This is a genomic window from Azotobacter chroococcum (genome assembly GCF_004339665.1).
Lineage (GTDB): Bacteria > Pseudomonadota > Gammaproteobacteria > Pseudomonadales > Pseudomonadaceae > Azotobacter > Azotobacter chroococcum.
Genome location: NZ_SMMU01000008.1, coordinates 1 through 55466 on the forward strand (window position 1 = coordinate 1; position 55466 = coordinate 55466).

The 55466-nt window shown below is 66.2% G+C and carries 56 protein-coding genes (1 of these 56 running past the window's edge); 16 read left to right on the top strand and 40 right to left on the bottom strand.

Annotated features, from left to right (window positions below; translation table 11 throughout):
• Window positions 1-870 precede the first annotated feature (870 nt).
• Window positions 871-1077: a hypothetical protein gene (locus tag EV691_RS09040; protein ID WP_131302589.1), complete on the top strand. Its 207-nt coding sequence runs from the start codon at window positions 871-873 to the stop codon at window positions 1075-1077.
• 1346 nt (window positions 1078-2423) lie between these two features.
• Here the strand turns inward: EV691_RS09040 and EV691_RS09045 are convergent.
• On the bottom strand, window positions 2424-4058 hold the full coding sequence (locus EV691_RS09045) for an NAD+ synthase (protein ID WP_207390298.1): 1635 nt from the start codon (window positions 4056-4058) through the stop codon (window positions 2424-2426).
• 181 nt (window positions 4059-4239) lie between these two features.
• On the opposite strand from EV691_RS09045, the gene EV691_RS09050 reads away from it, so the two are divergent.
• The 3 genes from EV691_RS09050 to EV691_RS09060 are packed head-to-tail and all read left to right on the top strand — an operon-like array spanning window position 4240 to window position 7490.
• Window positions 4240-4482, top strand: a complete 243-nt coding sequence (locus EV691_RS09050) for a PP0621 family protein (RefSeq protein WP_131302593.1) — start codon at window positions 4240-4242, stop codon at window positions 4480-4482.
• A 25-nt stretch (window positions 4483-4507) separates the two neighbouring features.
• A complete protein-coding gene (locus EV691_RS09055; protein ID WP_131302814.1) occupies window positions 4508-6091 on the top strand; it encodes a sensor histidine kinase in 1584 nt (527 codons plus the stop codon).
• Between the two features lie 58 nt (window positions 6092-6149).
• The gene (locus EV691_RS09060; RefSeq protein ID WP_131302595.1) at window positions 6150-7490 is read left to right on the top strand and encodes a sigma-54-dependent transcriptional regulator; all 1341 of its coding nucleotides are present in this window, start codon (window positions 6150-6152) and stop codon (window positions 7488-7490) included.
• A gap of 133 nt (window positions 7491-7623) precedes the next feature.
• Here EV691_RS09060 and thiO read toward each other — a convergent pair whose 3' ends face one another.
• Window positions 7624-8721, bottom strand: a complete 1098-nt coding sequence (gene thiO / locus EV691_RS09065) for a glycine oxidase ThiO (protein ID WP_131302597.1) — start codon at window positions 8719-8721, stop codon at window positions 7624-7626.
• A gap of 179 nt (window positions 8722-8900) precedes the next feature.
• Here thiO and EV691_RS09070 point away from each other — a divergent pair, with 179 nt between their 5' ends.
• Window positions 8901-9464: a GspH/FimT family pseudopilin gene (locus EV691_RS09070; RefSeq protein WP_165496636.1), complete on the top strand. Its 564-nt coding sequence runs from the start codon at window positions 8901-8903 to the stop codon at window positions 9462-9464.
• Between the two features lie 58 nt (window positions 9465-9522).
• On the opposite strand, the gene EV691_RS09075 is transcribed toward EV691_RS09070, so the two are convergent.
• The 12 genes from EV691_RS09075 to murJ form a co-directional block, all read right to left on the bottom strand.
• Window positions 9523-13278, bottom strand: coding sequence for a pilus assembly protein (locus tag EV691_RS09075; RefSeq protein WP_131302601.1), 3756 nt, complete (start codon window positions 13276-13278; stop codon window positions 9523-9525).
• A 38-nt stretch (window positions 13279-13316) separates the two neighbouring features.
• A complete protein-coding gene (locus tag EV691_RS09080; RefSeq protein ID WP_131302603.1) occupies window positions 13317-13877 on the bottom strand; it encodes a PilX N-terminal domain-containing pilus assembly protein in 561 nt (186 codons plus the stop codon).
• On the bottom strand, window positions 13874-15016 hold the full coding sequence (locus tag EV691_RS09085) for a PilW family protein (protein WP_131302605.1): 1143 nt from the start codon (window positions 15014-15016) through the stop codon (window positions 13874-13876). The genes EV691_RS09080 and EV691_RS09085 overlap by 4 nt, the downstream gene beginning before the upstream one ends.
• Window positions 15013-15624, bottom strand: coding sequence for a type IV pilus modification protein PilV (pilV, locus tag EV691_RS09090; RefSeq protein WP_207390299.1), 612 nt, complete (start codon window positions 15622-15624; stop codon window positions 15013-15015). Before pilV ends, EV691_RS09085 begins: the two co-directional genes overlap by 4 nt.
• A complete protein-coding gene (locus EV691_RS23575) occupies window positions 15564-16037 on the bottom strand; it encodes a GspH/FimT family pseudopilin (protein WP_131302609.1) in 474 nt (157 codons plus the stop codon). Before EV691_RS23575 ends, pilV begins: the two co-directional genes overlap by 61 nt.
• A 10-nt stretch (window positions 16038-16047) precedes the next feature.
• Window positions 16048-16584: a type IV pilin protein gene (locus EV691_RS24130; protein WP_278250253.1), complete on the bottom strand. Its 537-nt coding sequence runs from the start codon at window positions 16582-16584 to the stop codon at window positions 16048-16050.
• Window positions 16585-16784: 200 nt separating this feature from the next.
• Window positions 16785-17732 carry a 4-hydroxy-3-methylbut-2-enyl diphosphate reductase gene (gene ispH / locus EV691_RS09105; RefSeq protein ID WP_131302611.1) on the bottom strand — a complete coding sequence of 316 codons (948 nt, stop codon included), beginning with the start codon at window positions 17730-17732 and terminating at the stop codon, window positions 16785-16787.
• A gap of 65 nt (window positions 17733-17797) precedes the next feature.
• Entirely contained in the window at window positions 17798-18235 is a 438-nt protein-coding gene (locus EV691_RS09110) for an FKBP-type peptidyl-prolyl cis-trans isomerase (RefSeq protein WP_039802362.1), read from the bottom strand.
• Window positions 18228-18731 (bottom strand): signal peptidase II, encoded by a 504-nt coding sequence (gene lspA, locus EV691_RS09115; RefSeq protein WP_039802360.1) that lies wholly within the window; start codon window positions 18729-18731, stop codon window positions 18228-18230. The genes EV691_RS09110 and lspA overlap by 8 nt, the downstream gene beginning before the upstream one ends.
• A gap of 36 nt (window positions 18732-18767) precedes the next feature.
• A complete protein-coding gene (ileS, locus tag EV691_RS09120) occupies window positions 18768-21599 on the bottom strand; it encodes an isoleucine--tRNA ligase (RefSeq protein ID WP_131302613.1) in 2832 nt (943 codons plus the stop codon).
• Window positions 21600-21601: 2 nt separating this feature from the next.
• Window positions 21602-22552 carry a bifunctional riboflavin kinase/FAD synthetase gene (gene ribF / locus EV691_RS09125; RefSeq protein ID WP_039802357.1) on the bottom strand — a complete coding sequence of 317 codons (951 nt, stop codon included), beginning with the start codon at window positions 22550-22552 and terminating at the stop codon, window positions 21602-21604.
• Window positions 22553-22675: 123 nt separating this feature from the next.
• The gene (gene murJ, locus EV691_RS09130) at window positions 22676-24214 is read right to left on the bottom strand and encodes a murein biosynthesis integral membrane protein MurJ (protein ID WP_131302615.1); all 1539 of its coding nucleotides are present in this window, start codon (window positions 24212-24214) and stop codon (window positions 22676-22678) included.
• A 251-nt stretch (window positions 24215-24465) separates the two neighbouring features.
• On the opposite strand from murJ, the gene rpsT reads away from it, so the two are divergent.
• Window positions 24466-24744, top strand: coding sequence for a 30S ribosomal protein S20 (gene rpsT / locus EV691_RS09135; RefSeq protein WP_039802352.1), 279 nt, complete (start codon window positions 24466-24468; stop codon window positions 24742-24744).
• A gap of 84 nt (window positions 24745-24828) precedes the next feature.
• Here the strand turns inward: rpsT and EV691_RS09140 are convergent, their stop codons facing one another.
• The 5 genes from EV691_RS09140 to rplU form a co-directional block, all read right to left on the bottom strand.
• Complete coding sequence (locus tag EV691_RS09140; protein WP_131302617.1) at window positions 24829-25281, bottom strand: CreA family protein; 453 nt, start codon at window positions 25279-25281, stop codon at window positions 24829-24831.
• A gap of 9 nt (window positions 25282-25290) precedes the next feature.
• Window positions 25291-26409 (bottom strand): glutamate 5-kinase, encoded by a 1119-nt coding sequence (gene proB / locus EV691_RS09145; protein WP_039807513.1) that lies wholly within the window; start codon window positions 26407-26409, stop codon window positions 25291-25293.
• An 82-nt stretch (window positions 26410-26491) separates the two neighbouring features.
• The gene (gene cgtA, locus EV691_RS09150; protein ID WP_131302619.1) at window positions 26492-27709 is read right to left on the bottom strand and encodes an Obg family GTPase CgtA; all 1218 of its coding nucleotides are present in this window, start codon (window positions 27707-27709) and stop codon (window positions 26492-26494) included.
• Between the two features lie 105 nt (window positions 27710-27814).
• Window positions 27815-28072: a 50S ribosomal protein L27 gene (gene rpmA, locus EV691_RS09155; protein ID WP_039802346.1), complete on the bottom strand. Its 258-nt coding sequence runs from the start codon at window positions 28070-28072 to the stop codon at window positions 27815-27817.
• A gap of 33 nt (window positions 28073-28105) precedes the next feature.
• Window positions 28106-28417, bottom strand: coding sequence for a 50S ribosomal protein L21 (gene rplU / locus EV691_RS09160; protein WP_039802344.1), 312 nt, complete (start codon window positions 28415-28417; stop codon window positions 28106-28108).
• A 242-nt stretch (window positions 28418-28659) separates the two neighbouring features.
• Between rplU and EV691_RS09165 the strand changes: the two genes are divergently transcribed.
• The gene (locus EV691_RS09165) at window positions 28660-29628 is read left to right on the top strand and encodes a polyprenyl synthetase family protein (protein WP_131302621.1); all 969 of its coding nucleotides are present in this window, start codon (window positions 28660-28662) and stop codon (window positions 29626-29628) included.
• 89 nt (window positions 29629-29717) lie between these two features.
• Here EV691_RS09165 and bamJ read toward each other — a convergent pair whose 3' ends face one another.
• The 5 genes from bamJ to EV691_RS09190 all read right to left on the bottom strand — a co-directional run bounded on the left by bamJ (window position 29718) and on the right by EV691_RS09190 (window position 34567).
• A complete protein-coding gene (gene bamJ / locus EV691_RS09170) occupies window positions 29718-30335 on the bottom strand; it encodes a BamJ family beta-barrel-assembly machinery protein (protein WP_131302623.1) in 618 nt (205 codons plus the stop codon).
• A 132-nt stretch (window positions 30336-30467) separates the two neighbouring features.
• Window positions 30468-30962, bottom strand: coding sequence for a TIGR00645 family protein (locus EV691_RS09175; protein WP_089169034.1), 495 nt, complete (start codon window positions 30960-30962; stop codon window positions 30468-30470).
• Between the two features lie 200 nt (window positions 30963-31162).
• A complete protein-coding gene (locus EV691_RS09180; protein WP_131302625.1) occupies window positions 31163-31504 on the bottom strand; it encodes a PA4575 family protein in 342 nt (113 codons plus the stop codon).
• Between the two features lie 169 nt (window positions 31505-31673).
• A complete protein-coding gene (locus EV691_RS09185) occupies window positions 31674-34094 on the bottom strand; it encodes a Lon protease family protein (RefSeq protein WP_131302627.1) in 2421 nt (806 codons plus the stop codon).
• A 146-nt stretch (window positions 34095-34240) separates the two neighbouring features.
• Window positions 34241-34567: a TraR/DksA family transcriptional regulator gene (locus EV691_RS09190; protein ID WP_131302629.1), complete on the bottom strand. Its 327-nt coding sequence runs from the start codon at window positions 34565-34567 to the stop codon at window positions 34241-34243.
• 185 nt (window positions 34568-34752) lie between these two features.
• Between EV691_RS09190 and EV691_RS09195 the strand changes: the two genes are divergently transcribed.
• Together EV691_RS09195 and EV691_RS09200 are read left to right on the top strand one after the other, a co-directional pair.
• Window positions 34753-35241, top strand: coding sequence for a DUF3015 domain-containing protein (locus EV691_RS09195; RefSeq protein WP_131302631.1), 489 nt, complete (start codon window positions 34753-34755; stop codon window positions 35239-35241).
• A gap of 74 nt (window positions 35242-35315) precedes the next feature.
• A complete protein-coding gene (locus EV691_RS09200) occupies window positions 35316-37178 on the top strand; it encodes an Lnb N-terminal periplasmic domain-containing protein (RefSeq protein ID WP_131302632.1) in 1863 nt (620 codons plus the stop codon).
• Window positions 37179-37219: 41 nt separating this feature from the next.
• On the opposite strand, the gene EV691_RS09205 is transcribed toward EV691_RS09200, so the two are convergent.
• The 3 genes from EV691_RS09205 to EV691_RS09215 form a co-directional block, all read right to left on the bottom strand.
• Window positions 37220-37660, bottom strand: coding sequence for a hypothetical protein (locus EV691_RS09205; RefSeq protein ID WP_131302634.1), 441 nt, complete (start codon window positions 37658-37660; stop codon window positions 37220-37222).
• Window positions 37661-37753: 93 nt separating this feature from the next.
• Window positions 37754-38314, bottom strand: a complete 561-nt coding sequence (locus EV691_RS09210) for an OsmC family protein (protein WP_131302636.1) — start codon at window positions 38312-38314, stop codon at window positions 37754-37756.
• Window positions 38315-38534: 220 nt separating this feature from the next.
• Complete coding sequence (locus tag EV691_RS09215; protein ID WP_242672679.1) at window positions 38535-38942, bottom strand: hypothetical protein; 408 nt, start codon at window positions 38940-38942, stop codon at window positions 38535-38537.
• Window positions 38943-38978: 36 nt separating this feature from the next.
• Between EV691_RS09215 and EV691_RS09220 the strand changes: the two genes are divergently transcribed.
• Window positions 38979-39278 (top strand): DUF6156 family protein, encoded by a 300-nt coding sequence (locus EV691_RS09220; RefSeq protein WP_089169039.1) that lies wholly within the window; start codon window positions 38979-38981, stop codon window positions 39276-39278.
• Window positions 39279-39338: 60 nt separating this feature from the next.
• Here EV691_RS09220 and moaE read toward each other — a convergent pair whose 3' ends face one another.
• From moaE to dmeF, 5 genes are all read right to left on the bottom strand, one after another.
• Window positions 39339-39785, bottom strand: a complete 447-nt coding sequence (gene moaE / locus EV691_RS09225) for a molybdopterin synthase catalytic subunit MoaE (protein ID WP_131254988.1) — start codon at window positions 39783-39785, stop codon at window positions 39339-39341.
• A 1-nt stretch (window position 39786) separates the two neighbouring features.
• The gene (locus tag EV691_RS09230) at window positions 39787-40035 is read right to left on the bottom strand and encodes a MoaD/ThiS family protein (RefSeq protein WP_131302638.1); all 249 of its coding nucleotides are present in this window, start codon (window positions 40033-40035) and stop codon (window positions 39787-39789) included.
• A 23-nt stretch (window positions 40036-40058) separates the two neighbouring features.
• The gene (gene moaC, locus EV691_RS09235; RefSeq protein WP_131254989.1) at window positions 40059-40529 is read right to left on the bottom strand and encodes a cyclic pyranopterin monophosphate synthase MoaC; all 471 of its coding nucleotides are present in this window, start codon (window positions 40527-40529) and stop codon (window positions 40059-40061) included.
• A gap of 97 nt (window positions 40530-40626) precedes the next feature.
• Window positions 40627-42021, bottom strand: coding sequence for a PhoH family protein (locus EV691_RS09240; protein ID WP_089169043.1), 1395 nt, complete (start codon window positions 42019-42021; stop codon window positions 40627-40629).
• Between the two features lie 327 nt (window positions 42022-42348).
• Window positions 42349-43323, bottom strand: coding sequence for a CDF family Co(II)/Ni(II) efflux transporter DmeF (gene dmeF / locus EV691_RS09245; protein ID WP_131302640.1), 975 nt, complete (start codon window positions 43321-43323; stop codon window positions 42349-42351).
• A 73-nt stretch (window positions 43324-43396) separates the two neighbouring features.
• On the opposite strand from dmeF, the gene yaaA reads away from it, so the two are divergent.
• Window positions 43397-44176: a peroxide stress protein YaaA gene (gene yaaA, locus EV691_RS09250; protein ID WP_131302642.1), complete on the top strand. Its 780-nt coding sequence runs from the start codon at window positions 43397-43399 to the stop codon at window positions 44174-44176.
• A gap of 6 nt (window positions 44177-44182) precedes the next feature.
• Here yaaA and EV691_RS09255 read toward each other — a convergent pair whose 3' ends face one another.
• The 4 genes from EV691_RS09255 to coxB are packed head-to-tail and all read right to left on the bottom strand — an operon-like array spanning window position 44183 to window position 48784.
• Window positions 44183-45007 (bottom strand): cytochrome c oxidase assembly protein, encoded by an 825-nt coding sequence (locus tag EV691_RS09255; RefSeq protein ID WP_131302644.1) that lies wholly within the window; start codon window positions 45005-45007, stop codon window positions 44183-44185.
• Entirely contained in the window at window positions 44998-45330 is a 333-nt protein-coding gene (locus EV691_RS09260; RefSeq protein ID WP_131302646.1) for a hypothetical protein, read from the bottom strand. The genes EV691_RS09255 and EV691_RS09260 overlap by 10 nt, the downstream gene beginning before the upstream one ends.
• Window positions 45327-47840, bottom strand: coding sequence for a cytochrome c oxidase subunit I (gene ctaD / locus EV691_RS09265; protein ID WP_131302648.1), 2514 nt, complete (start codon window positions 47838-47840; stop codon window positions 45327-45329). The genes EV691_RS09260 and ctaD overlap by 4 nt, the downstream gene beginning before the upstream one ends.
• On the bottom strand, window positions 47837-48784 hold the full coding sequence (gene coxB / locus EV691_RS09270; protein ID WP_131254994.1) for a cytochrome c oxidase subunit II: 948 nt from the start codon (window positions 48782-48784) through the stop codon (window positions 47837-47839). Before coxB ends, ctaD begins: the two co-directional genes overlap by 4 nt.
• A 21-nt stretch (window positions 48785-48805) precedes the next feature.
• On the opposite strand from coxB, the gene EV691_RS09275 reads away from it, so the two are divergent.
• Window positions 48806-49300, top strand: a complete 495-nt coding sequence (locus EV691_RS09275; RefSeq protein ID WP_131302650.1) for a DUF2231 domain-containing protein — start codon at window positions 48806-48808, stop codon at window positions 49298-49300.
• A gap of 23 nt (window positions 49301-49323) precedes the next feature.
• Here the strand turns inward: EV691_RS09275 and EV691_RS09280 are convergent, their stop codons facing one another.
• Window positions 49324-49737: a CopD family protein gene (locus EV691_RS09280; RefSeq protein WP_131302651.1), complete on the bottom strand. Its 414-nt coding sequence runs from the start codon at window positions 49735-49737 to the stop codon at window positions 49324-49326.
• A 274-nt stretch (window positions 49738-50011) separates the two neighbouring features.
• On the opposite strand from EV691_RS09280, the gene EV691_RS09285 reads away from it, so the two are divergent.
• Window positions 50012-50206, top strand: coding sequence for a con-10 family general stress protein (locus EV691_RS09285; protein ID WP_039805734.1), 195 nt, complete (start codon window positions 50012-50014; stop codon window positions 50204-50206).
• A 137-nt stretch (window positions 50207-50343) separates the two neighbouring features.
• Here the strand turns inward: EV691_RS09285 and algB are convergent, their stop codons facing one another.
• Window positions 50344-51690, bottom strand: coding sequence for a sigma-54-dependent response regulator transcription factor AlgB (gene algB, locus EV691_RS09290; RefSeq protein WP_131302652.1), 1347 nt, complete (start codon window positions 51688-51690; stop codon window positions 50344-50346).
• A 346-nt stretch (window positions 51691-52036) separates the two neighbouring features.
• Window positions 52037-52549, bottom strand: a complete 513-nt coding sequence (locus EV691_RS09295) for a DUF4142 domain-containing protein (protein ID WP_131302654.1) — start codon at window positions 52547-52549, stop codon at window positions 52037-52039.
• Window positions 52550-52812: 263 nt separating this feature from the next.
• Here EV691_RS09295 and EV691_RS09300 point away from each other — a divergent pair, with 263 nt between their 5' ends.
• Window positions 52813-53322: a ferritin-like domain-containing protein gene (locus tag EV691_RS09300; protein WP_131302656.1), complete on the top strand. Its 510-nt coding sequence runs from the start codon at window positions 52813-52815 to the stop codon at window positions 53320-53322.
• 105 nt (window positions 53323-53427) lie between these two features.
• On the opposite strand, the gene EV691_RS09305 is transcribed toward EV691_RS09300, so the two are convergent.
• Window positions 53428-54288, bottom strand: a complete 861-nt coding sequence (locus tag EV691_RS09305; protein ID WP_131302658.1) for an SDR family oxidoreductase — start codon at window positions 54286-54288, stop codon at window positions 53428-53430.
• A gap of 257 nt (window positions 54289-54545) precedes the next feature.
• Between EV691_RS09305 and EV691_RS09310 the strand changes: the two genes are divergently transcribed.
• Together EV691_RS09310 and EV691_RS09315 are read left to right on the top strand one after the other, a co-directional pair.
• The gene (locus tag EV691_RS09310) at window positions 54546-55100 is read left to right on the top strand and encodes a hypothetical protein (RefSeq protein ID WP_131302660.1); all 555 of its coding nucleotides are present in this window, start codon (window positions 54546-54548) and stop codon (window positions 55098-55100) included.
• Between the two features lie 10 nt (window positions 55101-55110).
• Window positions 55111-55466: the 5' portion of a DUF421 domain-containing protein gene (locus EV691_RS09315; RefSeq protein ID WP_131302662.1), read on the top strand. It continues 94 nt past the right edge of the window; 356 of the gene's 450 nt are visible here — the first part of the coding sequence; the start codon lies at window positions 55111-55113; its stop codon lies beyond the right edge, outside the window.

A 55466-nucleotide genomic window follows, 5' to 3' on the forward strand; every position in this document is an offset into this window, starting at 1 on the left:
TTCAGCTGCTCACGCTGTTCTGGGCTGAGGCTGGAGAGCTGAGCGATCCATCGCGTGAACTGACTCGCTTTCATGATCCACCTCCCGCATGCGGAAACGTCATGATCAGCTTAGCCTGCTGCAACAGCTAACTCAGACATAGCCTTTTCAATTTGTGGTAGTCGGCCAGTATCCAGACCAGTAAATCGCGAGGCAGGCGCCAACCGATCCGGTAGCGGTGGCTCGACCTGATCCTGTTCGTGTCTGGCGCTGGTGGCCAATGGGGAGGGGGAGGCTCGAAACTTTCAACCCTCACGCACCCAGACCGCGCCCTGAAGTCTTTTTTCACGCCCGCGAAATTAAAAATTCAGGAGTTGGCCGATGGCAGGCCACCGCGAAGGACGCAGGCACAGCCGGGGGACCCTGGCCCCCCTCCCACCCCCGCGAGGAAGGCGTCGAGCCGCGCGGTAACGGACAATTTTTCGATTTTTCGGATGCGCCACCACAACCCTTCCTTCGATCCGCTGGAGGCCGCGCAGCTTCTGGCTTTCAGGCATTTTGCCGGGGTGTGCAGGTTGTGCATTTTCAGAAAGTCAATGTACAAGAGGAGCACTGCTCACGAATCGCCGAAAGCCCCGCCATTGCTGGGCTGGCGCCGATCCGCTGGCTTGTGCGACTTGTACATCGGCACCGCGATGCCGACCACATACCCGGATTTCTGGGTATCTACCCGGCCCGTCTGCGCCTGGTGCTGGTCCTGCTGCCACTTCTGGCGCTTGGCCGGCGGGCGGCTAGCCGATCACTCGAAGGAGGCCCATACCTGAGGTGCTCGCGCCATCCAGCACGCTCTGCTGGCACACTACGCCGACCACGATCACCAGCGAGGCCCACATGAGCATCATCCGTCGCGACTACCTGGACGATTTGCCGAAAGAGCCGCCATTCCCCCGCGCTCTGGCCGCACTGATCGTCCGCAAGGCCGACAGCATGGCTCGCCACTTCGAGGCACAGGCAACCGAGCAACTGACCAAGGCTGCCCGGTCGGCCTGGCGGCGAGGCATGAGCGCCGAGGAGATCGCGCACCAGTTGGGGCTGTGATTGGCCATCGCCCGAAGGGAACCCCCGGCACAGGATGCCACTTCGATCACCAGCGCCAGCAGCGTGTCACCCTGGCGGGCGATAGCCTCAGCAGGAAGTAACGCTCGTAACGTTACTTCGCCGTTACCAAACCGTTTCCCAGCTGTTGTTGCTGGCGCTCGATTGCGACGCATGCTGTCGCCCTGCCGTGGTAGCCGGAGAGCTACCGGCGAAATCTGCCGGTAGGCTCCTGATAGCTGACCAGTCAAACCGATGACGCCCCAGCTCCCTGTCGAGTTTCGGTAGCAATACGCGCGCGACGCATGGCGGCGACAAACTGCGCAGAGCCTACCGACCCAACAGCCAGAACTGGCGAATGCTGAGGCTGTACGAACAACCAGTGCGCGCCAGTGTCAGCCAGGAAGGAGGCGGCAACCAGCCGCCCCCTGATCGCTTGGGATTACATGGCACTTATAGGGAAGAAAACAGGCCAAAAAGGGGGGTACTTTTCGTTTTGGGGGCATATTTGGGGGCATGACAAAAACCGCACTTGGCGCAAATCCAGTAATGGCGCGGCATACAGCGATTGGTTCTAGTCCCTCCCGGCCACACAATCTTTTCGAGCCTTCCCAAGAAAGCCCGAAACCCACGAAGAACCGGCCTTAGAGCCGGTTTTTTGTTGTCTGTGATTCCCCCACGCCCGAAGTTTTGGGGGCAAGCTTTGGAGCATTGCGAGTTCGATAGTCTTCCATGCCCCCTACGAAGCTGCCGCCATGCCCCGCAAAGCCACGCCGCCGGCAGACTACTCTGCCCCGAAGGTCGCCAAGCCCAAGGACAAGCCCTACAAGCCGAGCGACGGCCATCTGTAAGCCATAACCTACAAAAGATCGGGAGCTTTCCCAATTTATCCAGACCAGCTACCGCGGTAGATTTACTTCCACACCGACATCGACGGATCGATGAAGGCCACCAAGGATGGAAGCCAAGGGACTGTCGCAGGATCGCGATATCATCAGGATGATGGCCCACGGAAGAAAGGAAGAACATGAAGCGACAAGGCGATCCCTTGTCGCTTTTTGTTTGCGTCGAATAAATGCGACTCAGCAACCATCTCGTGATAACAGCCCTAATACCGACCAATCCGAGGATATACATTCGGTTTGCCGCTGACCGATCTGCGATCCACCTGTAAAACGCGCTTACAGTTCCTCAGGGTTGCCTGCTGTTTGCAAAGCGGCCCACATCAAGCCCCGGAAGGGCCGCCCAGCAAGCATCAACGCCCCTCCCCCTGTAGTCGATAGCCCAGGCCGAAGGTGCCGAAAGCCATCTGCGGAAACCGCCGGGAGGGACGAGGTACCCCCTCCCCATCAGTCCCCCAAGCGCCAGCCGGACGTGATCGGATAGCGCCGGTCCCGGCCGAAGCCGCGCTGGGTCACCCGCACCCCGACCGCCGCCTGACGGCGCTTGTACTCGTTGAGATCGACCAGCCGCAGCACCCGCCTGACGGTATCCTCGTCGAAGCCTTCGGCAATGATGGCGTTGGCCGAGAGGTCGTACTCGACGTACAGCTTGAGGATCTCGTCGAGCACCGGATAGGGCGGCAGCGAGTCCTCGTCCTTCTGGTCGGGGGCCAGCTCGGCTGACGGCGGACGGTCGATGACCCGCTGGGGAATCACCGTCCCCAGGCTGTTGCGATAGTCGCAGAGGCGGAACACCAAGGTCTTGGGAACGTCCTTGAGCACGTCGAAACCGCCGGCCATGTCGCCGTAGAGGGTCGCGTAGCCCACCGCCATCTCGCTCTTGTTGCCGGTGGTCAGCACCAGATAGCCCTTCTTGTTGGAAATGGCCATCAGCAGGGTGCCGCGGCAGCGCGCCTGCAGGTTCTCCTCAGTGGTGTCCCGGCCGAGCCCCTCGAATACCGGCGCCAGGGTACCCATGAAGGCCTCGACCATCGGCGCGATCGGCAGTACCCGGTAGGTCACGCCCAGGGCGCGGGCCTCCGCCTCGGCGTCCTCGAGGCTCATCTGTGCCGTGTAGTGGTAGGGCATCATCACCGCCTCGACCCGCTCCGCGCCGAGCGCATCTACCGCTACGGCCAGGGTCAGCGCCGAATCGATGCCGCCGGACAGCCCCAGGATCACCCCCTTGAAACCGTTCTTGCGCACATAGTCGCGCACCCCCAGCACCAGCGCCTGGTAGACGCTCGCCTCCAGTTCGGGCAGCGGCGCACAGTTGGCGGCGCGCGGCAGCACCGCTCCGTCGTCCTCGATGCAGAGATCGACCGGGTAGAGCCCTTCGGCGAAGGCTGGCGCGCGCTGGACGACCTGGCCGTCCGCCGCGGCCACGCAGGAGCTGCCGTCGAACACCAGCTCGTCCTGGCCGCCAACCTGGTTGACGTAGACCACCGGCATGTCGCCCTCGGCGGCCCGGGTGGCGAGGATCTCCTCGCGCTCGCGCTGCTTGTCCAGATGGAAGGGCGAGGCGTTCAGGCTGAGCATCAGCCGCGCACCGGCCTCTTTCGCCTGGCGCATGGGGCCGGGGAACCAGATGTCCTCGCAGATCGACAGGGCCACCGGCACGCCCTTGATATCCAGCAGGCAGGCCTCGCTGCCCGGCTCGAAGTAGCGGCGCTCGTCGAACACCCGGTAGTTCGGCAGGTGCTGCTTGTAGTAACGCGCCAGCAGCTCACCATCGGCGATCACCGCGGCGGCGTTGAAACGCTGCCCGTCCTCCAGCCAGGGGTAGCCGAGCACCAGATAGATGCCCCGCACCTCGTCCTTGATTCGCTGCAGGCCCTGCTCGATACGCAGCTGCATGCTCGAGCGCAGCAGCAGATCCTCCGGCGGGTAGCCGCACAGCGCCAGCTCGGGAAACACGATGACATCCGCGTCCCAGTCGTCACGGGCGCTGCAGGCCGCCTCGACGATGCGCTCGACATTGCCGTGCACATCGCCGACGCGCAGATTCAGTTGGGCCATCACGACCCGCAGGGTTTGGCTCATGGCCGTCTCCACCGATGAATGTGACGCGCCCGGCATGCACACGGGCGCGCTCCAAAAAATCCATTCTCCCGCATCGACGCCTGCGGAAACAACGCGCGCAGGCCAGTAACGGGCGAACCGGCATGGCCCCGGAAAACCCCGGCTTGCTAAAATGCCGGCCCTCCTTCGAGTAGAGCACTCCATGGGCCTGTTTCGTCTGCTGTTCTGGATTCTCGTCATCATCGCCGTCATCTGGCTGTGGCGCCGGCTGACGCGCCCTGCCTCACCCCCCGCCACCCGGGCCGAACCCGAAACGCCCAAGCCCATGGTGCGCTGCGCCCATTGCGGCGTGCATCTGCCGCGAGAGGAGGCGCTGGCCGACGGCCGCCTCTGGTACTGCAGCCAGGCGCATCTGACCCAGGGTCCGCGCCACGGTGAGCGCTGAGCCCCTGCCGCCAGGCGGCGATCTCCTGATCGGCACCCCGCTGGACGGCCCCCAGGGCGGCAACGTCCTGCGCCTGTACCACCTGTACCGGCTGGTCATCGGCCTGCTGCTGGTGCTGCTGATCTCCAGCAATCTGGACGAGCGGCTGCTGCAGGTCGCCCACCCGGAGCTGTTCCACCACGGCAGCTGGTTCTACCTGATCCTGAACATTCTGGTCGCCGTTCTGGTGCACCACCCCAAACCCCTGCAGATCTTCAGCCTGGCACTGGTCGACGTGATCCTGCTTTCGGGCCTGCTCTACACGGCCGGTGGCCCGTCCAGCGGCATCGGCAACCTGATCATCGTCTCGGTGGCCGTCGCCAACATCCTCCTGCACGGACGGATCGGTCTGCTGATCGCCGCCGTGGCGGCCAGCGGCCTGGTCTACATGACCTTCTACCTGGGCCTCAACCGCCCTGCAGCCGCCAGCCAGTACGTGCATGCGGGAGCGCTGGGCTCGCTGTGCTTCGCCAGCGCGCTGCTCGTGCAGAGCCTGACCCGCCGCCTGCGGCGCAGCGAATCCCTGGCCGAACGACGCGCCGCCGAGGTCGCCGACCTGCAGGCCCTGAACGCGCAGATCCTGGAGCGCATGCGGACCGGCATCCTGGTGCTCGACCCGCAGCAGCAGGTGCTGCTGGCCAACCAGAGCGCCTTCACCCTGCTGGGCAACCCCGCACTGACCGGACAGCCGCTCGCCGCCCACTGCCCGGAACTGGTCGAGCGCCTGCAGCAGTGGCAGCAGAACCCGACCCTGCGCCCGCAGGACCTGCACACCCTGCCCCACGGTCCGTTGGTGCAACCGAACTTCGTCGCCCTCACGCGGGGCGGACGGCGGGGCATCCTGGTCTTCCTCGAGGACATCTCGCAGATCGCCCAGCAGGCCCAGCAGCTCAAGCTCGCCTCGCTCGGCCGGCTGACCGCCGGCATCGCCCACGAGATCCGCAATCCGCTCGGCGCCATCAGCCACGCCGCCCAGCTGCTGCAGGAGTCCGAGTGCCTCGACGGCCCCGACCGGCGCCTGGCGCAGATCATCCAGGACCAGTCGCGGCGCATGAACCTGGTGATCGAGAACGTGCTGCAGCTGTCGCGCCGGCGCCAGGCCGAACCGCAGCTGCTCGACCTGAAGTACTGGCTGCACCGCTTCGCCGGCGAATACCGCGCCTCGGCGGCGCCGAACCAGATCCTGCACCTGGAGTTCCGGGACGGCTCCCTGAAGACCCGCATGGACGCGAACCAGCTGATCCAGATCCTCACCAATCTGGTGCAGAATGGCCTGCGCTACAGCGCCCAATGCCACCCGCAGGGACAGGTCTGGCTCAGGCTGTTCCGCGCCCCGGAAAGCGACCTGCCGGTCCTCGAAGTGCGCGACGACGGCCCCGGCGTGCCCGCCGAGCAGATCGAGCACATCTTCGAACCCTTCTTCACCACCGAAAGCAAGGGCACCGGGCTGGGCCTGTACATCTCCCGCGAGCTGTGCGAGAGCAACCAGGCCCGCCTCGACTACCGCGGCGGCGAAGGTGAAGGCGGCTGCTTCCGCATCACCTTCGCCCACCCACGCAAGCTGACTTAGGCACGCCACGGATGACCCACCCTTTCCCAACCTTTGCCATCTGCAACCGAGTCCGAGCATGAGTGCCCGACAGAAAGCCCTGATCGTCGACGACGAGCCCGACATCCGCGAACTGCTGGAAATCACCCTGGGCCGGATGAAGCTCGACACCCGCAGCGCCCGCAACCTCCAGGAGGCGCGCGACTGGCTGGGCCGCGAGCGCTTCGACCTGTGCCTGACCGACATGCGCCTGCCCGACGGCAGCGGCCTGGAGCTGGTGCAGTACATCCAGCAGCGCCACCCGCAGGTCCCGGTCGCCATGATCACCGCCTACGGCAGCTTGGACACCGCAGTCAATGCCCTCAAGGCCGGCGCCTTCGACTTCCTGACCAAGCCGGTCGACCTCGCCCGCCTGCGCGAGCTGGTCGCCACCGCCCTGCGCCTGCATGCACCGGCGGTCGAGGAGGAAGCGGTGGACAGCCGGCTGATCGGCGACTCGCCGCCGATGCGCACGCTGCGCAAGCAGATCGCCAAGCTGGCGCGCAGCCAGGCGCCGGTCTACATCAGCGGCGAGTCCGGCAGCGGCAAGGAAGTGGTCGCCCGCCTAATCCACGAACAGGGGCCGCGCGCCGAACGCCCCTTCGTCCCGGTGAACTGCGGCGCGATTCCCTCGGAACTGATGGAAAGCGAGTTCTTCGGCCATCGCAAGGGCAGCTTCACCGGCGCCATCGAGGACAAGCAGGGCCTGTTCCAGGCCGCCAGCGGCGGCACCCTGTTCCTCGACGAGGTGGCCGACCTGCCGCTGCCGATGCAGGTCAAGCTGCTGCGCGCCATCCAGGAAAAGGCCGTGCGCGCGGTCGGCGGCCAGCAGGAGGTGGTGGTGGACGTGCGCATCCTCAGCGCCACCCACAAGGATCTGGCCGCCGAGGTCGCCGCCGGCCGTTTCCGCCAGGACCTCTACTACCGCCTGAACGTCATCGAGCTGCGCGTTCCGCCGCTGCGCGAGCGCCGCGAGGACATTCCGGCGCTGGCGGCGATCATGCTGGCGCGCCTGGCGGAGGAGGCCGGCCAGCCACCCGCCCGGCTCGGCGAGGAAGCCCTGGAAAAGCTCCGCAGCTACCGCTTCCCGGGCAATGTGCGCGAGCTGGAGAACATGCTGGAGCGGGCCTACACCCTCTGCGAGGACGACCTGATCCAGGCCCGCGACCTGCGCCTCTGCGACACCCCGAGCCCGGGCGAGAGCGGCGAAACCTCGCTGGCCGGCATCGACAACCTCGAGGACTACCTGGAGGAACTCGAACGCAAGCTGATCATGCAGGCTCTCGAGGAAACCCGCTGGAACCGCACCGCCGCCGCCGAGCGCCTGGGCCTGAGCTTCCGCTCCATGCGCTACCGCCTGAAGAAGCTGGGTATCGACTGAGGCCCGGCTTTGGCGCCCTCCTCGGGGAGACAGGCCTTCGCCTTGTCCGGCGGGTTGCAACCCGCCCTACGCATCGCCGCCATGGGATACCCATACAGGGCAGGTGCAACCCGCCATCCCGCCCAGGCCGAGTTCAGCGCCGGCCGAGCCGCCCCGCCGGCGCATAGGGTGCCGGATCGACGATCGGCTCGCGTGCCAGCAACAGATCGGCGAGCAGCTGGCAGGAGGCCGGCGCCAGCACCAGCCCGTTGCGGAAATGCCCGCAGTTCAGCCACAGCCCCTCGAAGCCTGGCACCGGGCCGATATAGGGAATCCCCTCGGGGGAGCCCGGGCGCAGGCCCGCCCACTGCTTGACCACCTCGGCACCAGCCAGCGCCGGCAGCAGCGCCTCGGCGGACGCCTTGAGGCTTTCCAAGGCCTCCCCGGTGGGCGTCTTGTCGAAGCCGACATCCTCCAGGGTGCTGCCCACCAGAATGTGCCCGTCCCGCCGCGGAATCGCGTAGCGCCCGTCGGCCATCACCATCCGCGGCAGGAAATCCTCGGCGCACTTATAGAGGATCATCTGGCCCTTCATCGGCTTGACCGGCAGCTCCAGCCCCAGGGTGGCGAGCAGCTCGCCGCTCCAGGCGCCGGCCGCAACCACCACACGGTCGGCCCGCAACTCACCGGACGCCGTGCGCACCCCGACCACCCGCTCGCCCTCGCGGACAAAGCCGGTCACCGGCAGATTCTCCTCGAGGCTCACGTTGGGCAGGCGCACCAGCGCCTCGCGCAGCGCGGCGAGCAGGCGCGGATTGCGCACGTTGGCCACGCCCGACATGAACAGCGCCCGCGAGAAACCCGGCCCCAGCGCCGGCACTGCCTGATGGACGGAGTCGATATCCACCGCCGCCAGCGGCCGGCCCTCCCGCGCCGCCCAGGCCAGCGCCTCGGCCTCGTCCTCCAGATCCAGCCAGTAGAGGCCGGTGACATGCACCTCGGGATCGATACCGGTCTCCTGCCGCAGGCGCTCGCCCAGCGCCGGATAGAAATCCTGCGACCAGTGCGCCAGCGCCGTCACCGCCGGGCTGTAGCGCCAGGGATAGAGCGGCGACACGATGCCGCCGCCGGCCCAGGACGACTCCCGGCCGAGCGGCCCCTGATCCAGCAGACGGACCTCCAGGCCGGCCTCCGCCAAGCGCAGAGCCGACAACATACCGATGGCGCCACCGCCAACCACCAGGACTCGCATCGCATCCTCCCCAAAAGAAAACGGGCCGTAAATCGGCCCGTTATACGCCTGCGGGGCACGGCATGCCAGGCTTCGCCGCATATGCACGACCGGGAAATGCCGCCTGCTCGGCATACCGCCGACAGGTCGCTTTGTATTCTGCACGACCGGCATGGAGCCGAAATCCAGGGAGGGAAACCATGCACCTCATCCAGCGACGATACGAACAAGGCTTCACTCTGGGCGAAGCCCTCACCTCGACGGCTATCCTCGGCATACTGTTGAGCCTGGCCGTACCCGCCTTTACCCACCTGACCCTGAGCAGTCAGAAGAGCAGCGCGGCACAGCAGGTCAGATCCCTGCTGAACCACGCCAGAAGCATTGCCGTCACCCAGAAAGAGACCACCGTCCTGTGCGGCAGCCAGGACGGTTACACCTGCGCCAAAACCGGTGCCCGGTTCCTCATCGTGTTTGTCGACCACAACCTGAACGGTCGAGCCGACTCCGGAGAGTTCATCCGCCAGGAACCGGTGCCGTCCGACACCCGTTATCAGCTGAACGCATCCAGCCTCGACAGCATTCGCTTTCGCCCGAACGGCACGGCGAGCAGCTACGGCAGCATCGCGCTCTGCCCCTCGGCAGACAACCGATATGCCGCCAGGCTGATCGTCAGCAGCATGGGTCGCGTGCGCAGTGCCCGCGACAGCGATGGCGACGGAGTGATCGAGGGTGCGGACGGCAGGCCGCAGAGCTGTCCGGCCTGACCACAGGGAAAAGGGGCTGCCCGTGCGGCGGCACGGGAAGTGCCGCCGCCGTGGCGGCCTATTTGGCGTACCAGTAGGCGCGCTTGCGGTTGTTGCTCAGCTCGATTTCCGGGATGGACGGGTCGAAGGTCGTGGGGCCCGAGCCACCGATGATGAAGGGTACCGTCTCCTCCCCGATGTTGACCAGACCGGTTACCGGTGACGGCGGCAGACCGCCCCCGACGAACTTGGTGAAGTCCAGCTTGCCGGTGTTGAAGTCGAGCGTATAGGCCAGGGCGATACCGAGGTCGGCGGTACAGGAGCTTGCACTGGGCTTCTCGGGATAGTTGGTCCCGAAATAGGTCTTGCCAGCCACGGTGACGGGGGCATTGACGCCCTTCTCGCCGTCGTTGGGAAGGTCGATGTAATAGCCCTTGACGCTGTCGGCCGTGGCATCGAAGGACAGGGTCTGATCAGGGTTGGCCATCAGGTTATCATGGGTCAGGGCGGTGAAGCCGGTGATCATGAGCGCGCCGGTCTGCGTGTCCTTGATCATGTAGATCCGGTTCTGCACGTTGTAGGCCATTCCCGCAGTCGTATCGGTGGTATAGAGCGGGTGCTCGCGGTCACCGGATACCGCCATGACGGCATCGAAACCGCTGGTCGTGACCACATCCGGAGCGAAGAGGAACTTACGCGCGTCGTTTCCTGCTCCGCCCAGTGCCGCCAGCTTGGTGATTTTCCAGTCGGCGGGCGTGGATGCCAGTCCAAAGCCATGCGGGTCGAGATCGACACGCCAGATATTGCCTCCCACGTCCGCGGCATAGGCCCGGTCGACATAGCCGTCCGAGTTGCGGTCGACTAGGGTGACGTCGGCGGCCACGGCATCGGTCGGCGCGCCGGTCGAGACGCAAACCCCGTCGCTGGCCAGATCGACTCCCGAACAATTGGCGAGAGCGCCCCAGACCACCTTGCCGGTCACCGCATCCAGGATCAGCACGCCACGGCCCATGGAGTCATCACTCGCGACCGGGTCGGCATCCTGCTCCGGCGCATAGCCGGCGCCCATGATCAGCACCGGATCGGTACGGCTGCTCAGCACCGCCACCTTGGGCTGCGACCAGGTCTGCCCCAGTTCGGGAATGTCGTCCTCGGTCTTGCGCCAGAGGAATTTCGGCTGCATCGGGTCCGACACGTCCATGGCATAGATCAGCCGCCCGCCGCGTCGGGCCGTCATATAGATATAGGTCTTGCCCTTGGTGGACGCTGTGGTGGTCGAACGCGTGTCGCGCAGGACGGTGGTCGAGCCGTCGAAGAAGTAGTCCTTGGGCTGCTTGTTGGTATCCATGACACCGGCGATATCGATCAGCGGCGAATTCTGGAACAGCCGCTTGAACTTGCCGTGGAATTCGGGTGCGATGAAGCTCCAGAGTTCGCCGCCCGGACGGACACCACTGATGTCACCATCGTCACCATCCTGGTTGCCGTTCACGGCCCGGAAGATGCCGTCGTTGGCGCCATAGAACACCACCACGCCCGTATCGCCTCCATAGTTGACCACCGCCGGCCGGGAATGCAGCACGTCACCATGCAGGGAGGGACGCACGGTGACCGGGGCGCCCGGTCCGGCCATGTCCTCGTTGCCGGCGATATCCCAGCCACGTACCCAGTTGATCAGGTTGCTGGCGGTCAGGGCCGGCTCGACTTCGCAGTTGACGGCCGCAGAGGGCAGGGTCAGGGCGGTATTGTCCCACTTGAAGGCGAAGGTATTGGTGGTAATGCCCGTGACGGTCACGTTCCGCCTGCCACTGCCGGCAGGCAGGGCGGACAGCCCGGACACATACGCGCCATCGGCCTGCCCGGTACAGTTCTTGAGAATCGCGGAATCACCGACACTCAGGCCATGGGCCGTGGCGCTGCTGTTGACGGTCACGGTGCGGTCAGGCTTGTAGAACACCGTGCCATCCGGGATGGAATAGGACGCGCCGGTCTGCAGTCCTTTGACAGTGAAGGTGAAGGCACTGGCCGAGACAGTCTCCACAGTGCAGCCGGAAGACAGGGCACAAGCACCTTGGAAATTTGCCGTCTTCAGCTCGTTCACAATGACATCACCGGCACTCAGCCCTGGATCGGCATCGGCGAAAGGCACCACAAAGGTGCAGCTCTTGTTGTCCGCCTTGCACTCCGCCGCACCCACCTTGAATGCCTCCCCCGCCGAGAGCGAAGCACCATAGGAGGAGGTCGGTCCCACGCCGAACAGGTTGGAGGCATTGGCCATCAGCGTCGCATTCCCAGTGGAAAACTCGGTCAGTCCCGAGCCACAGCCGCCGATGCTGTCGCAGGTCAGCAGGTTGCGCCCGTTGTCGCTGCTGCTATCGGCGTAGGTAGCCGTCAGGTTGTCGGCACGCGCCATCTGCGCGGCACCGCCCTTCTCGACCAGATCGCCATCCGGAGAATCGAATTGCAGGCCTTCTCCGGAGGGGCTGTTGATCCAGAAACCGGTGCTCGGCCAGTCCGTTACGCCGGGCGAATTAGTTGTCCAGAAGCTGACCGCCTCCGGCGAGATGGCCCCGGTCGTCGGGTTGGTCTTCGAGGTGACGGCCCCGGTATCGGGATCTTCCGTGGAGTCGGTCAGGACGATGTTGTTGCCGGAATCCAGGCCCAACTGATACTGCTTGAGGTTCCCGTACCAGCGTGGGTTGGCATTGTCGTCCGGACGGAACATGGCGACGAACACCTGATTCAGGTAGGTGCCCTGGGTGTTCGCCGTCACCGGCAGGGTGGCGGAAGCGAAGACGCTGTTCTTGGCCTGCACGTCGTTGAACACGGTGAACAAGGCATTGGAAAGACCATCGGTGTCCTTGACATCGACCAGAAAGCTCTTGCCCCCGCCTTGCTTGGCCATCTCAGCGTAGTAGTTGATTGTGCTCTGGGCCTGGGCCTGGTTGGCCAGGTCGCTCACCGAAATGGTGTAGGTCGTGACGTTCTTGTCGGCGGCGGTACTATCGATCACCGAGACCCGCTTCATGAAACGGGCCCATTCGTCGGCCCAGAAATCGTTGTTGGTGTTGCCCGAAGTATTCAGCAGGGGCACCGCGATCGGCTTGCTGAACAGGGAATATGCGTTGGAACCGGAGGCATAGCCGAAAACCTCGCTCAGCTCCTGCTTGAGAATGGCATCGGCATCTCCGCCATCGCCCGGGTTGCTGTTGGTGAAGGCATTGCCGATATAGATCAGCACCGCATCGCGACACTGGATCGCCACCTCGGCGAGCGTGGAATAATTCACGCCCGAACAGGAAGCGCTTCTACCGTTCAGTGCAGCCCAGGCCTCAGCCATGGTCGCGCCTACCGCCACGCTATTGGTCTTGATGGTGCTGGAGCCGGTATCCGTGAACGCCTTGATCTTCGCCATCAGGCTATCGATCCCATCCTTGTCCATCAGTTGGGGCGCATGCACCAGGTAACCGCACTGACCGTTGCCACTCTTGAAGTCGTTCTTGTTGAAGACCATCAGGCCGATCTTGATCATGCCCAGCAGATTCGGGTCGCTGCGCAGGGCATGCAGGGCGTTGACCATCGCGCACTGCTCCATGCCCGCGGCCGTCGCGGTCCCCAGACTTGGTGCGCCACTGCCATCGGCATACTGAGTGCAAATCTCTTCGGCACTGGCACTGTTGTTCGCCGCATTGTCCCAGACCAGCAGGACCGTCGGCACGTTGCCGCCCGCCGGGTTGATGCCGGTATAGATATCGATGTCCTGCGCGAAAGCACTGTGCGTGCCCAACAGCATGGGCAGAACCGCCGCAGCACACCAGATTGAAAACCTCTTCACGACCACTCTCCCTGCCGCTACTACTTCGAAAGAAAGGCTCAGGGGCACGGCGTGCCCAGCAAAGTCCTGAGATAGACGCCCTGATGCACTTCGACCCGGGCATTCGTCAGTCCGGTGTCTTCGACGCTGGAATGCACATCCCACATCATCTTCGAGCACCAGGAGTTGCCGGTCGCCACCCCATCGCTCAACAGACCGCTCTCCTGTACCGCACCGCTGCCGTAACAGGAGGCGTCGTCCGCGTTCTTCACGTTCAGCTCGGTCAGCTTGATGGGAATGGAGCGCAGGCAGACCGGCGGCTCCACGACGGCGGAAAACTCATCCACGCCATCGCCATCCAGGTCCGAGGGAATGCTGATCGCAGCCGTCGGCAGCGGAATCGTGAAGTTGGCCTCGTTGCTGATGTATTCCTCGATCGCGTTCTGCGCGGTCAGCTGGGCTTCGCTGCGGTATTGCTGGTTGCCGGCGATGCGGAAGTTGATGTTCGAGCTGTTGACCATGGCCGCGACGATGAGGGTCAGGATGCCCAGCATGACCAGGACCACGACCAGCACCGCCCCCCGCTGCCGCTCGGGCCGGCTCTGCAGACGTCTGCTCATTGTTCGCGTACCCCCGAGACATTCGGCAAGGTCACCACGGCGCTGTATACCTGCCTTCTGTAGCTGTCGTTGAAAGGCCCCTCCAGGTCGCTATTTCCTTCGGCGTCCTTGCGCCCGAGGTCATATTCGCGCTCGTCCTTCCAGCCGGCACTGGACTCGGTGCTTCTGGCCAACAAGTTGACCCTGACGCTGACCACATTCGACCAGTTCGGCGCATCCGCGCTCGACCAGCCGGTCATCGGACAATTCGCGGCAGCCGGCGCTGTATCGACCCTCGGATCCGGGACATAGCAGTCGGGCGCACCATCGGTATCCAGATCCATTCCATATTCGAAATGGATGTCCTCGATGCCCTCGGCCAGCGACTGGGTGACGATGCTCAGCGCTCCGCCCACCTCCTGCAGCTCGGCCATCTTCAGGGTGGGAATGCCGTCACTCGGACTGCAGATGTCACAGCCGCTCAGGTAGTAGGTGCGCAAGACATAGGGCCACAATTCCGCTTTCTGAGTCGTCGCGCAGTCCTTGCCCAGGAGATCGAAGCCTGTGAATCCGGAATCCATGTTGGCGGTCATCGGCTTCGCATCGGTCTGGCACTGCGACAGCTGTATATAGGGAACACCTGCCGTGGTGGTCGCCACACTGCTCGTCTCGGCGCGGCGAACCAGCAGGGCTTCGCTGTCGCTGTGCGCATTGGTAAGGCAGGAGACATCGTCACCGGTCGTGGACAGGGCGGCGTATCCCTGTAGCGCAGCAGGAAGCTGTGCGTTGAAGGCCCCGCCGACATCGGTAAAGGCAAATCCGAGACTCGTCATGGCAGTCGTACAGGGCGAGGGCGCACTATAAGACGATGCTGCGACCTGGGAGGCTCCGTAGAAGCCCGCAAGGCGCAGTTCGTCGCTCAACAGCTGGATGGCATAGCGACCGTTCTCGATCTGCTCGGAGGTCTTGTTCAGTTCCGTGCGGGCCTGGCTAACCCAGATCACCAGACTCAACACGCCGCCGAGCATGAAGGCCCCGATCGCCAGGGCGACCATGATTTCGACCAGGCCGAGACCGGCCTGGCGCGAAGGGCTTGGCATGGCGGAGTTTCCGGAATATCGGGCGAAACGGACAGGTATCGGCAAAGCAGACGGCTTCATGAAGAGAGTTTCCCCAAGCGCACCAGCGCACTGACGGTTCGACGTAGAGTTTCCGCTCCATAACTGCCCTTGCCGCAGTCGTTTCCTGGCGCGACGGTGTCTCCCAGGCCCTGCCAGGCGACGGTGATGCGGTAGGTTCTCTCGTCGGCGTCGACCAGGCGGATGCAGCCTCGTGCACCGATCAGGGCTCCCACGTTGGTGGTACCGTCCTTTTCTGCCGCCCCCTTGAGAATGCTGTCCCAGCGCTGCAGATCGGCAACGGCGGTGGCCTGCTGGGCAGTAGAACCCGTACTGCAGCTGATGCTGCTGTCGAAGCCGGTGCCCAGAGTCTCCGTGCTGGCATAACAAGCGGCGGCCTGGCGGTTCGCCCCGAGCTTTTCCTGCATGTCCTGCAGCAGGATAAGGGCCTGCACCCGCTGATAGGACTCGCTCTCCTGCTGCACCGTGCGCGTCACCAGGCCGGCAATTCCAAGCGAGCTGACCATGAAGATGAGCAGGGCCACCAGAATTTCGATCAGGGTGAAACCCGCGTTGCTCGATTGCCGGCTCATCCGCTGCATGCCCCCGTACGGTTGTTGGGCTTGCCGCTTCCCGAGATTCTTACGCATTGCGCCGTCACTCCCTCAGCCAGGGGGGTAATGTCAAAGGTTGCTCCGGCAGTCGCGCGCCCCGTGCCCTTGTAGGTAATCGCAGTCACATCCGACTCGATCGTCACGCCTGAATGGGAGGCGAACTCTCGCAGCGTGAGAGTCCCGGCCTTGACGACCCACCCGCCGTCCCATGTGCTGTTGGCGGAAACCGTTACGTCCGTGTTGCGCTTTACCGCCTCGCTGCGGGCGAAGTTCATGGCGAAAACCAGATCCGACGCGGCATTTCGCACGGACTGGGTAGCCTGATACTGATTGAAGGAGGGAACTGCCAGCGTCGTCAGAATCCCCAGAAGCACGATGACGACCAGCAACTCGACCAGGGTAAAACCGCCAACCGGCTTTTTTCGCGAAGCCATACTGCCGAACTTCATGGCCTTCACCTTATTTCCAGCAGCGCGAACCGCCGCCTGCCGCCGTTTTGGCACCCAGTTGATCAAGGGTGAGCACCCCGCACTCCGTATCGCTGGCTAGCTGCGAACCGATGGGAGTGGCGGTGATGGTGTAGGTCAGGCCTGCACTGGATGAACTGGTGACCGCGACCGTGTAATTCGAAGAAACATCCGCTCCCAGAGACATCCCCAGGGTGCTGAGGCTGTCGGCATAAGTGCGCTTGTCGAGAAGATAGCGTTCCTGTCTGTTGGCCGCTTCGAGCATGAAGGCCTCGACCGCCGCACGATTCGACCTGACCACATGTTGTCGATAACTCGGCAGTGCGATGCCCATGAGGATGGCGACGATCACCACCGTGATCATCAATTCGATCAGCGTGAAACCCGACGAATACCGCGCACGAGCCAAGCGGCTTCGCTCAAAGACCATCAAACACCCCCATCCAAGGCACAAGTCGGTGCGTACGCCCAGTCGCAGCGGCGTGAAACCCCAGCCACGGTCAAACCGCGGCGTGCGGGAGTTCGCCAAGAGCCTGAACCTGAAAAGCTCTGGCTCCGCACGGCCCATGACGCTGCCGGGCATGAATGGAGGTGAAGATAGCGCCCTTACCCTGCCCGTTCTCAGGATAAGTGCGCAATTCTGACGTGGCGCTGCAAGGCAGCTACCAACTTGAGAAATGAAGAGGTGTCCTTACTCGGTCTCCGCAGCGGAATATCGATGCAAACGGTTCAGTCCACCCGCACCACCCGCAACTCCTTCGGCATCGAGAAGGTGACGTTCTCCTCCCGGCCGGCCAGTTCCTCGACATCGGTGACACCCCACTCGCGCAGGCGCTCGATCACGCCACGCACCAGCACTTCCGGTGCCGAGGCACCGGCGGTAATGCCGACGCGCTGGATGCCCGCGAACCATTCGCGGCGCAGATCCTCGGCACCGTCGACCAGGTAGGCCGGGGCGCCCATGCGTTCGGCCAGCTCGCGCAGGCGGTTGGAGTTGGAGCTGCTGGGGCTGCCGACCACCAGCACCAGCTGGCACTCGCCGGCCAGTTGCTTGACCGCGTCCTGGCGGTTCTGGGTGGCGTAGCAGATGTCGTCCTTGCGCGGGCCGCCGATGCCCGGGAAGCGGGCACGCAGGGCATCGATCACCCGGGCGGCGTCGTCCATCGACAGGGTGGTCTGGGTGACGAAGGCCAGGGATTCGGGATTGCGCACCTGCAGGCGGGCGACGTCCTCCTCGTCCTCCACCAGGTAGATGGCGCCGCCGCTGGCGGTGTCGTACTGGCCCATGGTGCCCACCACTTCCGGATGCCCCTGGTGGCCGATGAGAATGCACTCGCGGCCGTCGCGGCTGTAGCGGGCGACCTCCAGGTGCACCTTGGTCACCAGCGGGCAGGTGGCGTCGAATACCTTGAGCCCGCGCCGCTCCGCCTCCCCGCGCACGGCCTGGGATACGCCGTGGGCGCTGAAGATGACGATGACGTTGTCCGGCACCTGGTCCAGCTCCTCGACGAAGACCGCGCCGCGGGCACGCAGGTCCTCGACCACGAACTTGTTGTGCACCACTTCGTGGCGCACGTAGATCGGCGGGCCGAAGACCTCCAGGGCGCGGTTGACGATCTCGATGGCCCGGTCGACGCCGGCGCAGAAGCCGCGGGGATTGGCGAGTTTGATGTGCATGGGGGCCTCGGCGGGAAATGGCGGGTGACAACCATGGCGGGCCTCGCCCGCCGGGTTTCCGGCGATCAGACCGGCTTGACCTCGAGGATCTCCACCTCGAAGGTCAGTTCGCGGCCGGCCAGCGGATGGTTGAAGTCGACGGTGACCTGCCGGTCGTCGAAGGCCTTGACGATGCCGGGCATCTCGCTGCTGGCGGCGTCATTGAAGATCACCAGCAGCCCTTCGGACAGTTCCATGCCCTCGAACTGGCTGCGCGGCATGACCTGCACGTTCTGCGGGTTGGGCCGGCCGAAGCCCTGCTCCGGGGCGATCGGCAGGGCGCGCTTGTCGCCGGCCTTGAGGCCGTAGAGGGCCAGCTCGAAGCCGGGCAGCAGGTTGCCGTCACCGATCCGGAAGGTGGCCGGGCGCTTGTCAAAGGTGGTGTCGACCAGGTCGCCCGAGTCGAGCTTGATGGCAAAATGCAGGGTGACTTCCCGATCGGGACCGATGCGCAGTTCAGTCATGGGCGGTTTCTCCGGACTTCTTGCTGATGAACATATCCAGCGCCAGCATGATGGCGCCCACGGTAATGGCACTGTCGGCCAGGTTGAACGCCGGGAAGAACCAGCGATCCTGCCAGTGCACCAGGATGAAGTCGATCACATGGCCGTAGGCCACGCGATCGAACAGGTTGCCCACGGCGCCGCCCAGCACCAGGGCCAGAGCGACGGCCAGCCAGGTCTCGGCGGACTGCAGGCGCTTGAGCCAGACCACCAGCACGGCGCTGACCGCGACCGCGATCAGGGCGAACAGCCAGCGCTGCCAGCCGGACTCGCCGGCCAAGAAGCTGAAGGCGGCGCCGGTGTTGTAGGCCAGGGTCCAGCTGAACAGCCCGGGAACGATCTCGATCTGCTGGTAGAGTCGCAGGGCACCTTCGAAATAGAGCTTGCTGGCCTGGTCGAGGACGAAGACCAGCAGGCTCAGCCAGAGCCAGGGGAGCTTGCCGAAACGGGAAGTCATGGGCGGACACCTGCCCCCTCTTCCCTGCCACGCGCATCACGCATGCCGGCGGACCTCGCCTTCGCCCTGGATGTTCTCCACGCAGCGCCCGCAGATTTCCGGGTGGGCCGGGTCGACGCCGACGTCCTCGCGGTGGTGCCAGCAGCGGGCGCACTTGGCGTGGGCCGACTTGACCACCCTGATCCGCAGACCGCCGACCTCGGTTTCCACCGCGTCCGCCGGGGCGGCTTCGAGGGGCTGGACCTGGGCGGCGGAGGTGATCAGCACGAAGCGCAGCTCGTCGCCCAGCAGGGCCAGGCGCTCGGCCAGGGCCGGCTCGGCGAACAGCGTGACCTCGGCCTGCAGGTTGCCGCCGATGGCCTTGGCCACGCGCAGATTCTCCAGCTCCTTGTTGACCGCGGCCTTGACCACCATGACCTGCTCCCAGAAGGCACGATCCAGCGCGAAGCCTTCCGGCAGCTCGGAGAGGCCCTGATACCAGGTGTTGAGCATCACCGATTCGTTGCGCGCGCCGGGCAGGTACTGCCAGATCTCCTCGGCGGTGAACGCCAGGATCGGCGCGATCCAGCGCACCAGCGCCTCGCCGATGTGGTACATGGCGCTCTGGCAGGAACGCCGCGCCACGCTGTCAGCGGCGCAGGTGTACTGGCGGTCCTTGATGATGTCGAGGTAGAAGCCGCCCAGCTCCTGCACACAGAAGTTGTGCACCTTCTGGTAGACGACCCAGAAGCGGTAGCTGTCGAAGGCCTCCTCGATCTCGCGCTGCAGCAGCAGGGCGCGGTCCACCGCCCAGCGGTCGAGCGCCAGCATGTCCTCGGCGGCCAGCAGGTCCTTGGCCGGATCGAAGCCGTTGAGGTTGGAGAGCAAAAAGCGCGCGGTGTTGCGGATGCGCCGGTAGGCGTCGGCGCTGCGCTGGAGGATTTGCTTGGACACCGCCATCTCGCCGGAGTAGTCGGTGGCCGACACCCAGAGGCGCAGGATATCGGCGCCCATGCTGTCGGTGATCTCCTGCGGGGCGATGACGTTGCCGAGGGACTTGGACATCTTGCGGCCGTTCTCGTCCACGGTGAAGCCGTGGGTCAGCAGGCCGCGGTACGGCGCATGGCCGTCGATGGCCGCGCCGGTCAGCAGCGACGAGTGGAACCAGCCACGGTGCTGGTCGGAGCCTTCCAGGTAGAGGTCGGCGCGCGGGCCCTGGTCGTGGCCCATGGGATGCGAGCCGCGCATCACGTGCCAGTGGGTGGTGCCGGAGTCGAACCAGACGTCCAGGGTGTCGGCGATCTTGTCGTACTGGGCGGCTTCCTCGCCGAGCAGCTCGGCCGGCTCGAGCCTGAACCAGGCCTCGATGCCCTCCTGCTCGACGCGCCGGGCCACCTGCTCCATCAGCTCGACGGTACACGGATGCAGCTCGCCGCTTTCCTTGTGCAGGAAGAAGGGAATCGGCACGCCCCAGTTGCGCTGGCGCGAGATACACCAGTCCGGACGGCCGGCGATCATCCCGTGCAGGCGCGCCTGGCCCCAGGCAGGGACGAACTGGGTCTGCTCGATGGCGGTCAGGGCGCGCTCGCGCAGCGTGGTGCCGTCGTGGGCCTGCTTGTCCATGCCGACGAACCACTGGGCGGTGGCACGGTAGATCAGCGGGGTCTTGTGCCGCCAGCAGTGCATGTAGCTGTGCTGGATGCTCTCGTGCTTGAGCAGGGCGCCGACCTCGGCGAGCTTGGCGACGATGTTCGGGTTGGCCTTCCAGATGAACTGGCCGCCGAAGAACGGCAGCGACTCGGCATACACCCCGTTGCTCTGCACCGGGGTGAGAATGTCGTCGTTGTGCATGCCGTAGTGCTTGCAGCTGCGGAAGTCGTCCTCGCCGTAGGCCGGCGCCGAGTGGACGATGCCGGTGCCGGCGTCCAGCGCCACGTAGTCGGCCAGGTAGACCGGCGAGAAGCGCGCGTAGAACGGATGGCGGAAGCGGATCAGCTCCAGGGCCTCGCCTTTCGCGGTGGCCAGCACCTCGCCCTGCAGGCCGTAGCGCGCCAGGCAGCCTTCGACCAGCTCCTCGGCCAGCACCAGCAGCCGCTCGCCGGTATCGACCAGCGCATAGGTGAATTCCGGATGGACGTTGAGCGCCTGGTTGGCCGGGATGGTCCAGGGGGTGGTGGTCCAGATCACGATGCCGGCCGGCTTGGCCAGGCTCGCCAGGCCGAAGGCGGCGGCCAGCTTGCCTTCATCCTCGACCGGGAAGGCCACGTCGATGGCGTCGGACTTCTTGTCCTGGTACTCGACCTCCGCCTCGGCCAGCGCCGAACCACAGTCGAAGCACCAGTTCACCGGCTTGAGCCCCTTGAACACGAAGCCGCCCTCGACCATCTTCGCCAGCGCACGGATTTCCCCGGCCTCGTTGGCGAAGTCCATGGTCTTGTAGGGGTTGTCCCAGTCGCCGAGCACGCCGAGGCGGATGAAGTCGGCCTTCTGCCCCTCGACCTGCTCGGCGGCGTAGGTGCGGCAGCGCTCGCGGGTCAGGTCCGCTGGCTGGTTCTTGCCGAAGGTGGTTTCCACCTTGTGCTCGATGGGCAGGCCATGGCAGTCCCAGCCCGGCACGTAGGGCGCGTCGAAGCCGGCCAAAGTCTTCGAGCGGACGATCATGTCCTTGATGATCTTGTTGACCGCATGGCCGATGTGGATGTTGCCGTTGGCGTAGGGCGGGCCGTCGTGCAGGATGAACTTCGGACGCCCCTCGCCGATCTGCCGCAGCTTGCGGTACAGGCCGATGCTGTTCCAGCGCTGCAGCGTCTCCGGCTCGCGCTGCGGCAGGCCGGCCTTCATCGGAAACGCCGTTTCCGGCAGATTGAGGGTCGCTTTGTAGTCGGTCATCGTCATTCGGGCTCGTGAGTAAGCGGTTTACCCTGCCAGTAGGCACGGGCGGCGGCGATATCCGCGTCGATCGCCGTTTTCAGCGCTTCCAGGGAAGAGAAACGTTCCTCGTCGCGCAGCTTGTGATGGAAGGTGACGCGCAGGTGCCGACCGTACAGGTCACCGGCAAAATCCAGCAGATGCATTTCCAGATGGGCGCGGCCATCGCCCGCCACCGAGGGTCGGACGCCGATGTTGGCTACTCCCGGCCAGCAGCGCCCGTCCAGCTCGGTGCTCACCAGGTACACGCCGCTGAGCGGCACCCGGCGGCGCTTGAGCTGCACGTTTGCGGTCGGCGTACCGAGCTGGCGGCCCAGCTTCTGGCCGTGCAGAACCCGCCCGCAGAGGCTGAACGGCCGGCCGAGCAGGCGCTCGGCCAGAGGCAGGTCGCCATGATGCAGAGCCGCGCGCAGCCGCGTGCTGCTGACCCGCAGGCCGTCCACCTCGACGGTGACCGCCGCCTCGACGGTGAAGCCTTCGGCAGCGCCTGCCTGACGTAGAAACGCGAAGTCGCCGGCGCGGTCGCAGCCGAAGCGGAAGTCGTCGCCGACCTCCAGATGGCGCACGCCCAGGCCGTCGACCAGTACGGACTGGACGAAGGCCTGGGCGCTCAACTGGCAGAAGCGGCGGTTGAACGCCAGGCAGAGCACCCGGTCGACCCCTTCCGCGGCGAGCAGTTCGAGCTTTTCCCGCAGGCGGGTCAAGCGTGGCGGAGCGCTGTCCGGGGCGAAGAATTCCCGCGGCTGGGGTTCGAAGATCACCACGCAGCCGGGCAGGCCCAATTCGGTCGCACGTTCGCGCAGGCGTGCAAGGATCGCCTGGTGGCCACGGTGGACACCGTCGAAATTCCCAATGGTGACGACACAACCCCGATGCTGGGGCCGCAGATTATGGAGGCCTCGAACCAGCTGCATAGGAAACATCTTGCTTGCAAAGTGGTCGATTATACGCACAGCCGGCGCCGGGCAACAGGCCGGCAAGGCGCCCCGGCCGGCGGATCGCCGCCGGTACGGCAACCTGTGCGGCGCATCCCAGGGCTAGGCGATCGACTTGCGGGAAAAATCCCGCAACCGGAAGCCGAGCAGCGCCAGCATGCCGAAATAGGCCACGACTCCCGCCAGCACCAGCGCGCCCAGGCGCAGGAAGCGCTCTGCCATCCCGCCCTGCTCCCAAGGCGGCATCAGCGCCAGCATGCCGAGCAGCACCACCACCATCACCAGCACCGCCAGCACCAGCTTGACAAGGAACCTTCCCCAGCCGGCCTGCGGCTCGAAGCGCCGCTGCTGGCGCAGCTTCCAGTAGAGCAGACCGGCGTTCAGGCAGGCCCCCAGGCTGATTGCCAGCGCCAGGCCGGCATGCTTGAGCGGGATGATGAAGACCAGGTTCATCAGCTGGGTCGTCACCAGGCTGAAGACGGCGATGCGCACCGGCGTGCGGATGTTCTGCTGGGCGTAGAAGCCCGGCGCCAGCACCTTCACCAGAATGATCCCAAGCAGGCCGACCGAGTAGGCGATCAGCGCCTGCTGGGTCATCAGGGCATCATGGGCGGTGAATTTGCCGTACTGGAACAGCGACACGGTCAGTGGCTCGGCAAGGATCGCCAGGGCCAGCGCGCAGGGCAGCACCAGCAGGAAGCACAGACGCAGCCCCCAGTCGAGCAGCTTCGAATACTCGCAGCGGTCCTGGCAGGCATGGGTCTTCGACAGGGCCGGCAGCAGGATGGTCCCCAGCGCCACGCCGAGCACCCCGGACGGCAGCTCCATCAGGCGATCGGCGTAGTACATCCAGGACACCGAGCCAGCGGCGAGAAAGGACGCGAAGATGGTGTTGATGATCAGCGAGATCTGCCCCACCGACACGCCGAGAATGGCCGGCAGCATCTGCCTGAGCACGCGCCACACGCCAACATCGTGCAGGTCCAGGCGCGGTAGCACGAGCATGCCGATCTTCTTCAGGTGCGGCAGCTGATAGAGCAGTTGCAGCAGGCCACCGACCAGCACCGACCAACCGAGCGCCAACACCGGCGGATCGAAATAGGGGGCGAGGAACAGCGCGAAGGCAATCATGCTGAGGTTCAGCAGGGTCGGCACGAAGGCCGGCACGCTGAAGCGGTTCCAGGTGTTGAGGATCGCCCCGGCCAGGGACGACAGCGAGATCAGCAATATATAAGGGAAGGTGATCCGCAGCAGCGTGGTGGTGAGTTCGAACTTTTCCGGCGAATCGGCAAAACCGGGCGCCGAGATCCAGATGATCCAGGGGGCCGCCAAAATGCCGAGCAGGGTCACAACTGCCAGCACCACGGTCAGCAGGCCGGAGACGTAGGCGATGAAGGTGCGCGTCGCCTCCTCGCCCTGCTGGGTCTTGTACTCGGCGAGAATCGGCACGAAGGCCTGGGAGAAGGCCCCTTCGGCGAAGATGCGCCGCAGCAGGTTGGGCAACTTGAAGGCGACGAAGAAAGCATCGGTGGCCAGACCCGCACCGAAGATGCGCGCCACCAGGGTATCGCGCACGAAGCCCAGTACGCGGGACAGCATGGTGATGGAGCTGACCGCTGCCAGCGACTTGAGTAGATTCATGGAAAGCGAGGTTCGGGGCCTGACAGGAAGATGACGGGCTCGGCAGTCATGCTATTGCATCGCTATCACAGGCGACAGCGGCGTCTGGCACCGAGCGGAGCTCGCGAGTGTAGAGGCCGCCGGCAACCACCGCAATGTGATGCGCGCCAGTCGTTTCCCTTGACATCCCCCCCACATCTCGGCATGATTCGCGGCCTTATTTGCTTGTATCCCAGATTTGTTCGTATCCCCCAGTTTCGAGGAGCTTGACGGTGGCCAACTCACCTTCTGCCAAAAAACGCGCCAAACAGGCTGAGAAGCGTCGTAGCCATAACGCCAGCCTGCGCTCGATGGTTCGTACCTACATCAAGAACGTGGTCAAGGCTATCGACGCCAAGGACCTGGACAAGGCCAAGACCGCCTACACCGCTGCCGTTCCGGTGATCGACCGCATGGCCGACAAGGGCATCATCCACAAGAACAAGGCCGCTCGTCACAAGAGCCGCCTGAACACGCACATCAAGGCCCTCGGCGTAGCCGCTGCCGCCTGATTCGGACGCGCTCCACGAAAAACCGGCCAATGGCCGGTTTTTTGTTGCCTGCGATTTGGGCGGGAGAGAACCACCCACTCCCCCTCATTCCCCCCAGGGCAGAATCGGGATCGCCGTCACCGCATTCTGCGGGCTGCCCTCGATCACCCGGTCGCTGTAGACCAGATAGACGAGAGTGTTGCGCTTCTCATCGAAGAAGCGCACCACCTGCATGCTCTTGAACACCAGCGAGGTGCGCTCCTTGAAGACCACCTCGCCATCCTTCAGCTCCTCGCGGAAACGGATCTTGCCGACTTGGCGACAGGCGATGGAGGCCTCGGCACGGTCCTCGGCCAGCCCCAGCCCACCCTTGACGCCACCGGTCCGCGGGCGTGACAGGTAGCAGGTCACCCCCTCGACCTTGGGATCGTCGAAGGCCTCGACGACGATCCGGTCGTTCGGCCCGAACCACTTGAACACAGTGGACACCTCGCCGATCTCCTCGGCCAGGAGTTGGGACGGCAACAGCGCCGCCAGCAACCATGGAATCCTGCGCATGTCGCCTCCTCAGACCAGGATCAGATTGTCGCGATGCACCAGCTCCGGCTCGTCGACATAACCCAGCAACTGCTCGATCTGCTCGGAAGCCCGACCGATGATCTTCTGCGCCTCGGCAGAACTGTAGTTGACCAGGCCACGGGCGATCTCGCCCCCCTCCCGATCGACACAGACCACCATCTCGCCGCGGCGGAAATTTCCCACCACGGACTTGACCCCCACCGGCAGCAGGCTGCGATGATGACGGGTCAACGCCTCCACCGCCCCGGCATCCAGCACCAGGGTGCCACGCATCTGCAGATGCCCGGCCAGCCACTGCTTGCGCGCCGCCAGCATGCCCTGCTCGGGCGCCAGCAGGGTACCGAGCCGCTCGCCAGCCTTGAGGCGGTCCAGCACCCGCTCGATGCGCCCGCCGATGATCACTGTATGGGCGCCGGAGCGGGCCGCCAGCCGCGCCGCACGCAGCTTGGTCTGCATGCCGCCGCGCCCCAGGGCGCCGCCGGAGGAACCGGCTGCGCCATCCAGGCGCGGGTCGTCGGCACGTGCTTCGAAGATCAGCTGCGCATCGGGATTGCTGCGCGGGTCGGCATCGAACATGCCGTCGCGGTCGGTGAGAATGACCAGCAGGTCCGCCTCCACCAGGTTGGCCACCAGCGCTGCCAGGGTATCGTTGTCACCGAAGCGGATCTCGTCGGTGACCACGGTATCGTTCTCGTTGATCACCGGGATGACACCGAGATCCAGCAGGGTGCGCAGGGTGCTGCGGGCATTCAGGTAGCGCTTGCGGTCGGAAAGGTCGTCATGGGTCAGCAGGATCTGCGCAGTGTGCCGACCATTCTCGGCGAAGCTCGATTCCCAGGCCCGCACCAACCCCATCTGCCCCACCGCGGCCGCCGCCTGCAACTCATGGATGGCCTTCGGCCGCACATTCCAACCCAGCTGGCTCATGCCGGCCGCCACGGCACCGGAAGACACCAGCACCAGCTCCACGCCAGCCTCGCGCAGCGCCACCATCTGCTCGACCCAGACCGCCATCGAAACACGGTCCAGGCCGCGACCGTCGGCAGTCAGCAAGGCACTGCCGATCTTCACCACCCAACGCCGCGCACCCGTCACCTTATCGCGCATCATCTCCGCCTTTCCGCTCTGTCAGTCAGACGGCGAGCCCGACCCGCCGCCAATCCGGACGGACCCCGTCCGCCCCGCAGGATCACCGCACGTAGAAGATCTCCGGCCCGTCGCCGTCGTCCTCGTCGTCGAAGTCGTCTTCGTCCTCCAGCGCATCGGCGCTCTTCAGGCCGGCGCGGCGCAGGGCACGCTGGTCGTCCAGTGCCTGCAGACGTGCGCGCGCCTCGTCCTCGATGCGCTGATCCAGCTCGACCAGCGCCTCGGCGTATTCCGGCTCCTCGGCGATGCGCAGGGCGCGCTCGTCTAGATACTTCATGATGTCCTGGCAGAGCGCCTCGGTGCCCTCGCGCTCCAGCGCGGAAATCACATATACCGGCCCCTGCCAGTCGAGCCGCTCGACCACCGCGCGCAGCCGCTCCTCACGCTCCTCGTCGAGCAACTGATCGGCCTTGTTCAGCACCAGCCAGCGCTCGCGCTCGGTCAGCGCCGGACTGAACTTCTCCAGCTCGTGCAGGATGGTCTCCGCCGCATCGGCCGGATCGCTCTCGTCCAGCGGCGCCATGTCCACCAGATGCAGCAGCAGACGGGTACGCGCCAGATGCTTGAGGAAGCGGATGCCCAGCCCCGCACCTTCCGCCGCGCCCTCGATCAGCCCGGGGATGTCGGCAACCACGAAGCTCTTGTAGCGCCCGACGCTGACCACCCCGAGATTCGGCACCAGGGTGGTGAAGGGATAGTCGGCGACCTTCGGCTTGGCGGCCGACACCGCACGGATGAAGGTGCTCTTGCCGGCGTTCGGCAGACCGAGCAGACCGACGTCGGCCAGCACCTTGAGCTCCAGCTTGAGATCCCGCGCCTCGCCCGGCTTGCCCGGTGTGGTCTGCCGTGGCGCGCGGTTGGTGCTGGACTTGAAGCGGGTGTTGCCCAGACCGTGCCAGCCACCCTGGGCGACCAGCAGGCGCTGCCCGGCGCGGGTCAGATCACCGATGATTTCCTGGGTGCCGGCATCGATCACCGTGGTGCCGACCGGCACCGGCAGGATCAGGTCCTCGCCCTTGGCCCCGGTGCAATCGGTACTACCGCCCTTCTCGCCGCGCTGCGCCTCGAAGCGGCGGGTATAGCGGTAGTCCACCAGGGTATTGAGATTCTCGTCGGCCTCCATGTACACGGAGCCGCCATCGCCGCCATCGCCACCGTTGGGGCCGCCCTTCTCGATGAACTTTTCGCGACGAAAGCTCATCATGCCGTTGCCACCGTCACCGGCCTTTACAAAAATCGAAACTTCATCGACGAATTTCATGGGTACGCCTCCCGCCAATGGGACGGGCTGAATGAAACAAGTGATACAGGATACAGAAACAAAAAAGCCCCGTCGCATGACAGGGCTTTTCCGGCGATGCCGCGATCAGGCCGATACGACGCTCACGTAGCGACGACCGAAGGCACCCTTCACTTCGAACTTGACCACGCCTTCCACTTTCGCGAAGAGGGTGTGGTCCTTGCCCATGCCGACACCGAAACCGGCGTGGAACTGGGTGCCACGCTGACGCACGATGATGTTGCCGGCCTTGATGACCTGGCCGCCGAACATTTTCACGCCAAGGCGTTTACTTTCCGAATCGCGACCGTTGCGGGTAGAACCGCCAGCTTTTTTGTGTGCCATGAGTGCGTTACTCCAAATAGCGGGTATTCAGGCTCAGGCCTGGATACCGGTGATTTTGACTTCGGTGAACCACTGACGGTGGCCCTGGTGCTTCATGTGGTGCTTGCGGCGGCGGAACTTGATGATGCTCACCTTGTCGTGACGGCCCTGGCCCACGACCTCGGCGGTCACCTTGGCACCCTCGACCACGGGAGCGCCGATCTTCACGTCATCACCGTTGCCGACCAGCAGCACGCGATCGAAGGTCACGGCTTCGCCAGTGCCCACTTCGAGCTTTTCGATCTTCAGGAATTCGCCTTCGGCAACCTTGTATTGCTTGCCGCCGGTCACGATTACTGCGTACATGGTATGTCTCCGTTGATCCTGCTCACCCGGCGCTTTATAGAAGGAGTCGTTGGCCGGCATGGCTGCACGGACTGGATGACCGCCCGCGCAATTGCGTAAGACAGGGAAATACCCAGGGAAGTTAGGGCCCGCGATTGTACGCAAGCACCAGAAGCCACGCAAGCGCCGCCAGCCCTCGCCTTGACAGCCCATACCCTGCCACCTAGCATGCCGCGGCAACTGATCAGAAGCTCGAGGCGTTGATGCAACCCCAGGCCTTTTACCGCGTGGTCGCGGACGATTTCAGCGCTGTTGACGGCATCATCCGCAAACAGCTCACCTCGCGGGTCCCCCTGGTGGAGACGATCGGCGATTACATCATCTCCGCCGGCGGCAAGCGCCTGCGCCCGCTGCTGGTGCTGCTCTGCGGCAACGCCCTCGGCAAGTGCGACGAGCAAATGCGCCTGCTGGCCGCCGCCATCGAGTTCCTGCACACCTCCACCCTGCTGCACGACGACGTGGTCGACGACTCCGACCTGCGCCGCGGCCGCTCCACCTCCAACGCCCTGTGGGGCAATGCACCGAGCGTGCTGGTCGGCGACTTCCTCTATGCCCGCTGCTTCGAGATGCTGGTCGAACTGGCCTCCATGCCGGTGATGCGCATCATGTCCCAGGCCACCCGGGTGATCGCCGAAGGCGAGGTGCTGCAGCTGTCCAAGGTGCGCGACGCCAGCACCACGGAAGAAACCTACATGGAAGTCATCCGCGGCAAGACCGCGATGCTCTTCGAGGCCGCCAGCCACGGTGCCGCCATCCTGGCCGGCGCCAGCCCCGCACAGACCGAGGCACTGCGCTGCTTCGGCGACTCGCTCGGCGTCGCCTTCCAACTGGTAGACGACCTGCTGGACTACCGCGGCGATGCCGAAACCCTGGGCAAGAACGTCGGCGACGACCTGGCCGAAGGCAAACCGACCCTGCCGCTGATCTATACCATGCGCGAAGGCACCCCCGAGCAGGCCGCCCTGGTACGCCGGGCGATCCAGAAAGGCGGCATCGAGGACCTGGCCGCCATCGTCGCCGCCGTGGAGGCCTCCGGTGCCCTGGACTACACCGCCCGCCAGGCCCGCGAGCACGCCGAGCGCGCCATCGCCTGCCTGGACGTGCTGCCGGCTGGCGAATACCGCGATGCCCTCATCGAGCTGAGCCGCTTCGCCGTGGCACGCACCCACTGACGACTCTCTCGCGGCATCACAACGAAAAAGCCGGACCATGAGGGTCCGGCTTTTTCGTTTCCGCTCGCGCCTGTCCGCGGAGCCCGATCTTACAGCACGTCCAGCAGCTCGACGTCGAACACCAGCACGCTGTGCGGCGGGATGCTGCCGATGGCCTGATCACCGTAGGCCAGCTCGCTCGGCACATAGAGGCGCCACTTGCTGCCACTGTTCATCAGTTGCAGGGCCTCGGTCCAGCCGGCGATCACCCCGCCGACCGGGAACTCGGCCGGCTGGCCGCGCTGATAGGAGCTGTCGAACACGCTGCCGTCGATCAGGGTGCCGTGGTAGTGGGTCCGTACATGGTCTTCGCGGCTCGGCTTGCGGCCCTCGCCGACCGTCAGCACCTCGTACTGCAGGCCAGAGGCCAGCACAGTGACGCCTTCGCGCTTGGCGTTCTCGGCGAGGAAGGCGACGCCTGCGGCAGCCGCCGCCTCGGCCTTGGCCTGGGCTTCGGCCTGCATGCGGTCGCGGATGACCTTGAAGCTGGCCGACAGTGCAGCCGGCTCGACACGGCTGGACTGACCGCCGAAGGCATCGGCCAGGCCGGCGAGCACCGCCTCGAGACTGACCCCCGGCGGCGGGTTGTCACGGATCTGGTCGCCCAACTGGCGCCCGATGCCGTAGCTGACGCGGGCTTCGTCGGTGGAAAGGTTGAGTTCGCTCATGACGGAGTTCCAGTCGGTGAAAAGGCCCGACAGACTAGCACAAGCATAGGAGCGGGACGGGAAAGTTGATCGGCGGGACGCATCCGCAGGCATGCCGGCGCACAGGGAAAAGGCGCACAGGAAACGCCCACCTCAATGGGCGTGCTTGACCATCTTCTCCAGATAGCTCATGACGAAGGCAGAAATGACGAAGGTCATGTGGATGAGCACATACCACAGCAGCTTATCGTTGGGGATCTTCTGCGCATCCATGAACACGCGCAGCAGGTGGATCGAGGAGATGGCCACGATGGAGGCGGCCACCTTCAGTTTCAGCGAGCCGGAGTCCATCTTGCCCAGCCAGTCGAGCTTTTCCTTGCCCTCGTCGATGTCCAGCTGGGACACGAAGTTCTCGTAGCCGGAAATCATCACCATCACCAGCAGGCCACCGACCAGCGACATGTCGATCATCGACAGCAGGACCAGGATCAGCTCCGCCTCGGCCATCTCGAACACGTGCGGCAGCAGATGATAGACCTCCTGGAAGAATTTCAGGGTCAGCGCCAGCAGGGCCAGGGACAGGCCGAGGTAGATCGGCGCCAGCAGCCAGCGGGAGGTATACATTGCATTTTCGAGAAAACGTTCCATGGGGCATCCACTCAGCCAAAAACGGCGGCGAGTATACCCATGGGCATGATCGGGACAAAGACACCCACCTGCACTGGAAACGCCTGGCAACATATCCCCATTTGCTGTGGATAACCCTGTGAACGAAGAGCGGATGAACGGCTCCGAAGCCCGGCGGACGGCTCCCCACGCCCGCCGTACAAATCTCGAACAGTGCGCACTCAGACTTCCGGCTGGGACTCGCGACCTTCCGGGCGACAGCGTCGCGGGCCGTTCAGCCGACGCAGTTCGGCCTGCAGATGGAGGCACCAGATGAGCGGGTCCGAGCACTCCTGATAGCCCACCCCTGCCAGGGTCGAGGCCACCTCGTCGAGCACCCGCTCTGCCGCCACAGGCCCGCGAAACGGCCCCTGTGCCTTGACCGAGGACGGCTGCGCGCCGGACAGGCCGGCGGCGAAGAGCAGCGTCCACAGCCCCTGCTCTCCTGCCAGCGGACGGGTTGCCAGTTCGATGCGAACGGTCAGTCCCAGGCAGTTCCGGATCAGACAAAGCGTGCGTGACATAGGGCAATCCCCCTTCAGGGTCGTGCTTTCAGCGTACACTCCACACGACAACCCAGAAAGATTTTTGCTCTAGCCAATCCGTGGATAAGTCGGTGAACAAAACCAGGACAAGCAGAGACCGGCCTGCGGCATTCGGCCACCCCGGCCTGCCAGGCAGGCCGGGGCCCTCTCATTCCTGAACGCCGATCTGCGGCTCCTTCGGCTTGCCGGAATCCTCCTCCATGCCCATCTCGGCGATTTCCCGCAGCCGCTCGACCACCCGCGCATTGACGCTGCCGGTCGGGAAGCGGCCCTGCTCGTCCGCTGCGCCGGCCGGCTCGCCGAGCAGCAGGCTGAGCGCCTCGTCCACCTGGCGCACCGCATAGACATGGAAGCGTCCGGCGCGCACCGCCTGCAGCACGCGCTCGTCGAGCATCAGGTTGGTGACGTTGGCGCGCGGGATGATCACCCCCTGCTCGCCGGTCAGTCCGCGCGCCTCGCAGAGCCGGAAGAAGCCCTCGATCTTCTCGTTGACCCCGCCGACCGCCTGCACCTCGCCGAACTGGTTGATCGATCCGGTGATGGCGAAGCACTGCTTGAGCGGCGTGCGCGACAGCGCCGAGATCAGCGTGCAGACCTCGCCGAGGGAGGCGCTGTCGCCGTCGACGTAGCCGTAGGACTGCTCCAGGGCGATGCTCGCCGAGATCTCCAGGGGAAACTCCTGGGCATAGCGGCTGCCGAGGTAGCCGGTGAGGATCATCACCCCCTTGGAATGGATCGGCTGGCCGAGGTTGACCTCGCGCTCGATGTCGACGATCCCCGAACCGCCCGGATAGACGGTGGCGGAGATCCGCGCCGGCACGCCGAAGACGGAGTCGCCGATCTCCAGCACGGTGAGCCCGTTGCACTTGCCGATCGCCGCGCCCTGAGTGTCGATCAGGATGATGCCGGCGAGCATGTCGTCGAGAATCCGCGCCGAAACCCGCCCGGTGCGGGTTTCCTTGGCCTTCAGGGCGCGCTCGATGTGGCCGACGCCGGTCAGCGCCTCGCCGGCCAGCTGGCGGACGAAGTCGGCCTCGCTGACCAGCTGGAACAGATCGCCGATGCGCGCCGACAGGCGGCCCTGGTGCTCGGCCAGGCGCGCGCTGTAGGTCGCCAGGCGGGCCACCGCCGGACCGGACAGGGGCGCCATGCCCTCCTCCGAAGTGCGCGTCTTGAGCAACTGGGCGAACTGCTCGAGGCTGTCCTCGGCCAGCGGGATCTCCTCGTCGAAATCCACCAGCACGCGGAACATCTCCTGGAAGTCCGGATCCACCTCCTGCAGCGCGTAATAGAGCTGCCGCGAGCCGACGATCACCACCTTGACCTGCAGCGGGATGACCTGCGGGGTGAGGGTCACGGTGGCCAGCCGGCCGAGCTCGGCCAGCGGCGACTCCATCTTCAACTGACGCGAATGCAGGGCGCGCTTGAGGGCATCCCAGACGAAGGGCTCACCGAGCAGCCGCTCCGCCTCGAGGATCAGGAAGCCGCCGTTGGCGCGGTGCAGCGCGCCCGGGCGCAGCTGGCGATAGCTGGTGTAGAGCGCGCCCTGGTCGGTGCCGTACTCGATGCGGCCGAACAGGTTGTCGTAGGTGGGATGCGGCTCGAACACCACCGGCGCGCCCCCCTGGCAGTGATGGCCGACCACCAGGCTCGGGCAGTACTGCTCGACCACCAGCGCGCGCCGCTGGGCATCCGTGACGTTCTCATCGCCCAGCTGCTCGACCACGGTGCGCAGCAGGTTGACCTGCATCGCCTGCAGATAGGCGCAGACCCCGGCACTTTCCGCGTATTTTTCCGAGAGCGGCGCGAGCAGCGGCTGCAGGGCCAGGGTGATGGTTTCCTCGTTGAGCTGACGCAGCTGGTTGCTCGATTCGCGCTTCCACTGCGGCAGGCTGGACAGCTCCTCGTTGAGGCGCTCCTCGAGGTAGCCGATATCCTCATGGAAGCGCTCGCGCTCGGCCTCCGGCAGTTGGGCGAACTCACCCTCATCCAGCGTCTTGCCATCCTTCATCGGGGTGAAGGCGATATTCGCACTGTCGCGGTACAGGGCGATGCCCTTGTCCAGCGCCTGCCGCTCGATGCTGTCGAGGGCGCGGTCGTAGCGCTGGTTGAAGCCGCGGTCGATGGCGCTCTTCTTCTGCTGGTAGGTCGGCGTCTCGAACACCGCCGGAAAGGTCGCCAGCAGATTGTCGATCAGCAGATTGATGTCAGCGATGAACTCGCTGGCGCTGCCTGCCACGAGCTGCAGCGAACGCGGCTCGCGGGGCTCCTCGAAATGATTGACGTAGACCCAGTCGGGCGGCGTATCCAGGCGCTTGGCCTCGGTCTGCAGGTAGCGCCTGACGTAGGAGAAGCGGCCGGTGCCCGGCTCGCCCATGACATAGACGTTGTATCCCGGACGCGGCATCGCCACGCCGAACTGCAGCGCTTCCACCGCGCGCTCCTGACCGAGCACACCGCGGAAGGGCTCCAGCTCGTCGGTACTGGCGAAGGCGAACTGGGCGGGATCGAAGGGACGGGTCAGCTCATCGGGTGCCAGGCGCAGGCCGGCAGCAACGGAGTCGGGCATCGGGAGTCCTTACATCGGGCGGCCAAGGCCGCGGAGAGGGGGAAAACAGTCGCCATTCTGGCCTTCGCACCGACCCGCCGCAAGGCGCCCCATCGACAGCGCAGGGCGGACGATGCCTTGCGTGCAGGCGAACGGCTACGAGGAACTCAGTGCTCCAGCCCGGCGCAGTGCAGGCAGAGTTCGGCGACCGGCAGCGCGGCCAGGCGTGCCGGCTCGATCGGCTGGCCACAGCGCCGGCAGAGGCCATAACGGCCCTCCGCCAGGCGCTGGCGCGCCCGCTCGACCTGGCGCATGCCCGCCTCGGCCTCGGCCAGCAGGGCCTGCAGGACCTCGTCGTTCTGCCGCTCGCCGGCCCGCTCGGTGGCGTCCGTGTCGTGCGGCCGGGCCAGATCGTCGCGGATGGCCTCGGTGCGCTGCCGATAGTCCCGGTGCAGACGCTCGAGGGTGCCCTGTGGATCGAAGACGCCGGACATGTTCACTCCCGCGAATCAGCCATACTCCTCTTCAGTGTGGCCCAGACTGGACGATATGCAGTGATCTGCATCAAGTGCCCGACCGCCACCGGAAAGGCCGGCTTGACAGCCCCACGGCATTGCAAAATGCTGCGCACCGGCCGGCGAGGACCGGCCCGTTTCTCCACATGAAGAAGAGATCATCAATGAAAAGGATTCTGCTGGGTTCCCTGTTCGCCATCGCCTCCGTCAATGCCTTCGCCGAGGCACCGGGCGGCCCGAGTTGCGGCTGGGGGAACATGCTGTTCAAGGGACAACGCGGTCTGGCCTCGCACCTGGTCGCCTCGACCACCAACGGCACTTCGGGCAATGCTACCTTCGGCATGACCTCCGGCACCAACGGCTGCCGTACCGACGGCGCCCTGACCTACTCCGGCAAGCCGATGCTGGTACTGGGCAGCATCATGGACGAGCTGTCCGAGGACATGGCCAAGGGCGACGGCGAAGCCCTGACCACCTACGCCGTGGTGCTCGGCGTGCAGCCGGAAGACCGCGCCCACTTCGCCGCCGTGACCCATGAGCACTTCGCGGAAATCTTCAGCTCCGCCGACGTCACCGCCGAGGACGTGCACAACGCCACCCTCGCCCTTCTGAAGAAGGACGCCCGCCTGGCCAAATACGCCGAGCAGGCCTGACCCGGCCCAGCGACCCGCCTCCGCCTCGTGCCCGCTCCGGCGGGCACTTTTCTGTCCGACCGTCCCAGTCCCTCATGCTCAAACGCCTGCTTCCCCTGCTGCTGGGCGGCGCCTGCGCCGCGCTCCAGGCCGCTCCGCAACTGCCGGCGACGCGCCTGCACGAGCTGGCCGCAGACCCCTTCTGGCTCGCTCTCGGCCACTACCAGCGCGACCGGCTGGGTGGCTGGCGCAGTCATGTCGACGATGACGAGTTCTTCCTGGCCGAACGGGGCGAGCGCGATCCCACGGCGGAACTCGCCGCCACCCTCGCGGCCCTCTACCAGGAGCCGGCCCTCGCCGACCGCCATCCGCAGTGCCGCTTTCCGGCCCGCACCCGCTGGCTGCGCGAGCGGCTGAACCTGGACGACCTGCCGCAGCCGCAGTGCCGCGAATACGCCGACTGGCATGCCGACATCGCCCCGCACAGCACGGTGCTGGTGTTCCCCGCCGCCTACCTGAACAGCCCCTCGTCGATGTTCGGCCACACCCTGCTGCGCATCGATCCGCCCGGCATCGACACCCAGGGCAGCCCCCTGCTGAGCTATGCGCTGAACTTCGGCGCCTACATCGAGGGCAGCGACAACAGCATCCTGTACGCCTGGAAGGGGCTGATGGGCGGCTATCCCGGTCTCTTCGCCCTGCTCCCCTACCGGGAAAAGCTCGCCGAATACAGCCGCCTGGAAAACCGCGACCTCTGGGAATACCGGCTGAACCTCAGCGCCGCGGAAACCGGACGGATGGTCGAGCACGTCTGGGAACTGCGGCAGATCCAGTTCGACTACTACTTCTTCGACGAAAACTGCTCCTACCGCCTGCTCGAGCTGCTGGAGATCGCCCGCCCGGGCCTGGAGCTGACCGACCCGTTCCCGCTCACCGCCATCCCCGCCGACACCGTGCGCGCGGTGCAGCAGGCCGGGCTGGTCGAGCGCACCGACTACCGTCCGTCACGGGAAAAGGAGCTGCTCGCGCGCGCAGAGCCGCTGAACGGCACGGAACTGGAGTGGACGCGGCGCCTGGCCGAAGACAGTGCCGCGCTCGCCAGCCCGGCCTTCCAGGCGCTGCCGGCCGAACGCCGGGCACTGGTGCAGGACGCCGCCTACCGGCTGATCCGCTACCGCAAGAGCGGCGAGGAGCGCGACGAAGGCAGCGCCCGCAACAGCTACCGCCTGCTGCAGGCGATCAACCGCAACCCGCCGCCGCGCCTCGCCGTGGAGCGCCCCATGCCGCCGGAGAACGGCCACGAATCGCGCACCTGGCAGCTCGCCCTCGGCAGCCGGGAAGACCAGAGCTTCGCCGAATACGGCCTGCGCATGGCCTACCACGACCTTGAGGACAACCTCGACGGCTTCCCCCTCGGCGCACAGATCGAGATCGCCCAGCTCAAGCTGCGCCAATACGAGGGCAATCACTGGCAGCTGCAGCGACTGGACCTGGCCAACATCCGCTCGCTGACTCCGCGCAGCGCCCTGCTCTCGCCCTGGTCCTGGCAGGTCGGCGGCGGCCTGGAGCGGGTCATCGGCAAGGGCCGCCACGACGACGAACAGCTGGTCGGCCACCTGAGCGGCGGCGCCGGCGTCACCTGGCCGCTCGCCGAAGGACTGCTCGGCTTCGCCCTGGCCACCGCCCGGCTGGAACAGAACGAGGACTTCGCCGCCTTCATCAGTCCGGCCGCCGGCTTCAACGCCGGCCTGCTGTGGCGCAACCGGCTGGGCAACCTCGGCCTCGAGGCCAGCGCCGACTACTTCCACAACGGCGAGGTGCGCCGTGACCTGAGCCTGGTCCAGCAGTGGGAAATCGCCGCCAACCTCGGCCTGCGCCTGGCCGCCCGCCGCGAATTCAGCCAGCAGGGCGCACCGGCCAGCGAGCTGAGCCTGCAACTGCGCTGGTATCACTACTGAGGAGACCAAAAGGTGTGCGCGAGGCCTGCGGCTCTGCCGCCCTACTCCTTGCTCGCCGCCGACCCATCGAGACGGAGCGGACGCCCCGCTCCATCGCTCTCGAGCACCTTCCTGGCCGGCTCGACGACCTGCTCGAGCGGCAAGGCGGCCACCGCCTGCTGCGCCTGACGGTCGGCGCTGCGCCGCACGCCCTCCAGCTCCGCCTTCAGCGCCTCGTTCTCCTGACGGAACATCTCCGCCACCTCGCGCCAGACCCGCGCGACCGCCTCCTGCTCGCGCGCCTCGTCCGGCGTGCCGGCCCGGCGCGCCCGCTCGTCCGCCTGCGCGGCGCGGGCCTCGGCCTTGTCCAGGCTGGCCGCCCGGCGCCGGCGCAGGATCTCCCGGAGCCGCTCGAACAGCCAGTCGCAGAACTCGTCCAGGACCTTGCCGACGAGCACCTTGAGTGCTGGCCCGAGCAGGCCGATCAGGAGTTTGGAAAGCATTGCCGTCTCGCTCCGAAGAATGTCCGCGTGCGGCCGGAACAGCCCGGCCCATCGGCGGCGCAGCTTGCCGGAAACGCAGTCCGGCGCGCAATTTCAGCACGCCTCGATGTCAATCTCCACCTTCGCGCCCTGAACCAGCGTGTTGTAGACCGGCGAGAACGCCGCCAGCTCCTTGAGCAGCGCGAGGTTTTCCGGGGCGGTCTTCACCCGGAACTTCACGCGGATGTTCGTGTAGCCCTTGGGCACGGCGGGGTCCAGTCCGAGGAAGCCGCGCAGGTCGATGTCGCCCTCCAGCTCCGACTCCAGCTCGTCGATGGAGATGCCGTGCACCGCCGCATGGGCGACCATGCTAGTGGTGATGCAGCCGGCCAGGGCATTGAGCAGGTGCTCGACCGGGTTGGCCGCCTTGTCCCCGCCGGCGAGCACGGCGGGCTCGTCCGCATTCAGCAGGAACGGCTCGGCGTGCACCATCTCCTGCCCGGCGCCATGGAAGCCGGAGATCGTGCTGCAGTTGCGCGTGCCTCCGAGCCAGGCGTTGCGCGCCCGGAACCGACAGGCGCCCAGCGCGGGATCCTTCTGGATGGCGCCGATGGTTGCCTTGAGAACCTCCAGGTCGATGCCGTTCATGCGGCTGACGTGCTTTTCCGCTGTCATCGTTTTCCCCTCCGTTTCAGCAGTGGAGCGGCCAGCGGCCCCGGAGGGTCAAGCGCTCTCGCAAACCCTCGGCAAGCCTCCCTGCCAAGCCTCAGCTCCTTGCGCGGCCACCGACCCGCGAAGGGTCGCGAGGCGACCCTATTGGGTATTAGCCGCTTTTTCACCCCCCGGCCAGGCAGGCTCGTCCGGTCGCCGCCCTTCGCGGAGAAACGCGCGGCCCTCAGTCATCGCACTTGACCTCCTCCTTGAACTCGTCGCGCTTCGCCTCCTGCTTGACCCGGCAGCGGCCGTCGCGGAACTCCTCCTTCCATTCGCCGCGCCAGCGGGCCCCGATCCCGTCCTTGCATTTCACCTCCCGCTTGTACTCTCCGCGCTTCGACTCGATCTTCACCTCGCACGGACCGTCCCGGAACTCCTCCCTCCGTTCATCGCCCCACCAGCGCCGCCATTCATGATGATGGTGGTCGTCATGGGCGGCCACGGAGTTGCCGAAACCGAGGAGCATTACCAGGGAAGTTGCCAATACCGCTGCCTTCATCATCACCACGCTGAAAATTGACTGACGCTTTCCTGCCGGGCCGGCGCAATGGCGGAGCCCCGCCGCACGGCCCGTGCTTTGTGCGATCATCGCGCCTTCGCAAAACCACACCCGATGAGAGGACACATGAGCAGCGAAGCTTCCGGCACCTGCCGTCACTTCGTCACCTACAGCGGCATCAAGCTGCCGCTGAAGCTGATGAACGAACTCGACGAGGCCGGTCTCCACAACCGCAACACCTTCTTCCGCGGCCACTTCGACGCACAGGACCGCCTGATCAAGATGGAGAAGATCGTCTATGGCGAACTGGAGCTGCAGCACGTCTACAGCTACCACGCCAACGGCGCCCTGCGTCAGGCCGAGATCACCGACGCCGACGAGGAAGTCACGGTGCTCGACTTCGACGAGAACGGCCAGCCGGCGTAGGGCGGTGCAACCCGCCATTGCGAGTCAGGCCCGTGCCACGTCTGGCGGGTTGCCTCCGCCCTACCAGCGCCGCGCCGCCGCCTGGTCGCTGTCGCGGCCCTCGACCCAGCGCGGTCCCTCGCCGGTATCCTCCTTCTTCCAGAACGGCGCACGGGTCTTCAGGTAGTCCATGACGAACGCGCAGGCGTCGAAGGCCGCCTGGCGGTGGGCGCTGGCGGTGCCGACGAAGACGATCGGCTCGCCCGGCTCCAGCCGGCCGATGCGGTGGAGGATCTCCAGCCGGAGCAGCGGCCAGCGCTGCGCGGCCTCGTCGGCGATCTTGCCCAGGGCCTTCTCGGTCATCCCCGGATAGTGTTCGAGGAACATCCCGCCGACCTCGCGGCCCTCGTTGAAGTCGCGCACGTAGCCGACGAAGCCGACCACCGCGCCGACCCCGACGTTGGCCGCGTGCAGCGCATTGAGCTCAGCCCCCGGATCGAAGGCCTCGACCTGCACCCGAATGCCCATCTCAGCCTCCGGTGACGGTGGGGAAGAAGGCGATTTCGTCGCCGTCGGCCAAGGGCTCGTCCAGGCCGCACAGCTCCTGGTTGCGGGCGCACATCAGGTTGCGCTCGCCGAGCACCGCCCAGTCGCCGCCGCGCGCCAGCAGGTGGCGGCGCAGGTCGTCCAGGCGGGCGAAGGCCTCGCTCCAGCCAAGCTGCTCGGAATCAACGCCGAGCGCCTCGCGGTAGCGGGCGAAGTAGTGCACGTGAATCATGGGAATACTGCTCTCCGTCGGAATCAGGCATCGGCCCGGTAGTGGCCACTCTTGCCGCCCTGCTTTTCCAGCAGGCGGATCTGCTCGATGAGCATGCCGCGATCCACCGCCTTGCACATGTCGTAGAGGGTCAGCGCGGCGACGCTGGCCGCAGTCAGGGCCTCCATCTCCACGCCGGTCTGCCCGGCCAGCTTGCAGCGGGCGGTGATGCGCACGCGGTCCTCGCCCTCGGCCGCCAGCTCGACCTTGATGCCGGTCAACAGCAGCGGATGGCAGAGCGGAATCAGTTCGTGGGTCTTCTTCGCCGCCATGATCCCGGCGATGCGCGCCACGGCGAACACGTCGCCCTTGGGATGGCCGCCCTGCTGGATCAGCCGCAGGGTCTCCGGCAGCATGCGCACCCAGGCCTCGGCCTCGGCCTCGCGGGCGGTGTTCGCCTTGTCGGTGACGTCGACCATGTGCGCATGGCCCTGGGAATCGAGATGGGTGAGCATGACAGCGGCTCCTGGCGCGAAAGGAGGCCAATTGTATACCCAGCCGGCCCGCCAGGCAGGCCGCGGGGTGCCGACGGCAGCCCCGCGGCCGCGGCCGCTACATGTTCGCCTCGGCGTACTCCGCCAGGGCCGAGCGCGGCACCCCCTGCAGGGTGATGTGCACGCCGTGGCGGAAGTCCTTGAAGCGCTCGGTGAGGTAGGTCAGCCCGGAACTGGTGGCCGACAGGTAGGGGGTGTCGATCTGCGCCAGGTTGCCCAGGCAGACCACCTTGGAGCCGCTGCCGGCGCGGGTGATGATGGTCTTCATCTGGTGCGGGGTGAGGTTCTGGCACTCGTCGATGAGGATCAGGCTCTGCTGGAAGCTGCGCCCGCGGATGTAGTTCAGCGATTTGAACTGCAGCGGCACCTTCTGCAGGATGTAGTCGACGCTGCCGTGGGTGTTCTCGTCGTCCATGTGCAGCGCCTCCAGGTTGTCGGTGATGGCGCCGAGCCAGGGCTCCATCTTCTCCGCCTCGGTGCCGGGCAGGAAGCCGATGTCCTCGTCCAGCCCCTGGACGCTGCGGGTGGCGATGATCCGCCGGTAGCGCTTGTTGACCATGGTCTGCTCGATGGCCGCGGCCAGGGCGAGGATGGTCTTGCCGGAGCCGGCGGCGCCGGTCAGGTTGACCAGATGGATGTCCGGCTCGAGCAGGGCGAACAGCGCCAGGGCCTGGTAGATGTCGCGCGGCCGCAGCCCCCAGGCCTCCTGGTGCAGCAGGGGCTCCTGGTGCAGGTCGAGGATCAGGAGCTCGTCGCCCTTGATGCCCTTGACCCAGCCGACGAAGCCCTGCTCGTCGAGGATGAACTCGTTGAGGTGCAGCGACGGCAGGTTGTCGGTGAGCTGCACCCGGTGCCAGGCGCGGCCGTGGTCCTGACGGGTATCCACCTTGCTCACCCGGTCCCAGAAGGAGCCGCTAAGGTTGTGGTAGCCGCGCGGCAGCAGGCTGACGTCGTCGATCAGCTGGTCGGTGTGGTAGTCCTCGGCCGCCACCCCGCAGGCGCGCGCCTTCAGACGCATGTTGATGTCCTTGGTGACCAGCACCACCGGCACCTCCGGCCGGCGCCTCTTCAGATCCACCACCAGGTTGATGATGCGGTTGTCGTTGCTGTCGTCGTCGGGCAGCCGGTCGTCAGCGCCGACGCGGCGGCTCATGAGGATCGACAGCAGGCCGCAGGGACCGCTCTTGCCGCGCTGGATGGGTACGCCCTGCTCGACCTCCTCGGGCGTCGCCTCGCCGAGCACCTGGTCGATCAGCCGGATTGCCTGGCGGCACTCGGCAGCCACGGTGTGCTTGCCGGTCTTCAGCTTGTCCAGCTCCTCCAGCACCGTCATCGGAATGCCGACCTGGTGTTCCTGGAAATTCAGCAAGGCGTTGGGATCGTGGATCAGGATGTTGGTGTCGAGGACGTAGAGGGTCGACTGGGTGGGGTGGGCGCATCCGTGGTCATCCATAATCGGTCACCTTTTTCTGGCCGGGGGCAGGCGACGGAATGCCGGATACAGCGCTCCGCCGCGAAGAACCGCCGTCCTCTCCGGCACCGGGCGGGAGAAGCCGGGCACGCCGCCGGCCGGAGCCGCCGGGCGTGCGCACGCATGCGACAGACCGTGGACAATCACACGACGCGCAAGCGCTTTCCTTGGTCTGTCAGGCGGTCTGGCTTTGTTGATACAGCAAAACGGATGACAGAAAAAAGTACTTTTCAGCGCCTGCCAGGGTTTTTTTATCCCGTTGCGGAATAATCTTGGCGGTCCCGCCGGGGGCCGCTAGAGTGGGGGGATTCACTCCCGCCCGCCTGACTGCCTCCCCCCGCAGCGGTTCACCTCCACGGTCACGTGGACCAGCCCGGAAATGCCCGTCAGACAGGCCTTGTAGCGGTCTGCGCTGCCGTCGCCGTGGGTCACCACGCTGAGGATGCAGGCGTACTGGGCGCGGCCGACGCGCCACAGGTGCAGGTCGGCCACCTCGGTATCCGGCTCGCGCTCCAGGGTGGCGCGCACCCGCTCGACCATTGGACTGTCCATCTCCCGGTCGAGCAGCACCTTGCCGGTTTCGACCAGCAGCCCCCTGGCCCAGACACCGATCACCAGCGCGCCGACGATGCCCATCAGCGGGTCCAGCCAGCTCCAGCCGAAGAGCTTGCCGCCGAGCAGCGCGACGATGGCCGCCACCGAAGTGAGCGCATCGGTCAGCACATGCAGGTAGGCGGCATGGCGGTTGAGATCGCGGCCGCCCTGGGCATGGCCGTGATCGTGATCGGCATGGTCATGGCCGTGCGCGTGGCCATGGTGATGGTGGTCGTGCTGGTCGCGCAGCAGCCAGGCGGACAGCAGGTTGACCGCCAGACCGACCACCGCCACCCACAACGCCAGGTCGAAGGCGATCTCGCGGGGCTGCCAGAGCCGCCAGAGCGACTCGCCGAGCATCAGGACGGCCACCATGACCAGCAGCAGCGCACTGGCGAAGCCGGCCAGCACCTCGATCTTCCAGGTGCCAAAGGCGAAGCGCGGGTCTTGCACGTAACGCCGGGCGAGCAGGTAGGCCACCGCGGTCAGGCCGATCGCCAGCATGTGCGAAGCCATGTGCCAGCCGTCGGCCAGCAGCGCCATGGAATTGAAGGCATAGCCGGCGGCGATCTCCACCAGCATGGTGACCCCGGTCAGGGCCACCACCAGCCAGGCCTGGCGCTCGCTGCCCGCCTCCAGCGGACGATAGTCGTGGGAGGACTGCCAGTGTGCATGGTTGCATTCGATCATCGGGTGACTCCGGGAAAGCGAGGGGCGCGGGCCAAAGACGCTAGAATCGCCGCAGATCCGAAGGAGAGCAACGATGCTGATGGTGATTTCCCCGGCCAAGACCCTCGACTACCAGAGCCCGCCGGTCACTGCACGCCACACCCTGCCCCAGTACCTGGACCACGCCGCCGAACTCATGATCCGGCTGCGCGAGCTGACCCCGCAGGCGATCGCCGAGCTGATGAGCCTGTCCGACAAGCTCGCCGGGCTCAACGCCGCGCGCTACGCCGAATGGACCCCCGACTTCAGCCCGGCCAACGCCAAGCAGGCCCTGCTCGCCTTCAAGGGCGATGTCTACACCGGGCTCAATGCCGAGGACTTCGACGAGGCCGACTTCGACTTCGCCCAGGCGCATCTGCGCATGCTCTCCGGCCTCTACGGCGTGCTGCGCCCGCTCGACCTGATGCAGCCCTACCGCCTGGAGATGGGCACAAAGCTGGCCAACGCCCGCGGCAAGGACCTCTACGCCTTCTGGGGCGAGCGCATCAGCCTCTGGCTGAACGAGGCGCTGGACGAACAGGGCGACGACCTGCTGCTCAACCTGGCCTCCAACGAGTACTTCTCGGCGGTCAGACGCCCGCTGCTGCGCGGCCGGGTCATCGACACCGAATTCCGCGACCTGAAGAACGGCCAGTACAAGATCGTCAGCCTCTACGCCAAGCAGGCCCGCGGCCGCATGGCCCGCTACGTGATCAGGGAGCGCCTGCGCGACCCGGAAGGCCTCAAGGACTTCGACGACCGGGGCTACCGCTTCTCGGTCAGCCACTCCACGCCCGAGCGCCTGGTGTTCCTGCGCGACAAGCCGATGGACTGACGGCCGTCATGGCCCCGGGCCGGCCGCCGAGGCGCTGCGGCGCAGCAGACGCTGCCAGCAGCGCAGCCCGCACCAGAGGGCGGCGAGCAGGTAGACCAGGCCGCCCGGCACCCACATCAGCAGGCCGGCCAGCTGCTGGTCGCCCAGATCGCCCGTGGCGCGGTAGAGCGGCACCCGGGCGAAGCTCAGCAGGGCGCCGAGCAGGCCGGTATGCATGCTGGTCAGCAGCAGAGCCAGCAGCGCCTGCCCCTGCTGGCGCGGCCCGGCGCGCAGCACCGACCACCAGAACAGCCAGGCGCTGAGCAGGAAGCAGGCATGCTCGACGAGGTGCCACCAGAGGTTGTCCAGCGCCAGCCGGTAGGGCCCCGGCGCGTGCCAGATCCAGATCAGCGAACCGTGCAGCACGGCGCAGGCCAGCGGCCGCCGGGCCAGGCGCAGCGGGCCGCGCCACAGAAGGTCCAGGCGCGGGCCGCACAGGCTGTGCCACTGCGGCAGCGGCCGGGCCAGCACGGCCAGCGGGGCGACGGCCAGCATCAGCAGCATGTGCTGCAGCATGTGCAGGGCGGCGCTGGTTTCGGCGGCTTCGTCGAGGGGACCGAACAGGCTGAGGGCCGCGAGCAGGAAGCTTCCGTGCAGCAACAGGCGCTGGCGCAGCGCCGCCGGCCGGCGCCGGCAGCCTCCCGCGTAGCCGATCCAGGCGGCGGCCAGCAGACCGGCGCCGAGCAGCACCGGCAGCCGCTCGCCCAGCAGTTGGCCGAGGCCTTGGTCGAACAGCCCGTGGGCCTGCGCCCCGGCCGGCAGCAGCAGGAGCAGCAGAGCGATCAGAGGCATGGCGGCAGCGTCAGAATCGGCAGGCCGACGAACAGCGTGGCCAGGGCCGCCAGCAGATGGACCGCGGCGCCGACCCGCACCACGAAGCGCCGCGCCGCCAGCGCGGGCGGCGGCGCCCGCCACAGCCACCAGGCGCAGCCGAACAGCCAGGCCGCGGTGAGCAGGGTGAAGAGGCCGAGCAGACCGTTGAGCCAGGTGGCCGGCAGCCCGTCGCCCGGCCGGGCCAGCAGGCAGCCCAGCGACAGCCCGGCGTACACGGCGACCAGCCACAGGCTCCAGACGATCAGCCCGAGCGCCAGCTGCAGCGGATGCCCCGGCCTCACGCGCCGATCCCCCGGGGAAACAGCACCAGGGCGAAATAGCTCGCCCAGAAGGTCAGCAGGCAGTAATCCCACCACTGGAGGACCACCGCCGGCTCGTAGGGCGCCCGCTCGCCGACCAGCCCCAGGCGCACCCGCCAGGCCTGCAGCGCGGTGAACAGCGGCGCCAGGGCACAGTGCAGCAGCAGGTAGCCGAGGGTCACGGCGATCAGCGCGTCGTGGGCGCTGGCAGTGGGCGCCAGGGGCGTCGCGGCGAGAACCCAGGAGAGCCCTGCCGCCTGCAGCAGGCCCAGCGCGGCGAGCATCCAGAGCGCCCCTTCCAGCCGACGGTGGTTCCCTCGGCGCAGGCGCCGCACCAGCCAGCGGAAACCCAGCACGATGGCGCCGAGCAGCAGCCCGTCGAGCAGCAGCGCCAATCCCGGCAGCGGCGAGCGCGCTGGCGGCTGCCAGTTCGGCGCCACGGTCCACAGGTAGAACCAGGCGAAGATCAGCGAGAAGAACAGCACGCCGTTGGCCAGCAGCGTAGTGCCCATGCCCCACAGGCCGGGGCCGTCGAAGGTGCGCGAATGCAGCGGCGGATCGCCCGGCCGGGTGCGCGCATCCGGCGCGGCCAGAGGGTGGGCGCCGTTGACCCAGGACCAGCGCAGCAGGATGCCCAGGGTCGCCAGCGCCGCCACGCCGGCCAGGGCATAGGCGCCGTTCAGGAGAGACAGGCAGACCACCGTCAGGACCAGCGCCGCATACAGGGGCAGCCAGCTGTTGCCCGGCAGGTGGATGATCTCGCGCACCTGCCCGCTCAGCGGGTCGCTGCCCCAGGTTTCGCGACGGCCGTGGTCGATGGTCGGCAGCCCGTGGCGGCCCTCGGCGATGCTCTGGCCGAGGGCCGGGTTCTCCCACAGCGGATGGCGGCTGGTGCAGGCCGGCAGGCTGACGAAGTTGTAGGCGGCCGGCGGCAGCGCGGTGGCCCACTCCAGAGTATCGGCTTGCCAGGGGTTGTCGCCGGCGCGGCGGCCGAAACGGAAATGCAGGCCGATGTCCAGCAGCACCATGGCCACGCCCATGGCCATCACGAAGCTGCCCACCGAGGAAATCAGGTTGGGCAGCGCCCAGCCGAGCCCCGCCGGGTAGGTGTAGACCCGCCGCGGCATGCCCAAGAGGCCGGTCCAGTGCATCACCAGAAAGGTCGCGTTGAAGCCGACGAAGGTCAGCCAGAAGCCCCAGCGGCCCAGGCGCTCGGACGGCAGGCGCCCGGAGAAGTGCGGCAGCCAGTAGTAGAGCCCGGCGATCAGCGGAAAGAGCATGCCGCCGACCAGCACGTAGTGCATGTGCGCCACCACGAAATGGCTGTCGTGCACCTGCCAATCGAAGGGCACCAGCGCCAGCATCACCCCGGTCAGGCCGCCGGCGACGAAGATCACCAGAAAGCCGACCAGCCAGAGCATCGGCACGTTGAACAGCGGCCGGCCGGTCCACAGGGTGGCCAGCCAGGCGAACACCTGGATGCCGGTGGGCACCGCCACCAGCATGCTGGCCGCGGAGAAAAAGGCCTGCCCCAAGAGCGGAATGCCCACGGTGAACATGTGGTGCACCCACAGGCCGAAGCTGAGGAAACCGGTGCCGATCACCGCCAGCACCAGCCAGCGGTAACCCACCAGCGGACGGCGGGCGAACACCGGCAGCAGGGTGCTGACGATACCCGCCGCCGGCAGGAAGATGATGTAGACCTCGGGGTGGCCGAACAGCCAGAACAGGTGCTGCCAGAGCAGCGGGTCGCCGCCGCGGGCGACGTCGAAGAAGGCGAAGCCCGCGGCGCGCTCCAGCTCCAGGAGGATGCTGCCGAGGATCAGCGGCGGGAAGCCGAAGACGATCATCAGCGACGTCACCAGCATGTACCAGGCGAACAGCGGCATCCTGTCGAGACTCATGCCGGGCGCGCGGCTGCGCAGGATCGACACCGCCAGCTCGACGCCGCCGGCCACCGAGGAGATTTCCACGAAGGTGATGCCGATCAGCCAGAAATCCGCATTCACCCCCGGCGAGTGGGCCGCGCTGCTGAGCGGCGTGTACATGAACCAGCCGCCGTTCGGCGCCAGACCCAGGGCCAGGCTGGAAACCAGGATGGTGCCGCCGAACAGGTAGCACCAGTAGCCGAAGGCGCTCAGGCGCGGAAAGACCAGGTCGCGGGCGCCGAGCATCTTGGGGATCAGGTAGACGGCCAGCCCCTCGACCATCGGCACGGCGAACAGAAACATCATCACCGAGCCGTGCAGGGTGAACAGCTGGTTGTAGGTCTGGTGATCGATCAGCGGCAGCTCGGGGCGCGCCAGCTGGGCGCGGATCAGCATCGCCAGCAGTCCGCCGATGAGGAAGAACACCGTCCCCGTGAGCATGAAGCGCAGGCCGATGCTGGTGTGGTTGACGATGGACAGCGCCCGCCAGCCGGTCGGATTGCCCCAGACGGCATGGAAGTCCTGATGCAGCCGTTCGGGGCTCTGCGCGCGGGTTTCGCTCATGGGGCGAGGGTCTCCAGCCAGGCGGCGATGGCATCGAGGCTGGCCTCGGGCAGATGGTCGTGACGGGGCATGCCGTTGTGCGGCTTGAGCCTCTGGTGCTCGCGCAGCCAGCGGCGCATGGCGCCCTCCTCCCTCGCCAGGGTGCCGGCGCCGAGGCTGGGCCGCGCGCCGACGTCGCTGAGGTCCGGCGCCCGGCGGCCATCGCTGACCCCGGCCACCCGGTGGCACTCGCCGCAATAGGGACGGAAGGCCTCCACCGCCGCGGCATGTTCCGGCGCGATCGGAGACGCTGTCCGGCGGGCGGCCTGCCAGGCCTCGAAGGCCGGCGTTTCCAGGGCCTCGACGGCCAGCGCCATGTGCGCGTGCTGGGCGCCGCAGAACTCCGCGCACTGGCCACGGTAGCGGCCGGCCCGGTCGGCCTGCAGGCGCAGGGTCGCGCGGCGCCCCGGCAGCATGTCGAGCTTGCCGCCCAGGCGCGGCACCCAGAAGGCATGGATCACGTCGGCGCTGGCGACCTCCACGTCCACCGGCCGGCCGACCGGCAGGATCAGCTGATTGGCGGTGACCACGCCGGTCTCCGGATAGCGCACCGCCCACCACCACTGATGGCCGGTCACCTCGATGCGCAGCGGCGGCGGCCCGTCCAGCGGCAGCGGCAGCATGCGCAGGCCCAGCGGGATGCCGAAGGCCAGCAGCACCAGGATGCTGAAGCCCGGCAGCAGCACGCCGCCGGCGATAATCCAGCGCCGGCCCAGGCGCCGGGCCTGCTCGGGCGTGTAATGGCGCGGCGCCCGGCGCAGGGCCAGCAGCCAGAGGAACACGACCAGCAGCAGCACCAGGCCGAACCAGGCGAACATGCCCCACCACAGCCAGGCCGCCGCCTGCGCCGCCGGCCCGGCCGGGTCGAGCGCGGACTGCGGCCCCTGGCAGCCGGCCAGGAGCATTGCCGCGCCGGCCGCGGTCAGATGCCCGTATGCGGTCCGCCGCCTCTCGCCGAGGAAATCCCGATGCCCGAGCAGACCATCCGCAGCCGCGCCGCCCTGGGCGGCCACCCGCTGCATCCGATGATGATCCACTTTCCGGTCGCCGCCCTGTTCGGGCTGGTCGCCAGCGACCTCGGCTACCTGCTGAGCGGCGACCCCTTCTGGGCCCGGGCCAGCCTGTGGCTGGCCGGGGTCGGCGCCTTCGGCGGCTGGCTCGCCAGCATCGCCGGCCTCGTCGACCTGTTCAGCGTGCGGCGGATTCGCCGCCTGATCACCGGCTGGTGCCATGCCATTCTCGCCGTGATGATGCTCTCGCTGGCCTCGCTGAACTGGCTGCAGCGCTACCTCGCCGCGGAGCAGATCTTGCCCTGGGGGCTGTACCTGTCCCTGCTGACCGCGCTGCTGATCGTGCTGGCCGCCTGGCTGGGCGGTCGCCTGGTCTACGAGCATGCGGTGGGGGTCGATGTGGAAGGTTGAACAGTCCGCCACCGGGAGCCTCCTCAGACGGGCCTGGCCAGGACCAGCCAGACGACGCAGAGCACGGCCAGCGCGGAGGTCACCGCCAGGGCGACGCAGAGGGAGGTCACCACAGTCTGCGGCTCGCGCTCCAGGCGCAGGATCAGCGCACCGTACAAGGCATGGCAGACCACCATGACCACCACGGCGGTCAGCTTGAGAATCAGCCAGATGCCGAGGGTGCCCTGCACGAGAAACAGCAGGGTGCCGCTGGCGATGGTGAAGAGCGCCGCCGGGGTCGCCAGCAGGTTGAACAGCTGGCGGACCGGCAGGCCATGGCCGCGGGAGGAAAGATCGCGATCGCCGCCGGCGCGGCCGGCGATCAGCCCCGGCAGATAGAACAGGGCAGCGCACCAGATCAGCAAAAAGACGATATGCACGCTCAGCAGCCAGGGCATGGCGATCTTTCCTAATTCATTTCCTGTTTCCCTGATTCCATGCCGGCGCGCAGAGTTGGCCGAAAACACGCATGCCATTCAATATCCAAACGAGTGTAGTAGCCGGGGCCGGATATAACAGCCGCGCACAATTTCCATATTGCGGACGCGTACCGTTTGTCCGCTGCGCATTATCGCCATGGAAATTCCGGAACTCTCGCCAAGGGGTGTTTTCAGTATCCATGCAGGGCGCGTGAACACCTGCTTTTTTCAGCCTTCTTCAAGGAGAAAAAACATGCCCAAGAACACCAACCCCGGCAACTTTGCCAACGATCGCCAGAAAGCCTCGGAAGCCGGCCGCAAGGGTGGTCACAACAGCGGCGGAAACTTTGCCAACGACCGCGAGAAGGCTTCCGAAGCCGGCCGCAAGGGAGGCCAGCACAGTCACGGCGGACAGGCTGGCAAAGAGGGTGGCAAAGAGCGTCGTTGATCTTTGCGCCTGGCGGAGAGCATCGCCCGATTCATCCATAATCGGGCGATGCTCTCGCCATTTATATTTACCGCATTGATTGTCCGTAGCCGTGCGTGATGGTCATTGCCGGCCGGCAACCATTCGTCCTGCCGGCGTCACAGGCCGAAATGCTTGCGCTTGCGATACAGCGTCGAGGCGTCGATGCCGAGCGTTTTGGCGGCCTGTTCGAGGGTTTCGCTGGTTGCCAGCACGGCGGCGATATGGGCCCTCTCCAGCTCCTCAAGCCGCAGCGGCATGCCCACCCGCGGCACGCTGCCGACCGGCTGCTCGCCCAGCCCCAGATGGGTCGTCTCGATCAGCTCCTGCGGGCAGATGATGCTGGCCCGCTCGACCACGTTGCGCAGCTCGCGGATGTTGCCCGGCCAGTGGTAGCCCAGCAGGGCCGCCTGTGCCGCCTCGCTGAAGCCGCGCGCCGGGCGGCCGTAGCTCCTGACGAACATAAGCAGGAAGCGTTCGGCCAGGTCGCGGATGTCCTCGGGACGTTCGCGCAGCGGCGGCAGATGCAGGGTGATCACGTTGATCCGATAGAGCAGGTCCTCGCGAAACTGCCCCGCCCGCACCATGGCTTCGAGGTCGCGGTTGGTGGCGGCGAGGATGCGCACATCGGCCTGGCGCGTCACCGGATCGCCGATCCGCTCGTACTCCTTGTCCTGGATGAAGCGCAGCAGCTTGGGCTGCAGGGACAGCGGGAAATCGCCGATCTCGTCGAGGAACAGGGTACCGCCGTCGGCCTGGCTGACCCGTCCCAGGGTGCTGTCGGTGGCCCCGGTGAAGGCGCCGCGGTTGTGCCCGAACATCTCGCTTTCCATCAGCTCGGCGGACAGCGAGGGACAGTTGATGGTCACGAAGGACTTCTTTGCCCGCCGGCTCCAGCCATGGATGGCGCGCGCCAGCTCGCCCTTGCCGGTGCCCGACTCGCCGAGAACGAGGACGTTGGCATCGGTGTCGGCCACCTGCCGGGCGGTCTCCAGGACCGCCATCATCGCCGGATTGTCCGAGCCGAAGACATCGCTGGGCGGGCGCAACTGGCCCTCCAGGACCGCCAGGCGCGTTGCCAGCTGGCCGATCTCCAGCTGCTTGGCCGCGGCCAGACACAGCTGGTCGGGACTGCACGGCTTGACCAGGTAGTCGGACGCGCCGGCCTTGATCGCCTCGACCGCCGTATCCACCGCACTCAGGGCGGTGACGATCACCACACGCATCCAGGGCGCCTGGCTGCGCAGGCGCTGCAGCACCTCCAGGCCGTTCTCCTCGCCCAGGCGCAGATCGAGAAAGCACAGATCGAAGACCTGGCGTTGCAGCAACGCTTCCGCCTGCGCCCCGCTGCCGGAACTCATCACGCTGTAGCCACGCTCCTCGAGACAGGAGCGGAAAGTTCTCAGTATTGCCGGCTCGTCATCCACCAAGAGTATCCGGCCGGTGACTTCCGTCGTGGATTTCATTCTCCCCCTCGTGTGTCTTCGTGGTGCCAGGTTCAGGCCTACAGCGTAGTTGCAAACGTTCGGTAACGTTGCCGCTGCACGGAGGCCGAATCCTCTCCGGCGGACAGGCCGGGAAGGAAGACCGCGAGGGGGGAATGCGCCAATCCGTCAGGAAAATGAAGGCAAATTGCTGGGTATGCACATCATCCTGACACATGCGCCATGCGGGATCGCGCGCCGGGGCACCGACCGACGGCGTGCCGGTGGCGGATGGGGCAGGACAGCCGGGCGAGCGGAAAGGGATGGCGGGACGCTGCACGGCAGGGCCGGCGCCCCGGGCGCGGAGGCCGGGGCCCCGGCCTGTGCGTCAGTCGTGCTTCTTGTGGGTGGCCGCCAGCTGTTTGGCCTTTTCCCAGTGTTGCTCCAGGGTCGGCAGGGACTTGCTGGCGAAGGCCTTGAGGTCCGCATCCTCCACCTGCTGCGCGGCCTTGCGGTACAGCTCGACGGTATTCTCGTGGGAGGCGACCTGGTTGTTGGCATAGGCCTCATCGAAGGATTCGCCGTCGCGCAATTGCAGAATCCACTTCTTGGCCTTGCTCATCAGTTCGGCCTCGGTGGCCACTTCCAGCTGCTTGGTCGTGGCAATCTGCGCCAGCTGTTGGTTCGCCGCGGTATGTTCGTCGATCATCTGCTGGGCAAAGGCCTTGATATCCGGGGAAGTACTTTTCTCCAGGGCAAGTTTGCCGCTCTCGATTTCCGCAATGCCCTTTGCCGACGCCTCGTCGACAAAGTCATCGGCATCCATGCTATCGGCGGCATATAGGCTGCCGAATACGGCAAGCAAGAGCGCAGCGAAAAAGGCTTTATATATTCTCATCATGGCTTATTACCTCTTTAGAAAAGATTCCCATATAGGAAGTTTTCCGACAACGAACAACCTGTCCCGGCAAAGGTACGACTTACCCGATGGGAGATAGTTCTGAAATATCGGACGCCCAGACGCCCCCCTGTCAATCAAGCGGTATTGCTGCGTACCGGAAAGTTCTCGAAAGTTGAATCCCACCCGTCAGCCGGGATGAACTTTGGAAGTGCCGGCGGATTCTACCCAATGCACCCATCATCCCCCATCAAGGAGATCGTCAAATGGCAACTGTCCACGAAAACCTGCTTGATTGGCTGCGCGATGCCCATGCCATGGAGCAGCAGGCGGAAAACATGCTGGAGTCGCTTTCCGACCGCATCGAGCATTATCCCCAGTTCAAGGTGCACATCGACCAGCACCTGCAGGAAACCCGCTGGCAGAGGGACCAGATCGAAAGCTGCATCAGGCGCCTGGGCAGCAGCCCTTCGGCATTCAAGGACATGGCCGCCAAGGTCGTGGCCTTCGGCCAGGGGCTCAGCGGCGTGGTCATGAGCGACGAGGTGGTCAAGGGCGCGATCAGTACCTATGTCTTCGAGAACATGGAGATCGCCTCCTACCGGACGCTCATCGCCGCCGCCGAAATGGCCGGAGACGCGGAAACCAAGCGGGTCGCGCAGGAAATCCTGATGCAGGAGCAGGCGATGGCCGACTGGCTGCTGAACTATCTGCCGGAAATCACCAGCGATTTCCTGAGCCGCTCCGAAACCCCCGACGTGGCCGCCAAGCGCTGAGGCGGCTGCCAGGCGAAACCGCCTGCGCGCCTTCGAAGCACCTCCCCCAGCAACGAGCCCGGTACCGAGCAGCCGCCCGGCACCGGCTCGCCATATCACCCCGCCTCAGCCATTGACCACCGTTCCGCCATTGACGTGCAGCACCTGCCCGGTCACGTAGGAGGAGTCGTTGCAGGCGAGATACACGTAGGCCGGCGCCACCTCCTCCGGCTGCCCGGGACGCTGCATCGGCGTCGAGGCGCCGAAATGCGCCACCTCCTCCGCGCTGAAGGTGGAAGGAATCAGCGGCGTCCAGATCGGCCCCGGCGCCACCGCGTTGACGCGGATGCCGCGCGGCGCCAGGTTGGCCGACAGGGCGCGGGTGAAGGCGGTGATCGCCCCCTTGGTGGAGGAATAGTCGATCAGCTTGGGATTGCCCTTGTAGGCGGTGACCGAGGTGGTGTTGATGATCGCATCGCCCTCCTTCATCGACGGCAGCGCCGCCTTGGTCAGCTGGAACATGCCGAAGATGTTGGTGCGGAAGGTCTTCTCCCACTGCTCTTCGCTGATGTCCTCAAGCCGCTCCTGCGGGTGCTGCTCGCCGGCGTTGTTGACCAGCACGTCCAGATGGCCCCATTGGCCGAGGGTTTCCTCGACCACCATGCGGCAGAACGCGGCATCGGCCACGTCGCCGGCCAGGGCCAGGCAGCGGCGGCCGTGCTTCTCGATTTCCCGGCGGGTCTCCTCGGCATCTTCCGGCTGGTCCAGATACAGCAGGACGATGTCCGCTCCCTCCCTGGCGAAGACCACCGCTACGGCGCGACCGATGCCGCTGTCGGCGCCGGTGATGACCGCGACCTTGCCCTCCAGCTTGCCGGCCGCCCTGTAGTCCTCGGCCTTGTATGCCGGCCGCGGATGCATTTCGCCTTCCTTGCCGGGCCGTTGCGCCTGGTGCTGCGGCGGCAGGGTTTGGTTGTTTTCAGCCATAACGTTCACCTTACGTCTTGGATAACAGGTGGATGGGATGCCACGGAAGACTCGGACGCGCCGGAGACAAGGGCGTGGCGTTCCTCCCTTCAGCAGACTCGGCCGGTTTTTCCAAGTTCGGGCGAAGCGCCGGACTCGGAAAAACCGCCCCCGGCACTCACGGCGAGCCACCGTGCATGACGCATGTCGCGCCGGCGGGACAAAAGCCGAAAACGGTGGTCGGACTCATCAAGCAGCAAGACGCACAGGCCACTGCCATGACCGATGCCCCGCCGGATACTCCCGGGCCACGCACGCAGCCGGACGACGCGCAGCAGGATGATTTCGCCCCGCGCCACTACCCGATCGCCGACCAGATCGTCCGCCAGCGTAGGATCTGGAAACACGAGCGGATCGGCTTCGTCGTGCTGCTCGCCTTCATCGCCCTGGCCCTGAGCGGCCTGTTCGCCAGCGGCCCGCTCAGCCGGCACATCGGCAGCAGTCCACAACAGCGCCTGACGGTGGAGTACGAGCGCTTCCTGCGCAACGGCGCCAGCAGCCGGATCGTTCTCGTCGCCCGGACCAGCCCCTCGGCGCGGGCCACCCTGCGCATCGACCAGGCGTTCCTGCGGGCCCATGTGGTCGAAAGCCTGCAACCGCAGCCCCTGTCCGCCCGCAGCCACGAGGGCGGGCTGGAACTCGCCGGCCAGGCCGACGAACGGGGTGAGTTCAGCCTCTACCTGACGATCCGCCCCGACGGCATCGGGCTGGTGCGTAGCACCGCCTGGTTCGAAGGCGACAGCGTGGTCTTCACGCAATTCATCTATCCGTGAGGAGGGAGCGATGGACGCCGTTCTGCGAGCCACTGCGATCTACCTGGCCCTGCTGGCCCTGTTCAAGATCGCCGGCCGGCGCACCCTGGCGGACATCAGCAATTTCGACCTGCTGCTGCTGTTGATCATCGGCGAGGCGACGCAGCAGGCGCTGCTAGGCGACGACTTTTCGCTCACCAACGCGCTCATCGTGATCGTGACCCTGATCGTCATCGACGTCGGCCTGTCGTTCGTCAAGCTCCGCTTCGCCCGGATCGACATGCTGATCGAGGGCACCTCGACGCTGATCGTCGAGGACGGCCGGCCCCTGAAGAAGCGCCTGCGCGAGGCCCGCCTGCGCGAGGAAGACATCCTGCTGGCGGCGCG

Excerpts from the sequence above, each read along its gene's own strand:
- cgtA (WP_131302619.1), bottom strand. The coding sequence starts at position 27,709 with ATGAAATTCGTCGATGAAGTTTCGATTTTTGTAAAGGCCGGTGACGGT.
- EV691_RS09165 (WP_131302621.1), top strand. The coding sequence starts at position 28,660 with ATGCAACCCCAGGCCTTTTACCGCGTGGTCGCGGACGATTTCAGCGCT.
- EV691_RS09040 (WP_131302589.1), top strand. The coding sequence starts at position 871 with ATGAGCATCATCCGTCGCGACTACCTGGACGATTTGCCGAAAGAGCCG.
- EV691_RS09050 (WP_131302593.1), top strand. The coding sequence starts at position 4,240 with ATGGGCCTGTTTCGTCTGCTGTTCTGGATTCTCGTCATCATCGCCGTC.
- moaC (WP_131254989.1), bottom strand. The coding sequence starts at position 40,529 with ATGCTCACCCATCTCGATTCCCAGGGCCATGCGCACATGGTCGACGTC.
- dmeF (WP_131302640.1), bottom strand. The coding sequence starts at position 43,323 with ATGATCGAATGCAACCATGCACACTGGCAGTCCTCCCACGACTATCGT.
- rpmA (WP_039802346.1), bottom strand. The coding sequence starts at position 28,072 with ATGGCACACAAAAAAGCTGGCGGTTCTACCCGCAACGGTCGCGATTCG.
- EV691_RS09180 (WP_131302625.1), bottom strand. The coding sequence starts at position 31,504 with ATGTCACGCACGCTTTGTCTGATCCGGAACTGCCTGGGACTGACCGTT.
- moaE (WP_131254988.1), bottom strand. The coding sequence starts at position 39,785 with ATGGGCATTCGGGTGCAGGTCGAGGCCTTCGATCCGGGGGCTGAGCTC.
- EV691_RS09300 (WP_131302656.1), top strand. The coding sequence starts at position 52,813 with ATGGCAACTGTCCACGAAAACCTGCTTGATTGGCTGCGCGATGCCCAT.
- EV691_RS09085 (WP_131302605.1), bottom strand. The coding sequence starts at position 15,016 with ATGAAGCCGTCTGCTTTGCCGATACCTGTCCGTTTCGCCCGATATTCC.
- EV691_RS09275 (WP_131302650.1), top strand. The coding sequence starts at position 48,806 with ATGCCCGTATGCGGTCCGCCGCCTCTCGCCGAGGAAATCCCGATGCCC.
- EV691_RS09255 (WP_131302644.1), bottom strand. The coding sequence starts at position 45,007 with ATGCCTCTGATCGCTCTGCTGCTCCTGCTGCTGCCGGCCGGGGCGCAG.
- EV691_RS09305 (WP_131302658.1), bottom strand. The coding sequence starts at position 54,288 with ATGGCTGAAAACAACCAAACCCTGCCGCCGCAGCACCAGGCGCAACGG.
- EV691_RS09220 (WP_089169039.1), top strand. The coding sequence starts at position 38,979 with ATGAGCAGCGAAGCTTCCGGCACCTGCCGTCACTTCGTCACCTACAGC.
- algB (WP_131302652.1), bottom strand. The coding sequence starts at position 51,690 with ATGAAATCCACGACGGAAGTCACCGGCCGGATACTCTTGGTGGATGAC.
- EV691_RS09185 (WP_131302627.1), bottom strand. The coding sequence starts at position 34,094 with ATGCCCGACTCCGTTGCTGCCGGCCTGCGCCTGGCACCCGATGAGCTG.
- EV691_RS09045 (WP_207390298.1), bottom strand. The coding sequence starts at position 4,058 with ATGAGCCAAACCCTGCGGGTCGTGATGGCCCAACTGAATCTGCGCGTC.
- EV691_RS09295 (WP_131302654.1), bottom strand. The coding sequence starts at position 52,549 with ATGATGAGAATATATAAAGCCTTTTTCGCTGCGCTCTTGCTTGCCGTA.
- EV691_RS09230 (WP_131302638.1), bottom strand. The coding sequence starts at position 40,035 with ATGATTCACGTGCACTACTTCGCCCGCTACCGCGAGGCGCTCGGCGTT.
- EV691_RS09200 (WP_131302632.1), top strand. The coding sequence starts at position 35,316 with ATGCTCAAACGCCTGCTTCCCCTGCTGCTGGGCGGCGCCTGCGCCGCG.
- coxB (WP_131254994.1), bottom strand. The coding sequence starts at position 48,784 with ATGCTCCTGGCCGGCTGCCAGGGGCCGCAGTCCGCGCTCGACCCGGCC.
- EV691_RS09175 (WP_089169034.1), bottom strand. The coding sequence starts at position 30,962 with ATGGAACGTTTTCTCGAAAATGCAATGTATACCTCCCGCTGGCTGCTG.
- murJ (WP_131302615.1), bottom strand. The coding sequence starts at position 24,214 with ATGAATCTACTCAAGTCGCTGGCAGCGGTCAGCTCCATCACCATGCTG.
- EV691_RS09210 (WP_131302636.1), bottom strand. The coding sequence starts at position 38,314 with ATGACAGCGGAAAAGCACGTCAGCCGCATGAACGGCATCGACCTGGAG.
- EV691_RS23575 (WP_131302609.1), bottom strand. The coding sequence starts at position 16,037 with ATGAAGTTCGGCAGTATGGCTTCGCGAAAAAAGCCGGTTGGCGGTTTT.
- ctaD (WP_131302648.1), bottom strand. The coding sequence starts at position 47,840 with ATGAGCGAAACCCGCGCGCAGAGCCCCGAACGGCTGCATCAGGACTTC.
- EV691_RS09240 (WP_089169043.1), bottom strand. The coding sequence starts at position 42,021 with ATGGATGACCACGGATGCGCCCACCCCACCCAGTCGACCCTCTACGTC.
- yaaA (WP_131302642.1), top strand. The coding sequence starts at position 43,397 with ATGCTGATGGTGATTTCCCCGGCCAAGACCCTCGACTACCAGAGCCCG.
- lspA (WP_039802360.1), bottom strand. The coding sequence starts at position 18,731 with ATGACTTCCCGTTTCGGCAAGCTCCCCTGGCTCTGGCTGAGCCTGCTG.
- ribF (WP_039802357.1), bottom strand. The coding sequence starts at position 22,552 with ATGCAGCTGGTTCGAGGCCTCCATAATCTGCGGCCCCAGCATCGGGGT.
- EV691_RS09190 (WP_131302629.1), bottom strand. The coding sequence starts at position 34,567 with ATGTCCGGCGTCTTCGATCCACAGGGCACCCTCGAGCGTCTGCACCGG.
- proB (WP_039807513.1), bottom strand. The coding sequence starts at position 26,409 with ATGCGCGATAAGGTGACGGGTGCGCGGCGTTGGGTGGTGAAGATCGGC.
- EV691_RS09140 (WP_131302617.1), bottom strand. The coding sequence starts at position 25,281 with ATGCGCAGGATTCCATGGTTGCTGGCGGCGCTGTTGCCGTCCCAACTC.
- EV691_RS09205 (WP_131302634.1), bottom strand. The coding sequence starts at position 37,660 with ATGCTTTCCAAACTCCTGATCGGCCTGCTCGGGCCAGCACTCAAGGTG.
- pilV (WP_207390299.1), bottom strand. The coding sequence starts at position 15,624 with ATGCGTAAGAATCTCGGGAAGCGGCAAGCCCAACAACCGTACGGGGGC.
- EV691_RS09110 (WP_039802362.1), bottom strand. The coding sequence starts at position 18,235 with ATGACTGAACTGCGCATCGGTCCCGATCGGGAAGTCACCCTGCATTTT.
- EV691_RS09285 (WP_039805734.1), top strand. The coding sequence starts at position 50,012 with ATGCCCAAGAACACCAACCCCGGCAACTTTGCCAACGATCGCCAGAAA.
- bamJ (WP_131302623.1), bottom strand. The coding sequence starts at position 30,335 with ATGAGCGAACTCAACCTTTCCACCGACGAAGCCCGCGTCAGCTACGGC.
- ispH (WP_131302611.1), bottom strand. The coding sequence starts at position 17,732 with ATGCACATCAAACTCGCCAATCCCCGCGGCTTCTGCGCCGGCGTCGAC.
- EV691_RS09060 (WP_131302595.1), top strand. The coding sequence starts at position 6,150 with ATGAGTGCCCGACAGAAAGCCCTGATCGTCGACGACGAGCCCGACATC.
- rplU (WP_039802344.1), bottom strand. The coding sequence starts at position 28,417 with ATGTACGCAGTAATCGTGACCGGCGGCAAGCAATACAAGGTTGCCGAA.
- ileS (WP_131302613.1), bottom strand. The coding sequence starts at position 21,599 with ATGACCGACTACAAAGCGACCCTCAATCTGCCGGAAACGGCGTTTCCG.
- EV691_RS09195 (WP_131302631.1), top strand. The coding sequence starts at position 34,753 with ATGAAAAGGATTCTGCTGGGTTCCCTGTTCGCCATCGCCTCCGTCAAT.
- EV691_RS09310 (WP_131302660.1), top strand. The coding sequence starts at position 54,546 with ATGACCGATGCCCCGCCGGATACTCCCGGGCCACGCACGCAGCCGGAC.
- EV691_RS09070 (WP_165496636.1), top strand. The coding sequence starts at position 8,901 with ATGCACCTCATCCAGCGACGATACGAACAAGGCTTCACTCTGGGCGAA.
- EV691_RS09080 (WP_131302603.1), bottom strand. The coding sequence starts at position 13,877 with ATGAGCAGACGTCTGCAGAGCCGGCCCGAGCGGCAGCGGGGGGCGGTG.
- EV691_RS09280 (WP_131302651.1), bottom strand. The coding sequence starts at position 49,737 with ATGCCCTGGCTGCTGAGCGTGCATATCGTCTTTTTGCTGATCTGGTGC.
- thiO (WP_131302597.1), bottom strand. The coding sequence starts at position 8,721 with ATGCGAGTCCTGGTGGTTGGCGGTGGCGCCATCGGTATGTTGTCGGCT.
- EV691_RS09215 (WP_242672679.1), bottom strand. The coding sequence starts at position 38,942 with ATGATCGCACAAAGCACGGGCCGTGCGGCGGGGCTCCGCCATTGCGCC.